This window comes from Brevundimonas sp. TWP2-3-4b2, from assembly GCF_049897345.1.
GTDB lineage: Bacteria > Pseudomonadota > Alphaproteobacteria > Caulobacterales > Caulobacteraceae > Brevundimonas.
In genome coordinates this window covers 115,344-170,886 of record NZ_JAFCWB010000002.1, presented here as the reverse complement: position 1 = coordinate 170,886, position 55,543 = coordinate 115,344, and the positions used below count along the sequence as shown (strand labels likewise).

The 55,543-nt window shown below is 67.2% G+C and carries 54 protein-coding genes and 1 pseudogene (2 of these 55 only partly in view); 28 read left to right on the top strand and 27 right to left on the bottom strand.

Going from position 1 to position 55,543, the window contains the following annotated elements:
• The 4 genes in view from ACP7AS_RS04405 to bchF are tightly spaced (each overlapping or abutting the next) and all read right to left on the bottom strand, a layout consistent with a single transcriptional unit that may run on beyond the window.
• On the bottom strand, positions 1-3,741 hold the 5' portion of the coding sequence (locus tag ACP7AS_RS04405) for a magnesium chelatase subunit H (RefSeq protein ID WP_426027648.1). 33 nt of this gene lie to the left of the window's left edge; only the first 3,741 of its 3,774 coding nucleotides appear in the window; the start codon lies at positions 3,739-3,741; its stop codon lies beyond the left edge, outside the window.
• Positions 3,716-5,281, bottom strand: coding sequence for a ferredoxin:protochlorophyllide reductase (ATP-dependent) subunit B (gene bchB / locus ACP7AS_RS04400; RefSeq protein WP_426027647.1), 1,566 nt, complete (start codon positions 5,279-5,281; stop codon positions 3,716-3,718). Before bchB ends, ACP7AS_RS04405 begins: the two co-directional genes overlap by 26 nt.
• Positions 5,272-6,612 carry a ferredoxin:protochlorophyllide reductase (ATP-dependent) subunit N gene (locus ACP7AS_RS04395; protein ID WP_426027646.1) on the bottom strand — a complete coding sequence of 447 codons (1,341 nt, stop codon included), beginning with the start codon at positions 6,610-6,612 and terminating at the stop codon, positions 5,272-5,274. The genes bchB and ACP7AS_RS04395 overlap by 10 nt, the downstream gene beginning before the upstream one ends.
• Positions 6,609-7,199 carry a 2-vinyl bacteriochlorophyllide hydratase gene (gene bchF, locus ACP7AS_RS04390; RefSeq protein WP_426027645.1) on the bottom strand — a complete coding sequence of 197 codons (591 nt, stop codon included), beginning with the start codon at positions 7,197-7,199 and terminating at the stop codon, positions 6,609-6,611. The genes ACP7AS_RS04395 and bchF overlap by 4 nt, the downstream gene beginning before the upstream one ends.
• A gap of 412 nt (positions 7,200-7,611) precedes the next feature.
• On the opposite strand from bchF, the gene ACP7AS_RS04385 reads away from it, so the two are divergent.
• From ACP7AS_RS04385 to ACP7AS_RS04360, 6 genes are read left to right on the top strand one after another with little or no spacing between them, the layout of a single operon-like run.
• Positions 7,612-8,478, top strand: coding sequence for a cobalamin B12-binding domain-containing protein (locus ACP7AS_RS04385; RefSeq protein WP_426027644.1), 867 nt, complete (start codon positions 7,612-7,614; stop codon positions 8,476-8,478).
• A 31-nt stretch (positions 8,479-8,509) separates the two neighbouring features.
• Positions 8,510-9,940: a transcriptional regulator PpsR gene (gene ppsR, locus ACP7AS_RS04380; protein WP_426027643.1), complete on the top strand. Its 1,431-nt coding sequence runs from the start codon at positions 8,510-8,512 to the stop codon at positions 9,938-9,940.
• A gap of 57 nt (positions 9,941-9,997) precedes the next feature.
• Positions 9,998-10,915, top strand: coding sequence for a chlorophyll synthase ChlG (gene chlG, locus ACP7AS_RS04375; protein ID WP_426027642.1), 918 nt, complete (start codon positions 9,998-10,000; stop codon positions 10,913-10,915).
• On the top strand, positions 10,912-12,240 hold the full coding sequence (locus ACP7AS_RS04370) for a BCD family MFS transporter (RefSeq protein ID WP_426027641.1): 1,329 nt from the start codon (positions 10,912-10,914) through the stop codon (positions 12,238-12,240). Before chlG ends, ACP7AS_RS04370 begins: the two co-directional genes overlap by 4 nt.
• Entirely contained in the window at positions 12,227-13,444 is a 1,218-nt protein-coding gene (locus ACP7AS_RS04365) for a geranylgeranyl diphosphate reductase (protein ID WP_426027640.1), read from the top strand. Before ACP7AS_RS04370 ends, ACP7AS_RS04365 begins: the two co-directional genes overlap by 14 nt.
• 19 nt (positions 13,445-13,463) lie before the next feature.
• A complete protein-coding gene (locus ACP7AS_RS04360) occupies positions 13,464-13,715 on the top strand; it encodes a hypothetical protein (RefSeq protein WP_426027639.1) in 252 nt (83 codons plus the stop codon).
• 63 nt (positions 13,716-13,778) lie between these two features.
• Here ACP7AS_RS04360 and ACP7AS_RS04355 read toward each other — a convergent pair whose 3' ends face one another.
• The gene (locus tag ACP7AS_RS04355) at positions 13,779-14,330 is read right to left on the bottom strand and encodes a c-type cytochrome (protein WP_426027638.1); all 552 of its coding nucleotides are present in this window, start codon (positions 14,328-14,330) and stop codon (positions 13,779-13,781) included.
• Positions 14,331-14,450: 120 nt separating this feature from the next.
• Positions 14,451-15,737 (bottom strand): annotated as a pseudogene (locus tag ACP7AS_RS04350) (DUF3422 family protein).
• Positions 15,738-15,854: 117 nt separating this feature from the next.
• Between ACP7AS_RS04350 and bchI the strand changes: the two are divergent.
• The 13 genes from bchI (at position 15,855) to pufM (ending at position 28,540) form a co-directional block, all read left to right on the top strand.
• Positions 15,855-16,880, top strand: coding sequence for a magnesium chelatase ATPase subunit I (gene bchI, locus ACP7AS_RS04345; RefSeq protein ID WP_426027637.1), 1,026 nt, complete (start codon positions 15,855-15,857; stop codon positions 16,878-16,880).
• Between the two features lie 10 nt (positions 16,881-16,890).
• A complete protein-coding gene (locus ACP7AS_RS04340) occupies positions 16,891-18,675 on the top strand; it encodes a magnesium chelatase subunit D (protein WP_426027636.1) in 1,785 nt (594 codons plus the stop codon).
• 115 nt (positions 18,676-18,790) lie between these two features.
• Positions 18,791-19,684, top strand: coding sequence for an alpha/beta fold hydrolase BchO (gene bchO, locus ACP7AS_RS04335; protein WP_426027635.1), 894 nt, complete (start codon positions 18,791-18,793; stop codon positions 19,682-19,684).
• Complete coding sequence (locus tag ACP7AS_RS04330) at positions 19,681-19,845, top strand: hypothetical protein (protein WP_426027634.1); 165 nt, start codon at positions 19,681-19,683, stop codon at positions 19,843-19,845. The genes bchO and ACP7AS_RS04330 overlap by 4 nt, the downstream gene beginning before the upstream one ends.
• Positions 19,846-19,981: 136 nt before the next feature.
• Positions 19,982-21,124 (top strand): methyltransferase, encoded by a 1,143-nt coding sequence (locus ACP7AS_RS04325; protein WP_426027633.1) that lies wholly within the window; start codon positions 19,982-19,984, stop codon positions 21,122-21,124.
• A gap of 95 nt (positions 21,125-21,219) precedes the next feature.
• On the top strand, positions 21,220-22,143 hold the full coding sequence (bchC, locus tag ACP7AS_RS04320) for a chlorophyll synthesis pathway protein BchC (RefSeq protein ID WP_426027632.1): 924 nt from the start codon (positions 21,220-21,222) through the stop codon (positions 22,141-22,143).
• A complete protein-coding gene (locus ACP7AS_RS04315) occupies positions 22,140-23,132 on the top strand; it encodes a chlorophyllide a reductase iron protein subunit X (protein WP_426027631.1) in 993 nt (330 codons plus the stop codon). Before bchC ends, ACP7AS_RS04315 begins: the two co-directional genes overlap by 4 nt.
• 5 nt (positions 23,133-23,137) lie before the next feature.
• Complete coding sequence (gene bchY / locus ACP7AS_RS04310; protein ID WP_426027630.1) at positions 23,138-24,661, top strand: chlorophyllide a reductase subunit Y; 1,524 nt, start codon at positions 23,138-23,140, stop codon at positions 24,659-24,661.
• The gene (bchZ, locus tag ACP7AS_RS04305; protein ID WP_426027629.1) at positions 24,658-26,133 is read left to right on the top strand and encodes a chlorophyllide a reductase subunit Z; all 1,476 of its coding nucleotides are present in this window, start codon (positions 24,658-24,660) and stop codon (positions 26,131-26,133) included. The genes bchY and bchZ overlap by 4 nt, the downstream gene beginning before the upstream one ends.
• A gap of 114 nt (positions 26,134-26,247) precedes the next feature.
• Positions 26,248-26,409, top strand: a complete 162-nt coding sequence (gene pufB, locus ACP7AS_RS04300; RefSeq protein WP_426027628.1) for a light-harvesting antenna LH1, beta subunit — start codon at positions 26,248-26,250, stop codon at positions 26,407-26,409.
• Positions 26,410-26,491: 82 nt separating this feature from the next.
• Complete coding sequence (gene pufA / locus ACP7AS_RS04295; RefSeq protein WP_426027627.1) at positions 26,492-26,662, top strand: light-harvesting antenna LH1, alpha subunit; 171 nt, start codon at positions 26,492-26,494, stop codon at positions 26,660-26,662.
• 118 nt (positions 26,663-26,780) lie between these two features.
• Positions 26,781-27,605 (top strand): photosynthetic reaction center subunit L, encoded by an 825-nt coding sequence (pufL, locus tag ACP7AS_RS04290; RefSeq protein WP_426027626.1) that lies wholly within the window; start codon positions 26,781-26,783, stop codon positions 27,603-27,605.
• Between the two features lie 14 nt (positions 27,606-27,619).
• The gene (pufM, locus tag ACP7AS_RS04285) at positions 27,620-28,540 is read left to right on the top strand and encodes a photosynthetic reaction center subunit M (RefSeq protein ID WP_426027625.1); all 921 of its coding nucleotides are present in this window, start codon (positions 27,620-27,622) and stop codon (positions 28,538-28,540) included.
• 190 nt (positions 28,541-28,730) lie between these two features.
• Here the strand turns inward: pufM and ACP7AS_RS04280 are convergent, their stop codons facing one another.
• Complete coding sequence (locus ACP7AS_RS04280) at positions 28,731-31,151, bottom strand: YbcC family protein (RefSeq protein ID WP_426027624.1); 2,421 nt, start codon at positions 31,149-31,151, stop codon at positions 28,731-28,733.
• Positions 31,148-32,707, bottom strand: a complete 1,560-nt coding sequence (locus ACP7AS_RS04275) for a proton-conducting transporter membrane subunit (protein WP_426027623.1) — start codon at positions 32,705-32,707, stop codon at positions 31,148-31,150. Before ACP7AS_RS04275 ends, ACP7AS_RS04280 begins: the two co-directional genes overlap by 4 nt.
• Positions 32,708-32,813: 106 nt before the next feature.
• On the opposite strand from ACP7AS_RS04275, the gene ACP7AS_RS04270 reads away from it, so the two are divergent.
• Positions 32,814-33,698 (top strand): LysR family transcriptional regulator, encoded by an 885-nt coding sequence (locus ACP7AS_RS04270; protein ID WP_426027622.1) that lies wholly within the window; start codon positions 32,814-32,816, stop codon positions 33,696-33,698.
• Between the two features lie 38 nt (positions 33,699-33,736).
• On the opposite strand, the gene ACP7AS_RS04265 is transcribed toward ACP7AS_RS04270, so the two are convergent.
• The 8 genes from ACP7AS_RS04265 to ACP7AS_RS04230 form a co-directional block, all read right to left on the bottom strand.
• Positions 33,737-35,020 (bottom strand): copper resistance protein B, encoded by a 1,284-nt coding sequence (locus tag ACP7AS_RS04265; protein WP_426027621.1) that lies wholly within the window; start codon positions 35,018-35,020, stop codon positions 33,737-33,739.
• Positions 35,017-36,804: a copper resistance system multicopper oxidase gene (locus tag ACP7AS_RS04260; protein WP_426027620.1), complete on the bottom strand. Its 1,788-nt coding sequence runs from the start codon at positions 36,802-36,804 to the stop codon at positions 35,017-35,019. The genes ACP7AS_RS04265 and ACP7AS_RS04260 overlap by 4 nt, the downstream gene beginning before the upstream one ends.
• A 131-nt stretch (positions 36,805-36,935) precedes the next feature.
• Positions 36,936-37,490 carry an RNA polymerase sigma factor gene (locus ACP7AS_RS04255; protein WP_426027619.1) on the bottom strand — a complete coding sequence of 185 codons (555 nt, stop codon included), beginning with the start codon at positions 37,488-37,490 and terminating at the stop codon, positions 36,936-36,938.
• Positions 37,491-37,497: 7 nt separating this feature from the next.
• Entirely contained in the window at positions 37,498-37,938 is a 441-nt protein-coding gene (locus tag ACP7AS_RS04250; RefSeq protein WP_426027618.1) for a Spy/CpxP family protein refolding chaperone, read from the bottom strand.
• Positions 37,935-38,216, bottom strand: coding sequence for a hypothetical protein (locus tag ACP7AS_RS04245; protein WP_426027617.1), 282 nt, complete (start codon positions 38,214-38,216; stop codon positions 37,935-37,937). Before ACP7AS_RS04245 ends, ACP7AS_RS04250 begins: the two co-directional genes overlap by 4 nt.
• A gap of 70 nt (positions 38,217-38,286) precedes the next feature.
• Entirely contained in the window at positions 38,287-39,204 is a 918-nt protein-coding gene (gene copD, locus ACP7AS_RS04240; protein ID WP_426027616.1) for a copper homeostasis membrane protein CopD, read from the bottom strand.
• A gap of 1 nt (position 39,205) precedes the next feature.
• The gene (copC, locus tag ACP7AS_RS04235) at positions 39,206-39,568 is read right to left on the bottom strand and encodes a copper homeostasis periplasmic binding protein CopC (RefSeq protein WP_426027615.1); all 363 of its coding nucleotides are present in this window, start codon (positions 39,566-39,568) and stop codon (positions 39,206-39,208) included.
• A gap of 65 nt (positions 39,569-39,633) precedes the next feature.
• Positions 39,634-42,000: a heavy metal translocating P-type ATPase gene (locus ACP7AS_RS04230; RefSeq protein WP_426027614.1), complete on the bottom strand. Its 2,367-nt coding sequence runs from the start codon at positions 41,998-42,000 to the stop codon at positions 39,634-39,636.
• 98 nt (positions 42,001-42,098) lie between these two features.
• Here ACP7AS_RS04230 and ACP7AS_RS04225 point away from each other — a divergent pair, with 98 nt between their 5' ends.
• On the top strand, positions 42,099-42,374 hold the full coding sequence (locus ACP7AS_RS04225; protein ID WP_426027613.1) for a metal-sensitive transcriptional regulator: 276 nt from the start codon (positions 42,099-42,101) through the stop codon (positions 42,372-42,374).
• Positions 42,375-42,435: 61 nt separating this feature from the next.
• Complete coding sequence (locus ACP7AS_RS04220) at positions 42,436-42,879, top strand: DUF305 domain-containing protein (RefSeq protein ID WP_426027612.1); 444 nt, start codon at positions 42,436-42,438, stop codon at positions 42,877-42,879.
• A 4-nt stretch (positions 42,880-42,883) separates the two neighbouring features.
• On the opposite strand, the gene ACP7AS_RS04215 is transcribed toward ACP7AS_RS04220, so the two are convergent.
• The 7 genes from ACP7AS_RS04215 to ACP7AS_RS04185 form a co-directional block, all read right to left on the bottom strand.
• Entirely contained in the window at positions 42,884-43,378 is a 495-nt protein-coding gene (locus ACP7AS_RS04215; protein ID WP_426027611.1) for a nuclear transport factor 2 family protein, read from the bottom strand.
• 159 nt (positions 43,379-43,537) lie between these two features.
• Positions 43,538-44,050 (bottom strand): DUF3429 domain-containing protein, encoded by a 513-nt coding sequence (locus tag ACP7AS_RS04210; protein WP_426027610.1) that lies wholly within the window; start codon positions 44,048-44,050, stop codon positions 43,538-43,540.
• Positions 44,051-44,103: 53 nt separating this feature from the next.
• A complete protein-coding gene (locus ACP7AS_RS04205) occupies positions 44,104-45,480 on the bottom strand; it encodes an ABC1 kinase family protein (RefSeq protein WP_426027609.1) in 1,377 nt (458 codons plus the stop codon).
• A 4-nt stretch (positions 45,481-45,484) separates the two neighbouring features.
• On the bottom strand, positions 45,485-45,979 hold the full coding sequence (locus tag ACP7AS_RS04200) for a DUF427 domain-containing protein (protein ID WP_426027608.1): 495 nt from the start codon (positions 45,977-45,979) through the stop codon (positions 45,485-45,487).
• Positions 45,976-46,338 (bottom strand): thiol-disulfide oxidoreductase DCC family protein, encoded by a 363-nt coding sequence (locus tag ACP7AS_RS04195; protein ID WP_426027607.1) that lies wholly within the window; start codon positions 46,336-46,338, stop codon positions 45,976-45,978. The genes ACP7AS_RS04200 and ACP7AS_RS04195 overlap by 4 nt, the downstream gene beginning before the upstream one ends.
• A 74-nt stretch (positions 46,339-46,412) precedes the next feature.
• The gene (locus tag ACP7AS_RS04190; RefSeq protein ID WP_426027606.1) at positions 46,413-47,246 is read right to left on the bottom strand and encodes a general secretion pathway protein GspK; all 834 of its coding nucleotides are present in this window, start codon (positions 47,244-47,246) and stop codon (positions 46,413-46,415) included.
• Positions 47,243-47,926, bottom strand: coding sequence for a PulJ/GspJ family protein (locus ACP7AS_RS04185; RefSeq protein ID WP_426027605.1), 684 nt, complete (start codon positions 47,924-47,926; stop codon positions 47,243-47,245). The genes ACP7AS_RS04190 and ACP7AS_RS04185 overlap by 4 nt, the downstream gene beginning before the upstream one ends.
• On the opposite strand from ACP7AS_RS04185, the gene ACP7AS_RS04180 reads away from it, so the two are divergent.
• Positions 47,869-48,603, top strand: a complete 735-nt coding sequence (locus ACP7AS_RS04180; protein WP_426027604.1) for a hypothetical protein — start codon at positions 47,869-47,871, stop codon at positions 48,601-48,603. The genes ACP7AS_RS04185 and ACP7AS_RS04180 overlap by 58 nt on opposite strands.
• A gap of 10 nt (positions 48,604-48,613) precedes the next feature.
• On the opposite strand, the gene ACP7AS_RS04175 is transcribed toward ACP7AS_RS04180, so the two are convergent.
• The 4 genes from ACP7AS_RS04175 to gspL are packed head-to-tail and all read right to left on the bottom strand — an operon-like array spanning position 48,614 to position 52,968.
• On the bottom strand, positions 48,614-49,837 hold the full coding sequence (locus tag ACP7AS_RS04175; protein WP_426027603.1) for a type II secretion system F family protein: 1,224 nt from the start codon (positions 49,835-49,837) through the stop codon (positions 48,614-48,616).
• A gap of 1 nt (position 49,838) precedes the next feature.
• A complete protein-coding gene (gene gspE, locus ACP7AS_RS04170) occupies positions 49,839-51,335 on the bottom strand; it encodes a type II secretion system ATPase GspE (protein WP_426027602.1) in 1,497 nt (498 codons plus the stop codon).
• Entirely contained in the window at positions 51,332-51,832 is a 501-nt protein-coding gene (gene gspM, locus ACP7AS_RS04165; protein WP_426027601.1) for a type II secretion system protein GspM, read from the bottom strand. The genes gspE and gspM overlap by 4 nt, the downstream gene beginning before the upstream one ends.
• Positions 51,829-52,968: a type II secretion system protein GspL gene (gene gspL, locus ACP7AS_RS04160; RefSeq protein WP_426027600.1), complete on the bottom strand. Its 1,140-nt coding sequence runs from the start codon at positions 52,966-52,968 to the stop codon at positions 51,829-51,831. Before gspL ends, gspM begins: the two co-directional genes overlap by 4 nt.
• An 82-nt stretch (positions 52,969-53,050) precedes the next feature.
• On the opposite strand from gspL, the gene gspG reads away from it, so the two are divergent.
• The 5 genes in view from gspG to gspD are tightly spaced (at most 10 nt apart) and all read left to right on the top strand, a layout consistent with a single transcriptional unit that may run on beyond the window.
• Positions 53,051-53,500, top strand: coding sequence for a type II secretion system major pseudopilin GspG (gspG, locus tag ACP7AS_RS04155; RefSeq protein ID WP_426027599.1), 450 nt, complete (start codon positions 53,051-53,053; stop codon positions 53,498-53,500).
• Positions 53,501-53,503: 3 nt separating this feature from the next.
• A complete protein-coding gene (locus tag ACP7AS_RS04150; protein ID WP_426027598.1) occupies positions 53,504-53,971 on the top strand; it encodes a GspH/FimT family pseudopilin in 468 nt (155 codons plus the stop codon).
• Positions 53,971-54,336, top strand: coding sequence for a type II secretion system minor pseudopilin GspI (gene gspI, locus ACP7AS_RS04145; RefSeq protein WP_426027597.1), 366 nt, complete (start codon positions 53,971-53,973; stop codon positions 54,334-54,336). The genes ACP7AS_RS04150 and gspI overlap by 1 nt, the downstream gene beginning before the upstream one ends.
• Entirely contained in the window at positions 54,333-55,223 is an 891-nt protein-coding gene (locus tag ACP7AS_RS04140; RefSeq protein ID WP_426027596.1) for a type II secretion system protein N, read from the top strand. Before gspI ends, ACP7AS_RS04140 begins: the two co-directional genes overlap by 4 nt.
• A gap of 10 nt (positions 55,224-55,233) precedes the next feature.
• Positions 55,234-55,543: the beginning of a type II secretion system secretin GspD gene (gspD, locus tag ACP7AS_RS04135; RefSeq protein WP_426027595.1), read on the top strand. The gene runs 1,706 nt beyond the window's last position; 310 of the gene's 2,016 nt are visible here — the first part of the coding sequence; it begins with the start codon at positions 55,234-55,236; its stop codon lies off the right edge, out of view.

The window sequence follows — 55,543 nt, the reverse complement described above, 5'->3', positions numbered from 1 at the left end:
GCGATCTTCGAGTTCGTCGGAAGCGTCGTGCAGGGCCTGGAGCGTGGCCGCGTCGGGCTGCCAGTAGTTTCTGTCCGAGGCTTCAAGCAGGCGATTGGCCATGCGAACCGAGGCCTTAGGGTTCAGCTTGGCCATGCGGTCCCGCATCTCGGGGTCCAGCACGAAGGTCTCGCTGATCTCCTGGTAAACCCAGGGCTGGACGTCGCCGGTCGTCGCCGACCATCCCAGCGTATTGGTCACCTGGGCCTCGATGGCGCGGACGCCTTCGGCACCGTGCTTGAGCTGACCCTCGAACCAACGCGGGTTCAGGACCCGGGTGCGGCTTTCCAGTGTGACCTGTTCGGACAGGGTCCGGACCTTGCCTTCGCCCTGGGTCTGGTCGCCGATATAGACCGGAGCGGCCTTGCCCCGGGCGCGCTCGACCGACTTGGCCACACCGCCGAGGGTGTCGACATAGTGGTCGATGGTGGTCACGCCCAGATCGACCGAGTCGAGGTTCTGATAGGCCAGGTCGATCCCGGCGAGGGCGCTGGTCAGCAGGGCCGGTTGCTTCATGGGCTTGCCGTTGCGGCCATAGGCAAAGCCCTTGCGGCTCTCGAAGGCGTCGGCCAATTCGCCTTCATCGGTCCAGGCCCCGGAATCGATCAGGGAGTTGACCGAGGCCCCGTAGGCCCCTTCGGCATTGGAGAAGACTCGCAGGGACGCGGTTTCCATGTCGCAACCCAGCCTGGCCTGGTGTTCCAGGGCACGCTTGCGCACGAAATTCTGCTCGATCGGTTCGTCGGCGGTGGCTGCCAGCCATGCGGCGTCGGCCAGCATCCTGGTCTGCAGCGGCAGCAGGTCGCGGAAGATCCCGGACACGGTGGCGACCACGTCGATCCGCGGACGGCCCAGCTCTTCCAGCGAGACCAGTTCGGCACCGCAAAGCCGGCCATAGCCGTCGAAGCGCGGACGGGCACCCATCAGGGCTATGGCCTGGGCGATCGGGCCACCCTCTGACTTCAGGTTGTCGGTGCCCCACAGGACGATGGCCATGGATTCCGGCAGGGTACCGGTTTCTTCGCGGTGCTTGGCCAGCAGCCGGTCGGCCTGACGCATGCCGTCGGCGACGGCATAGGCCGACGGGATACGGAAGGGGTCGAAGCCGTGAATGTTACGGCCCGTCGGCAGCATCTCGGGGGTGCGGAGCAGATCGCCACCGGGCGAGGGCATGACGTAGCCGCCGTCCAGAGCCGCGACGAGTGCCTCCATCTCGGGGTTGGCCGACAGCGAGGTGTTGGTCGCATGCAGGTGGCGGAACAGTTCGATCCCGGCGCTGTCCGAGGCGAGTCCGCTGACACCCAGTGCCGTGCGCGCATCCGCACCGTCGACGAGGGCCTGGACGGCTTCGCGTCCGGGCTTGGGCCCTTCGCGCGCCTCGGCGACCGCCAGCAGCAGGTCGACGCGCTCGTCCGATGTGAAAGGCTCACCCAAGACGTGCAGGCCGTTGGGGATCAAGGTCTGCTCCAGCTCCTGGAGCGTCGCGATCAGGGCGTTGACGCGGGCGTCGTCCGATCCCTCGATCAGGTCGAGATTCAGGGTCCGGGCCGCGTCGAAAATCATCGGGGTGAGATGGGCGCGCTCGGCGGAGGCCTCGACCCCGGTTCCGCGCCAGCGTTCGACTAGGGCCTTGAGATCCAGCAGGCCCTTGTACAGGCCGGCGTCGTTGATCGGCGGCGTGATGTAGCTGATCAGGGTCGCGTTCGACCGCCGCTTGGCGATCATGCCTTCGGACGGATTGTTGGCGGCGTAGAGATACAGGTTCGGCACATCGCCGATCAGCCGGTCGGGCCAGCAGGCTTCAGACAGGCCGGTCTGCTTGCCGGGCATGAATTCCAGCGCGCCATGGGTGCCGAAATGCAGAACGGCGTGGGCCCCGAAATCCTCACGGATCCAGCGGTAGAAGGCGCTGAAGGCGTGGGTCGGGGCAAAGGTCCCCTCGAACATCAACCGCATCGGATCGCCTTCGATGCCGAAGGGCGGCTGCAGGCCGACGAAGACGTTTCCGAACTCGGCACCCAGCACGAAGATCGAGCCGCCGTTGGCAAGGGATTTGCCCGGCGCAGGGCCCCAGACCGCCTCGATATCCGACAGCCAGCGTTCGCGCAGGACATGCTCATTGGCCGGGATGCGGACGTGGACATTGCCGTCGGTGCCGTAGCGGCTCGCATTGCCCTCCAGCAGCCTGTCCCGCAGCGCGTCCACCGTCTCGGGAACCTCGACGGCGTAGCCCTCGGCGGCGAGGCGGATCAGGGTCTTGTGCAGGCTGGCCCAGACCGACATCTGGGCGGCGGTTCCGGCGGCCCCTGCGTTGGGCGGGAAGTTGAACAGGACGGCGGCGATCTTGCGGTCGGCGCGGGCCGAGCGGCGCAGGGCGATCATCTTGCCGACGCGATCGGCCAGGGTCCCGGCGCGCTCGGGACAGGCGACCATCGACTTGGCGTCCTTGCCCGGGAAGGTGCAGCGGCGCGTACATCCGGTGCAGGGGGCGTCCGAGCCGTCCGTACGGCCGCCGAACATCATGGGTGCAATGCCCCCGTCCAGTTCGGGGATGGAGACCATCATCGTGGCCTCCAGGGGAAGCAGGCCCTGCGCGCCGGCGCTCCACTGCTGGAACGACTGGAACTCCAGGGGGTGTGCCGAGATGTAGGGCACGTCGAACCTGCCCAGGACCTCGGCGGCGGAGGACGAGTCGTTGTAGGCGGGCCCGCCGATCAGCGAGAAGCCGGTCAGGTTGACCATGGCGTCCACCGTCGGGCGGCCGTCCTTCATGAACAGCTTGTCCATCGCCGGGCGGGCGTCGAGGCCGTTGGCGAAGGCGGGGATGACGCGCACGCCGCGCGCTTCGAACGCGTCGATGACGCCGTCGTAGTGGGCCGCGTCTCCGGCCAGAACATAGGAGCGCAGGACCACCAGCCCGACCGTGCCGTTCCGTCCGTCATGGGCAGGCAGGGCCTCTGGCGTCTCGGCCATGCGGCCGGACACCTGCTGCCCCATGCGCGGGTGATAGACGCCGATCTCGGGGTATTCGACCGGGGCCGCCGCCTTCATGGCGCCGCGCAGGGACCGCCGCTCGCCATCGGCATAACGGTCCACCAGATAGCGGACCATCGAGACCATGTTCTCGGTCGAGCCGGCGAACCAGTACTGCAGCGTCAGGAAATAGGCGCGGACGTCCTGGGCCGTGCCCGGGACGAAGGCGAGGATCCTGGGCAGGCGGCGCAGCATGGCCATCTGCTTTTCACCGGGGACGCCACCGGTGGCCTTGGTGTTGCCGCGCAGCTTCTTGAGCATGGCCAGCGGACCCTTGGTCGAGCCGTCCATGCGGTACGGGCCCATCCTGGTCAGCTTCATGACCTCGGCCGCCGACATCATGCAGACCATGGCGTCGCAGGCTTCGTTCCGGGCCTTGAGTGCCGGCAGGACCATCTGGATGTGGTCATCGACGAACAGCATCGAGGCGATGACGATGTCGCCCGTGGCGATGTCGGCGATGCAGGCGTCCAGCGCGACGGCATCGCTGCCCCATTCCGATGCGGCGTGCAGGGCGACGGTCAGGTTCGGTGTGGTGCGACGAAGTTCCGCCTCGGCCTGGGCCACGGCGCCGGCCAGATGGTTGTCCAAGGTGACGATGACGACTCGCACCTGTGGCGTCGCCTCGCGGAGGGGTGTGGGCTCAGCGGCTGTAGTGCGATTTAGCATCGTACAACGTCTCCACACCTATGGTCGCCAAGCCCTGCTCTGCGGCGAAGCGTTCCGTGTTTTTTCGAGCCTTGCCGCGCACGAAGAAGGGGATCTTCTTCAGCTCGGCCTCGGCGTCGGCGGCCCAGACGATCTCCGAGGAGACCGAGACCACCGGCGTTGATGCGACGGCCTCGTCGGGGGCCGGCATCGCCGGGTGCGAAGCGCCCGCGCCGTGTCCGCCCAGATGCGAGGCCCCGGCTTCGTCACTGAACTCGAAGTCGTCGCGGAACATGTGCAGCAGGTGCTCTTCCAGGCCCATGACGAGCGGGTGCACCCAGGTGTCGAACAGGACGCTGGCCCCCTCGAACCCCATCTGGGGCGAGAAGCGGGCCGGGTGATCCTGGACGTGGAAGGGGGCCGAGATGACGGCGCACGGAATGCGCAGCCGCTTGGCGATGTGGCGCTCCATCTGCGAACCCAGCACCAGTTCGGGCTGGAGGGCGGCGATGGCGTCCTCGACTTCCAGATAGTCGTCGGTGATCAGGGCGGTCAGGCCCCGTTCGGCGGCCGCGGCGCGGACTTCGCGGGCGAATTCGCGATTGTAGCAGCCCATGCCGACCACCTCGAAGCCGAGCTCCTCAGCGGCCACGCGGGCGGCGGCGATGACGTGGGTGGCGTCGCCGAACACGAAGACGCGCTTGCCGGTCAGATAGGTCGAATCGACCGAGCGCGACCACCAGGGCATCCGCGACGGCACGCCGTCGAGGACGGGCGCGGGGTCGAGGCCGGTCAGGGCGCAGATTTCGTTGATGAAGTCGATCGTCGCGCCATAGCCCAGCGGCACGGTCCTGACCGACGGCTGGCCGCACATCTTCTGCAGCTGGAGGGCGGCCTCGCCGGCGATCTCGGGATAGAGGACGACGTTGAAGTCGGCGGCACCCAGCCGGGCGATGTCTGCGGGCGTCGCACCCAGCGGGGCGGTGACATTGATGTCGACGCCGATCCGCTCCAGCAGCCGGGTGATCTCGACCACATCGTCGCGATGGCGGAAGCCCAGGGCGGTGGGCCCCAGGATGTTGCAGGACGGGCGACGGCCGGCGACGGGGCTGCGCTCCACGACCTGGGTCAGGTTACGGACCAACTGGCGGAAGGTCTCGGCCGCGCCCCAGTTTTCCTTCTTCTGGTAGCTGGGCAGCTCAAGCGCGATGACCGGGATCGGCAGGCCGATGGCGGCGGCCATGCCGGCGGGATCGTCCTGGATCAGTTCGGCGGTGCAGGAGGCCCCCACGATCATTGCCCGGGGCTGGAACCGGGCGTAGGCGTCCTTGACCGAGGTCTTGAACAGCTCGGCCGTGTCGGTCCCGAGGTCGCGGGCCTGGAAGGTCGTATAGGTCACCGGCGGGCGCTTGCCGCGCCGCTCGATCATCGTGAACAGCAGATCCGCATAGGTGTCGCCCTGCGGCGCGTGCAGGACGTAGTGCAGACCTTCCATCGCCGTCGCGATCCGCATCGCGCCGACGTGGGGCGGGCCTTCGTAGGTCCAGACGGTCAGTTGCATGATGCAGCCTCCCGCCGGGCGGGTCGGGCCGGAACGATCGCGTCCGACAGCCGGTCGCGACGGTTCAGCGGGCGGGCGAACAGCTCGGCCAGATCGGCGGCCTGGTCGAAGCCGTGGACCGGCGAGAAGACCAGTTCGATCGACCATTTGGTCGTCAGGCCTTCCATCTCCAGCGGGTTGGCGAGGCCGAGGCCGCAGACGGACAGGTCAGGGCGGGCGTCCCGGCAGCGGTCCAGCTGGCGATCGACGTCCTGGCCCTCGCTCAGCACTGTCGCGGCGGGCAGCAGGGGCAGCTCCTTCGACAGGTGGGGGCGGTGCAGATAGGGGGTGCCGACTTCGAGCGGCACCATGCCCAGCTCGCGGGACAGGAAGCGCGCCAGCGGCACTTCCAGCTGGCTGTCCGGGAAGAAGAAGATCGACTTGCCTTCCAGCGAGGGCCGGACCTTTTCGAGGGCGCGGGCGGCGCGTTCGCGGCCGGGGGCCACAACGGCGCGGAACTTCAGTTCGTCGATGCCGAAGGCCTGGGCGGCGGCGTGCAGCCAGTCGGTCGTGCCCTCGGCTCCGAAGGGGAACAGGGCCTCAAGACGAACCGCGCCGCGATCCTCCAGGGCCCGGGCCGTGTCGCCGAGGAAGGGCTGGGCCAGCAGGAAGCGGGTGTTGGGGCCGACGGCGGGCAGGTCGGAGATGCGACGGGCCGGAAGAGCCTCGACGCGGTCGATTCCCATGGCCGCGAACAGCCGGCGGAACTGATCCTCGACCACGTCGGGCAGGGCTCCGACGATCAGAAGACTCTGTTCGGCTCCGGCAGGCGCGGCAGCCATCTGCGGAACGAGGGCGGCGAGGCAGGCGTCCTCGCCCTGGGTGAACGTCGTCTCTATGCCGCTGCCGGAATAGTTCAGGACGCGGACATTGGGGCTGTGCTTTTCGGACAGACGACCGGCCGCACGGCTGAGGTCCAGCTTGATCACTTCGGACGGGCAGGACCCGACGAGAAACAACAGCTTGATGTCGGGGCGGCGGGCCAGAAGACGATCCACCACCCGGTCCAGCTCGTCGTTCGTATCCGTCAGGCCGGCGAGGTCCTTTTCCTCCATGATGGCGGTGGCGAAGCGGGGCTCGGCGAAGATCATCACGCCGGCGGCCGACTGGATCAGGTGGGCGCAGGTGCGCGAGCCGACGACCAGGAAGAAGGCGTCCTGCATCTTGCGATGCAGCCAGACGATTCCGGTTAATCCACAGAAGACTTTACGTTGTCCCCGTTCGCGCAGGACCGGGACATCGGCGCAGCCGCCGACGGGAGCGGGCTTGTCGAGGACGAACGCCTCGCTCATGCAGCGACCATCGTGTTTTTTGCGGGGGCTTCCAGCCGCGCCATCCGCAGCTTCCAGATGAACTGGGCGGCATTGATGACGTAGGTCACATAGGCCGCGAGGGCGAGGATGAGTTGCTCACGCGGGGTGCCGATGTTCAGCAGCACCATGCCCAGATAGGCGGTGTGCAGGGCCAGCACGAGCATCGAGAACACGTCCTCCCAGAAGAAGGAGTGCGCGAACAGATAGCGGCCGAACACGACCTTCTCCCAGATCGCGCCGGTCACCATGATCGTGTAGAGCAGCGCCGTCTTGACCAGCACCGAGATGGTCGCCGCCATCGCGCCTTCGCCTGTCGAGAGATAGCGCAGGACGAAGAAGACGCTGATTCCGAACGCCAGAAACTGCACCGGGGCCAGGAGGCCCTGGACCAGGGTCCAGACCGTCTTGTCGCGGCGAACGCGTTCCTCCGGTGAGTAGAGCGGGCGGTGGCGGGCGGCGTCCCGCCGGGCTTCGGCCTCGAACGTCTGCACGCTGTGGAGGCCCGCATTGGCCGTCCACGGGCAGGGGGCGACGCGGTTGATGAGGGAGTCAAACCATTCCGTCATAACGTTTTTCGTCATGCTGGAGGCCGGCTGTTCCGCGCCATTGAATCCGGGCGGCTGGTGGAAAGTACGCGATGACATCGCTCGACTCCGTCACCCCCCGATAGAGGCGATTAGGAAATCTAGGTCTGGGGCGCTCAATGTGTCAAACGCATTTGACGTAAAGAGAAATTGACACTTGATCTTGTGTCCGGCGACTTGACACGGATGGCGTTCGATGGACGTCTTCGGACCTTGGTAATCATGACGTGCGTGAGTTTCCCTCATCGCTGACCGCTGACAACGCGGGGCAGCGATCGGGGGTCTAGCCAGCCGATCATCCGGTCGAAGAACCGGTCGGCCATTCAGGAAACGCTTCGTCGGGTGGGTGGGGATCTGTCTGACGTGAGACGTCGAACTCCGGGGAGGAGGTTTGATGCCCTACGTGCAACGCGCCGATGACGCGTCCCGACGCCCTGGTTACGGTGCACAGGATGATCGACGGATCCTGCCGTTTGAACGACGCGAACAGGGCCTGTCGCCCGTCGCTCTGGTCCGGTCGATCGAGGGCGAGATAATCCCCCGTCTGCTTATGGCGCATCAGTCCGCCGCACGAGCGGAACCCACAACGCCGGTCGCTGGCGGCATAGCCGCCGCGGAGGTGGTCGGGTTCGCTCATCTGGTGCTGGCCGAAGAGCTCTCTGTCCTGCGCCAGAACGCCGAAGGCTTCGTCGCTCGCGGGCTCGATATCGATGCCCTGCATTTTGACCTGTTCTCGCCGACGGCCAAGCCTCTGGGGTCGATGTGGGAAGAAGACCTGTGCACCTTCAACGACGTGACCATCGGTCTCTGTCGCCTGCAGCAGCTGGTCTATGAATTTTCGGACCGCATTCGTGCGGACGGCAACGGTGCGGGGCGGACGGCCCTCTTCGCCCTGACGCCCGGCGACCAGCATTCGTTTGGCCTCTCTCTGGTCGTGGAGTTTTTCCGCCGGGCCGGCTGGCGCACCGTGTGTGTCCCGGACGCCAGCACCGAGGACCTTGTCGACATGGTCAAGGCAGAGTCATTCGACCTGATCGGATTTTCGATGTCCGACGAGAAATGGCTGAAACCTCTCCCGGGGTTGATCGCCTCCATGCGGTCGGCCTCGCGCAATCCACTGGTGCGGGTGATCGTGGGCGGGCGGGTGTTCACAGAACGGCCGGAGCGGGTGGCCGAAGTCGGTGCCGACGAGACGGCCGAAGACGCGCGGCAAGCCGTAAAGAGCGCCGACCGCCTGGTCGGAAATTCCGACGTCGCTTGATGAAGTGACGCCCGGTCGATAATGGCGAACCATGACCATGCACTCGACTCTGTCCGCACCCTTGCCGTTTAGAAGGCCAGAGGACGTGCTTGGGGCGCTGGAGCCGGCCCAGGCGGCGGATGTCGTGGCGCTCGCCAGCGACGTGGCCATGGTGCTGGATCGCCATGGCATCATCCGGGACATCTCCGTCGGCAGCACTGATCTCGTCGGGATGGGTATGGCCGAGTGGCTGGGGCGGTCGTGGGTCGACACGGTTACGCCCGAGAGCCGGCACAAGGCAGCCGAAATTCTTCGTGACGTGTCCGGCGGGGTGGCATCGCGGTGGCGCGAACTCAATCATCCGTCCGAGTCGGGTGACAATCTGCCGATCCGGTATTTTGCGGTCGATACAGGCGACGACGGCCGGGTCATCGTCATCGGGCGCGACCTCCAGTCCAGCGCGGCCCTGCAGCAGCGTCTGTTGCAGGTGCAGCAGGCGGTGGAGCGGGACTATCTGAAACTGCGCCAGGCCGAGGCCCGCTATCGGCTGCTGTTCCAGAGCGCTTCCGAAGCGGTGCTGATCCTCGACGCCGGCACCCGAAAGGTGCGCGAGGCCAATCCGGCGGCGATGCGGCTGACGGGGCTGGCCGAGGCGTCGATCCACGGGCAGGGTTTCCAGGCCTTGCTGGAGCCCAACAGCATCGAGGCGGCGCTTGAGTTTCTGAACACGACGCCGGCCGCCGTGTCGGCCGCGACTGTGCCCGTCAGGCTGGTCAGCGGAGTGGACTGCGCCCTGTCGGCCTCGATGTTCCGTCAGGACAAGGCGTCCTGCCTTCTGGTGCGGTTGACGCCCACCACGACGGTGGCACCCGCCAGCGATCTGGCGGCTCTGCTGAACAGGATCCCCGACGCCTTTGTGGTCACGAACGGCGAGATGAATATGCTGGCGGTGAATCCCGCGTTTCTTGACCTGACGCATCTGTCGAGCCGGGATGAAGCGCTTTCAGGCTCGCTGGAAAACTATCTAGGGCGGCCCCAGATCGACCTCAAGATCATGGTCTCGCAACTGCGCGAACACGGCAGCCTGCGGAATTTCAGCACCATTATCCGGGGCGTTTACGGAGAGTCCGAGGAGGTCGAGGTGTCGGCGGTCATCGTGCCCGACGGAGACCAGACCCGTTTCGGCTTCAGCATCCGGGGCGTGGCGCGGCGGTTTGCGACGCCTTTGCCCTCCATGTCGTCAGGGCCCGGACCAGAGCCGCGCTCGGTGGAGCAACTGACCCAATTGATCGGCCGCGTCCCGATGAAGGACATTGTCCGCGAGTCCACCGACCTGATCGAGCGACTGTGCATCGAGGCGGCGCTGACCCTGACGTCCGACAATCGGGCGTCCGCGGCGGATGTCCTCGGCCTGAGCCGGCAAAGTCTTTATTCCAAGCTGCGCCGGTATGGGCTCGGCAACCTGGAAGACGCCGAAGATTAACGCCTGGAAGTGTCAATCCAAGTTGACGCTTTCTCCTGTCCAAACCTACAGTACGGCATGGATCGAACGATCGCCGTCGCGCCCGTCACTCGCCTGCCGTCCCCTTCGGCGGTGCTCGAGCTGTTCAAGCCCGTCACCTGGTTTCCGCCGATGTGGGCCTTCATGTGCGGGGTCGTATCCTCGGGCATGCCGTTCCAGGACCGTTGGCTGTTCCTGATTGCCGGCATCGCTCTGACCGGGCCGCTGGTGTGCGCGACCAGCCAGGCCGTCAACGACTGGTTCGACCGCCATGTCGATGCGATCAATGAGCCGAACCGCCCGATCCCGTCCGGCCGAATCCCCGGTCGCTGGGGGCTCTATATCGCTCTGATCTGGACGGTCCTGTCGGTGGTGGTCGCCGCCCTGACCGGCCCGTGGGTGCTGGGTGCCACGCTGCTGGGGCTTGCTCTGGCCTGGGCCTACAGCGCGCCGCCGTTCCGCCTGAAGCAGAGTGGCGTCGCCGGGCCCTTCGCAGTCGCCCTGTCCTATGAAGGTCTGACCTGGTTCACCGGTGCGGCCGTCATGGCGGGCGCGCTGCCGCACGCGCCCGTGCTGGTTCTGGCCGCCATCTACAGCTTCGGTGCCTATGGCATCATGGTGCTGAACGACTTCAAGGCCGTCGAAGGTGACCGGCTGCTGGGGCTGAAATCCCTGCCCGCCGAACTGGGCGTGGACTCGGCCGCTCGCATCGCCTGCGCCGTCATGGCGGCCCCGCAGGTGATCGTCGTGACCCTGCTCGTCGTGGCCTGGGATCGCCCCTGGCACGGGTTGGCGGTCGCCGTTCTGCTGGCCGTCCAGCTTGGCCTGATGTCACGGCTCCTCAGCGATCCGAAGAAGTTCACGCCCTGGTACAACACCACGGGCACCACCCTCTATGTCATCGGCATGCTGGTTTCGGCCTTTGCGGTCCGCGGCATCACGGGAGCGGGTGCATGAGCCAGAAGCCCCTGGGTTGGCTGGGAATCGCGCGGCTGGGTCTGGTCCAGACGGCCCTCGGTTCGATCGTGGTGCTGACCACCTCGACCCTCAACCGGGTCATGATGGTCGAGCTGGCCCTGCCGGCCGTTCTGCTGGCCGCGCTTGTGGCTTGGCACTATGCGGTTCAGCTGTCGCGGCCGCGCTGGGGACATGGATCGGACGGTGGTGCCCGTCGGACGCCCTGGATCATCGGTGGCATGGGTGTCCTGGCGCTGGGCGGTGTTCTCGCCGCCAATGCGACGGCCATAATGAGCGCCTCACCCGTCGTGGGTATCCTTCTGGCGGTCCTCGCCTTCACGATGATCGGGGCCGGGGTTGGGGCTTCCGGGACCTCCCTGCTGGCCTTCCTGGCGACGCGGGTGACGCCGACCCGGCGACCGGCAGCCGCCGCGATCACCTGGATCATGATGGTCATGGGCATCGCCGTGACTGCAGGCGTGGCGGGGGCCATGCTGGACCCCTTCTCCATGCAACGTCTGGCGATCGTCTCGGGTGTCGTCTCGCTCGGAGCCTTCCTGCTGACTCTTGCGGCGGTCGCGGGGGTCGAAAAGGCCGGCGAGATCGAGGTCGCTGAGACCTCCGCGCCGAAGACCGACTTCATGGTCGCCCTGCGTGAGACCCTCGCCGATCCCCAGGCCCGGCGGTTCACGGTCTTTGTCCTGGTTTCGATGATCGCCTACAGCGCCCAGGATCTGATCCTCGAGCCGTTCGCCGGCCTGGTCTTCGGCATGACACCGGGTCAGTCGACCCAGATGTCGGGCGTACAGAACGGCGGGGTCCTTCTGGGCATGATCCTGGTCGGCGCAGCGGGCGGTATGGTCGGCGCGCGCGGGCAGGGCTGGATGCGGGGCTGGACCCTGGCAGGCTGCGGTGGATCCGCGCTCGCTCTCATGACTCTGGCGGTCGCCGCGCGTGTCGGGCCCGGCTGGCCGATTACGCCCACGGTCTTTGCACTCGGCTTCTTCAACGGGGTCTTCGCGGTGGCCGCCATCGGCTCGATGATGGCGCTCGCGGGCGAGGGCAAGGGACGGCGCGAGGGCATCCGCATGGGTGTCTGGGGGGCCGCCCAGGCCGTGGGATTCGGTGCCGGCGGATTCTTCGGAGCCGTCGCCGTGGACATCGGTCGCCGAATGTTTGTCGAGGACGCGAGCGCCTTTGGACTGGTGTTCGCCCTCGAGGCCAGTCTGTTCGTCGTTTCGGCCGTCATCGCTGCGCAGATCGGTGCGCCGGCATCTGCCCCTTCAACCAAACTCAAGACTGGAGCGCGTCATGTCGAGGCCTGAACCCGGCATAGCCGCCGAGACATTTGATTGCGTTGTCGTCGGCGGCGGTCCGTCCGGATCGACGGCTGCCCGCTACCTCGCACAACAGGGCCGGACCGTCCTGTTGCTGGATCGACAGGGCCGGATCAAGCCGTGCGGCGGCGCGATCCCGCCGCGTCTGATCCGCGACTTCGACATTCCCGACAGCCTGATCTGCGCCAAGGCCAACGAGGCCCGGATGATCGCCCCTTCGGACCGGCGGGTGCATATGCCGATCGAAGGTGGCTATGTCGGCATGGTCAACCGTGAGAGTTTTGACGAGTGGTTGCGGTCCCGGGCCGAGACCGCCGGGGCCCAGCGTCGTGCCGGAACCTTTGAGCGCATCGAGCGCGAGGCCGACGGATCGGCGATCGTGGTCTATCGTCCCGCCGGCGCCGCCAGGGACGACGCCCCCATCTCGGTGCGGGCGCGGACCATCATCGGCGCGGACGGTGCCCGGTCCAACGTGGCCGCCCAGGCGGTCAAGGGGGCGGACAAGCAACGCTACGTTTTTGCCTATCACGAGATCATCAAGGCTCCGGCCGCGGGTGCCGCCGACTTCGAGGCCCGGCGTTGCGACGTCTGGTACCAGGGGAACCTGTCGCCCGACTTCTACGCCTGGATTTTCCCGCACGGGGACACCGCCAGCATCGGCGTCGGGTCGATGCAGAAAGGGTTCTCGCTCCGGACGGCCGTAACGGCCCTGCGCGCGAAGAGCGGTCTGGCTGACTGCGAGACGGTCCGCACCGAGGGTGCGCCGATCCCGCTGAAGCCCATGAAACGATGGGATAACGGCAGGGATGTCGTCCTCGCCGGCGATGCGGCCGGCGTCGTCGCCCCGGCCTCTGGCGAAGGAATCTACTACGCCATGGAGGGCGGGCGTCTGGCGGCCGAGGCGGTCGAGGCGACGCTGTCCACGGGCAGGTCCAGGGCGCTGACCCAGGCGCGCAAGCGGTTCATGAAGGCCCATGGAAAGGTCTTCCTGGTGCTCGGGATCATGCAGCATTTCTGGTATCGCTCGGACAAGCGGAGAGAGCGGTTCGTCAGCCTGTGCGATGACCCCGACATCCAGGAACTGACCTGGCAGGCCTATATGAACAAGGAGCTGGTGAGGGCCAAACCCGCCGCCCACGCCCGTATCTTCCTCAAGGACATGGGCCACCTGCTGGGGCTGCGCCCGGCGTGATGCAGGCTGGCAGGGTGCCATGAGCGGCTTGTTCGCCAGCGGTCATGCGGTCGATCTGATCCTGGTGATCATGGCGCTGGAGGCCGGGTTCCTGCTCCTGACCCGGCGCATGACCCGCCTTGCCCTCCTGCTCGTGTTCGGCCCCGGCGTCTTCATCCTGCTGGGCGCGCGCGCGGCTCTGGTCGGGGCGGCGTGGGGGTGGATCGCGCTGGCGCTGGCGGCGTCATTCCCCCTGCACCTGCTCGATCTGCGGCGACGCCTGCAAGGCTAATCCGACTACGAAAAAGGCCCCGGCGTTTCCGCCGGGGCCTGGATCGTCACACGGTCCGAAGGATCAGGACTGGGTCTTCAGATAGGCGATGACATCGACGCGCTGCTGCGGATTGCGCAGGCCGACGAAGCTCATCTTGGTGCCCGGCATATAGGCGCGGGGATTTTCCAGATAGGCGAAGAGGGTCGCTTCGTCCCAGGTCTTGCCACTGTTCTTGTTGGCCGCCGAGTAGGTGTAGCCAGCCACGGTGCCGGCGCGGCGGCCGACGACGCCATGCATCGACGGGCCGACCCGGTTCACGCCGGCTTCGATGGCATGGCAGGTCCGGCATTGCATGAACACGCGCTGGCCAGCCGCGGCGTCGCCCGTCAGTCCGGCCAGAACGACCGTGGCACCACCGGCGGCTGCGGGTGCCGCAGCGGGGGTCGCCGCCGGTGCCGCGTCAGCGGCCGGTGCGGCGGCTGGAGCAGGAGCGGGTTCAGCGGCCGGCGCTGCGGGAGCGGCCGCTGCCGGCGCTGGTGCATCCGCAGCCTTCTTGTCCGAGGATTCGCCGGAACAGGCCGAGAGGACAAGGAGGCCGCTCAAAGCCACGCCCATCATACCGAATCTACGCATTCCAGAAGCCTTGCTGAATTTATCCAAGAGCGAACACTAGTCCCAGCCCAGAGTCTGTCAAGCTGGCATGACACGAACATTTCCGTTCAGGCGGCGAGCCAGGGCGAGGTGGCAGCCCGGCTACGATTCACCCAACGAACCGCGCCGTCTCTTCAGCCAGAACCAGACCCCGACGACCACGAAAGGCGCGAGAATACCCGCCGCAATGGCCGAGTGGAGGCTCGGCCAATGCTTCTCAAGTGCCTTCAGCGGATACACCAGCAGGCTGACGGCGTAGTAGGCGATCGCGGCGGTCGACAGGCCCTCGACGGTTTGCTGGAGCCTGAGCTGCTGGCCGGCTCGGCGGTCCATCGAAGCCAGCAGCGCGGCGCTGGTCGCTTCGGCGGCGACCTCCACCCGGGTATTGAGCATCTACGCCATGCGGGCGATCCGGTCGATGGTGGCCCGCTGACGCTCTGCAACGGCGTCGCAGGTCCGCATGGCCGGGTCCAGCCGACGCTGCATGAATTCGCCGATCGTCGGCAGGCCTTCGATGTGTTGCTCGCGCAGGCGTTCGATCCGCTCGCGGACGATGCCGTGATAGGCGGCAGCCGCTCCGAAACGAAAGCTGGTCCGGCCGATCAGTGCCTCGGTTTCGCCCGCCACGGTCGCAAGTCTTCCGAGCAGTCGACGGTCCGCCTCGGGATCAGACTCTTCGGCCAGCTGTGTCGCCAGCTTGGCCGCCCGGGCCTCGATGTCCGTCAGGGCTGTGGTCGCCTCGCCCGCGACGGGGAAGGCGAGGAGCGCCATCAGGCGATAGGTCTCGATTTCGAGCAGGGTTTGCACCAGACGCCCGGTCAGGGCGGCGTCGCCACTGCCGTCAAGCAGGACGAACCGCGTCATCCCCAAGGCGTCAGTCCGGAAATCGGTCACGGCCGCGTCGCCCCCGTCGGCCAGGCGCGCGCCCACCGCTTCTCCGCCGAACAGGGCCAGGGCCTTGTCGAACCCGGACGCCGGCCGCACTTCGAGCCGCGTGGCCACCAGGACCTGGCCGGGCCAACCAACCAGCCAGTCCTGCGGTGCGAGGTCCATGGCCGTTTCAGCGAAGGGCGCGGCACCTGCGCTGCGGAAGAAGGTCCAGGTCGAAACCTCGGTATGTCTTTCCCACCGCAGTCGCCAGGATCCGGCGTCGACGACGCACCAGCGCGAACCCGGTCCTGGCTCAGGCTGTCCCAGGCGTCGGCAAAGCGCAGCCATATGGCCTCGGTCAGCCTCGGCTCCAGCCTCTCCGGAAAGAGTCGCGATTCGCGAGACGAGGGCCGGGGCTAGGAGCGGCGTCGAGGGCCGGGCGTGCGCCTCTGCCAGCAAGGCGTCCCGCGCGGGGTGATAACGCCATGACTGTGACACGCCGGCGGTCGTCACTGACATTCGAGGGCCCCCGTCGCCCTGCGACGCCGAAAATATACGAAGACTCTTGGACGGTGTCGAATTGATCTGACACTCTGCCTGTGTGACCAATTGGACACCGTAACGCCAGGGTTCTGCATGCGCGCTGTTTTTCCGTTCTCCGCCATCGTCGGCCAGGACGACATGAAGCTGGCCCTGCTGCTGGCCGCCATCGACCGGACCCTGGGCGGGGTGATGGTCTTCGGCGATCGCGGCTCGGGCAAGACGACGACGGTTCGCGCATTGGCGGCCCTGCTTCCGCCCCTGCAGGTCGTGGCCGGCTGCCGGTTCAACTGTGATCCCGCCGCGCCCATCGCGGATTGCGCGACGGTGTGCGACCGCAAGCAGGAAGGCTCGCCCGTAGTTACTGAAGCGCCCGCTCCCGTGGTCGATCTGCCATTGGGCGCGACCGAGGATCGGGTCGTTGGCGCTCTGGATCTGGAGCGGGCCCTGACCCTGGGCGAGAAGGCGTTCGATCCGGGTCTGCTGGCCCGGGCCCATCGCGGCTTTCTGTATATTGATGAAGTCAATCTGCTCGAGGATCATCTCGTCGATCTTCTGCTGGACGTGGCGGCGTCCGGCGAAAACGTGGTCGAGCGCGAGGGGCTCAGCGTTCGCCATCCGGCGCGCTTCGTCCTGGTCGGCAGCGGCAACCCGGAGGAGGGTGAGTTGCGGCCTCAACTGCTGGACCGCTTCGGCCTCTCGGTCGAGGTCAGCAGCCCGAAGGACCTGTCGGCGCGGGTCGAGGTGGTCCGCCGCCGCGACGCCTTTGATCGCGATCCCGCGGCCTTCGCGGAAGCCTGGCGCGCCGAGGATGACCGACTGCGTGCGACGATCCAGGCGGCGCAGCGCCGGCTGGCCGATGTCGAAGTCTCTGACGCCATCCTCGAACAGGGGTCGCGGCTGTGTATGGCCGTCGGGGCCGATGGCCTGCGCGGCGAATTGACGATCCTGCGGGCATCGCGCGCGCTTGCGGCCCTGGAGGGTCAGTCGGACGTGTCTGAAGCGACGCTTCGGCGGGTGGCTCCCATGGCCCTGCGTCATCGTCTCCGGCGCGGCCCTCTGGACGACCAGGCCTCCACCGCCCGGATCGAACGCGCCATGGACGAATTGCTCGCCGCATGACGAGCGCGTCGTGAGCGACGGGGAGGAGATCTGGGCCGACGCCATGCTGGTCGCGGCCCTGCTGGCGGTCGATCCGCTCTTGCGGGGCGTGGCCGTCCGGGCCCGCCCGGGACCGGTGCGGGACCGCTGGCTGGAGGCGTTCCGCGCGCTTCTGCCGACCGGGGTGCCCTGGCGGCGTCTGCCGATCAGGATTGATGATGATCGACTGCTCGGCGGGCTTGACCTCGCCGCCGCGCTCGGCGGTGGCCGGCGCGATATGCAACGCGGGCTGCTGGCCGAGGCTGACGGCGGTGTGGTGGTGTCTGCCATGTCCGAACGCCTGCCCGTATCGCTGGCCGCGCGCATCGGCGCGGTGCTGGATGATGGTGCCGTCGCGATCCAGCGTGAGGGCTTCGCAGAACGGATCACGACGCGCTTCCGGTTTGTCGCCCTGGATGAAGGCGTGGAAGAGGACGAACAGCCGCCCGTTGCGCTTCTCGAACGGCTCGCCTTCTTGCTGGATCTGGAGCCGGTCAGCGTGCGCGACGCCGCGCCTATATCGGCCACGCCGTCGGACATAGCCGCGGCGCAGGCGACCCTTGATCGCGCGCGGCCGCCCGAGACGCGCGACATTGAAGCCCTTTGTGCGGCGGCCCAGGCCCTGGGTGTCGAATCCTTGCGCGCGCCCTGGTTGGCGCTCCGGACAGCGCAGGCACTGGCGTCGCTCGAGGGGCGGGACACGATCGAAGAGAGCGACCTGAGCATGGCCGCGCGCCTGGTCCTGTCTCCCCGGGCGACGCGCGATCTGGCGCTGCAGCCCGAAGTCGCCAATACGCCGGATGATGAGGTCGGCGAGCAACCTGACGAGCAGTCAGCGAACGACCATGACGATGTCGAGGCCGAGGTCGACGCGCCCGAGCCCTCGCTGAACGACATGGTGCTCGAGGCAGCCCGGGCGGCGCTGCCGGAAGAGTTGAAGGCCTTCTGGACCCCGACGGCCGCGAATGCCTCCCCGAGCTTCGGTCAGGCCCAGGGAGCCGGGGGCGCGCCGCTGGCTTCGACCTTGCGCGGTCGGCGCATCGGATCACGCCCGGGGCCGTTGCGCGGTGCCTCAAGTCTGGACGTGGTCGAGACGCTGAAGGCGGCGGCTCCGTGGCAGAAAGTCCGGTCACGCCTCGCGACACGGGACGCGGTGCCGGGGCTGTTGATAAGGCGCGAGGACTTCAGGGTGCGGCGTTATCAGACGCGGTCGGAATCGACCGTCATCTTCGTGGTCGATGCCTCCGGTTCGTCGGCGATGAATCGACTGGCCGAGACCAAGGGCGCAGTCGAACTGCTGCTGGCCGAGGCCTATGTGCGTCGCACACAGGTGGCGCTGATCGCATTTCGCGGTCTGGCACCCGAGCTGTTGCTCCCGCCGACGCGATCGCTCAGTCGGGCCCGGCGATGCCTTTCGGACCTCGCGGGCGGCGGTGCTACGCCCTTGGCCGGGGCTTTGGAAGCCGCCGGGGCGCTGGCGGCGGCCGAACGGGTCAAGGGACGCACCCCCCTGCTCGTGGTTCTGACGGACGGCCGAGGCAATATCGCGCTCGACGGCGCCGCCTTCCGGACCCGGGCACAGACGGACGCCCTCGCAGCGGCGAAACGCATCGGCTCTGCCCGTATTTCCGCCGCCCTTATCGATACCTCCGCGCGTCCCCGCGGTGATGGTGCCAGTCTGGCTGATGCGATGCATGGCCTGTTCGCGGCCTTGCCCTATGTCGAGGCCGGTGCCGTGCTGGACGTCACACGCGCCCTCAGGACGTCGGCGGGTTGAATGAGCAGTTCAGGATCAGCCCGGATCGCCCGTCGGATCCCCGGCGATGGCACCTTCCGGTGACCCGTCCGCGTTCATCCCCGCTCGCCCGCGTGGCCACGGCGAAGCAAGGCCGATGAGTCGAAAGCCGGACTGGGCCTTGGAAGGCCGGGGCTGGCCTGATCGGGCCTCAAGCAGGTTCGTGACCGCCGGAGGGCTGCGCGGGCACGTTCAGGACATGGGAGCGGGGCCGACGGTCCTGCTCCTGCACGGTGCGGGGGCCGCGACCCACAGCTGGCGGGGGCTTGCGCCCCTTCTGGCCCGACGTCTGCGCGTGGTGGCAATCGATCTGCCGGGGCACGGATTCACCGGAACGCCGGCCGGCATGGCACTGTCGCTGCCCGAGATGGCGCGCCGGGTGGCGGGTCTGATCAAGGCACTCGACATCGAGCCGTCACTGGTCGTCGGGCACTCCGCCGGGGCAGCGATCGCGATCCGCATGGCGCTGGACGGTGCAGTCCAGGCCCCGATCATCGCGATCAACGGGGCCTTGAGACCTTTCGCTGGCGTGACGGCACCCCTGTTCCAGGGGCTCGCAACGCTGCTGCTGCTGAATCCCCTGGCTGCGCACCTCTTTGCCGCCCAGGCGCGTGATCGGTCGCGGGTCGCGCGTCTGATCGAGGGCACCGGCTCGCGCATCGATGACGCCGGTCTCGAGTTCTACGCCCGGCTGTTTCGCGCGCCCGGCCATGTCGCCGGCACGCTCGGCATGATGGCGAACTGGGACCTTGGCGCGCTCCAGCGCGATCTTCGCAAGCTCACCGGGCCCCTGACGCTTGTGGTGGGAACGAGAGACGCCGCAGTGCCGCAGAGTGTCGCCGATGACGTGGCCGCATCCGTGCCCCGGGCAGAGATCGTAAAACTCGTCGGGTTGGGCCATCTCGCCCATGAAGAGCGGCCGGACCTTGTGGCGGACATCATCCTCAGGGTCGCCCGGGCACACGGCTTGCTGGACGAGGATGCGGCATGAGCGGCAACACGATTTTCTTCGTCGAACTGGTGTTCTTCCATGGTGCTGTTCTGGGGTGGGCGTTCTGGGAGCTATGGACGTTGCGCCGGGACAAGCGCCGGGACTCGGCCGCCTCAGCGGATCAGCCCCGTCAAGATGACGGGCAGCGCTCGGACGTCTGAACCTGCACGGACGAGACGGGCCTGCCTGCGCGCATCGGGGGCTACCGCTGCGTGGCGTTGACACGCCGCGAAAGGTGTCCAACCTGTTTTACACAGGGTCCCGCCTGCCGATCCAGGGGCCTGGTGGAGAGTTTATGTGGCGATCATCGATGCCCTCGAAGTCCTACCCGTGGTCCCGGCCACCCGGTGGAGCGATCGGTGGAGGGCGTTTCGAAATGGTCTGATCGCCAGTCCCGGGTTCCAGAGCTGGGCCTCTGCCTTTCCTCTGACGCGCCCGATCGCGCGGCGCAGGGCTGCAGGGCTTTTCGATCTGGCGGCGGGATTTGTCTATTCTCAAGTCGCCTTCGCCTGTGTCCGCCTTGGCGTGCTGGAGCTCCTGAGGGCGGGCCCGATGACCGCCGGAGACGTCGGCCAAGCGGTGGCACTGAGCCCGGTCGCGGCGGAGCGGTTGTTGAAGGCTGCCGTATCGCTGCGCCTCGTAGAGCCCTGTGGAGGTGGCCGCTTCTCACTCGGCGACCAGGGCTCGGCGCTTCTCGGGGCCCCGGGCGTTGTCGCGATGATCGAGCACCACGCCTTGCTCTATGCTGATCTTGCCGACCCCGTGGGACTGCTGCAGCGCGAGGGCGGCGGTGGCCGTCTTTCGGGTTTCTGGCCCTATGCCGAGGGAGGGCCTTCGGATGCGGCGAGCGCGTCGACCTACTCGACCTTGATGTCGGTATCCCAGACGATGGTCAGCGCCCAGGTCCTTGAGGCCTATCCGATCGGCCGCCACCGGCGGCTGCTGGACGTGGGTGGCGGCGACGGGACATTCCTGCGGGCCGTCGCGGCCCGGGCACCCGCCCTTGAGCTCGCCCTCTTTGACCTGCCGAACGTCGCCGCCACCGCCACCCGAAGATTCGCTGATGAGGGTCTCAAGGTCGACGTCTCTGGTGGAAACTTCTTTGAGAATCCCTTGCCGGAAGGCGCTGACATCGTCTCTCTGGTCCGGGTCCTGCACGATCACGACGACGACCGCGCACTGCTGCTGCTGCGCGCCATCCGCAAGGCCATGCGACCGGGCGCGACCCTGCTGATCTCGGAGCCCATGTCGGGGACATCCGGGGCCGAGCCCATGGGCGACGCCTATTTCGGCTTCTACCTGCTGGCCATGGGGTCCGGGCGCCCGAGGACGGTCGGAGAAATCCGCCTCCTCCTGCAAACGGCAGGTTTTTCACGACTGCGAGAGGTTCAAACTTCGATGCCGATGATCGCTCGCGTGATCGCGGCTCGCGCTGCGTGAGGAGTGTAATCAAGATTTGACAACGGCTACTGTCAATCTAAGCTGACAGTCGGGTTGGGGTCCGGTATGCGGGCTCCGGCAAAAGGCGTCGCTGAATGAACACCCTTGCTGTCGTGCTGGAGGAGCCTGAGCGCCTGACGCTTCGTCGGCTCGATCTCAAGCCGGCCGGGCCCGATGATGTGATCGTCGAGGTCGACTGGAGCGGAATCAGCACCGGGACCGAGCGACTTCTGTGGACCGGGCGGATGCCGCCTTTTCCAGGCCTGGGTTATCCCCTGGTTCCGGGATACGAGGCGGTTGGGCGGGTGGTCGATGCCGGGGCGCTGGCCCAGGCGCGGATCGGCGACCAGGTCTTCGTTCCCGGCTCCAGCAATTTCATAGATGCGCGCGGCCTGTTCGGCGGCTCGGCGCGGACCTTGATCACGCCCCAGGCGCGCACCGTCACCCTGCCTGCCGGACTGGGCGACCAGGGCGTTCTTTTGTCGCTCGCCGCAACTGCCCAGCACGCGATCGCGGGCGGAACAGCCCCGGATCTGATCGTCGGACATGGCGTTCTTGGCCGCCTTCTGTTGCGTCTGACCGAGGCCCATGGTGCGCCCCGTCCGACGGTCTGGGAAACCAACCCAAGCCGGCGTGAGGGCGTGGCGATCCATCCCGACTTTGACGACCGTCGCGACTATCGCTCGGTCTACGACGCCAGCGGTGCGGAAGACCTGATGGACTTCCTGGTGGCCCGGCTCGGCCGGGGCGGGGAGATCGTGCTCGCCGGCTTCTACGAGGAGCGGCTGTCCTTCGGCTTCCCCATGGCCTTCATGAAAGAGGCGCGGTTCCGCATCGCTGCCGAGTTCAAGCCGGAAGATGTGACGGCGGTTACAGCGCTGATCGAGCAAGGCCGGTTGTCGCTGGACGGGCTGATCACCCACCGCAGCGACGTCACCGAGGCTCCCGACGCCTATCGCACTGCCTTCGGCGATTCCGACTGTCTGAAAATGATCCTCGACTGGAGGAAATGCGCATGACCATCACCCTGATTTCTCACAAGGCATTGCGCGAGGAAGCCAAGGTCGAGCCGGATCCCGTCCATACGGGCGAGGTCACCAAGGAAACCCAGATCATCGCCATCTACGGCAAGGGCGGATCGGGCAAGTCCTTCGCCCTGTCCAACCTCAGCTACATGATGGCCCAGCAGGGCAAGCGGGTGCTGCTGATCGGTTGCGACCCCAAGTCCGACACCACCTCCCTGCTGTTCGGCGGCAAGTCGTGCCCGACCATCATCCAGACCTCGGCCAACAAGAAGCTGACCGGCGAGGAAGTTAAGATCGAGGACGTCTGCTTCCAGCGCGACGGAGTCTTCGCCATGGAACTGGGAGGGCCCGAGGTGGGTCGCGGTTGCGGCGGGCGCGGCATCATCCACGGCTTCGAGCTGCTGGAGAAGCTGGGCTTCCATGACTGGGGCTTCGACTATGTCCTGCTCGACTTTCTCGGCGACGTCGTCTGCGGCGGGTTCGGCCTGCCGATCGCCCGGGACATGTGCCAGAAGGTGATCGTTGTCGGGTCCAACGACCTGCAGTCGCTGTATGTGGCCAACAACGTCTGCTCGGCCGTCGAATATTTCCGCAAGATGGGTGGCAATGTCGGTGTGGCCGGCATGGTCATCAACAAGGACGACGGCACGGGCGAGGCGGCGGCGTTCGCCGAGGCTGTGGGTATCCCCGTCCTGGCCTCCATCCCCGCCAATGAGGACATCCGGCGCAAGTCGGCGAACTATCAGATCATCGGTACGCCCGACAGCGAGTGGGGCGGGCTTTTCGCGGGGCTGGCGGAGGCGGTGGCCAGCTCGCTGCCCCAACATCCGCGTCCCCTGACGCAGGATGGTCTGCTGGGCCTGTTCAGCCCCGAGCAGACCGGCGGCGCGGTCAGTCTTGTTCCCGCGACCCAGAGTGACATGCGCGGCGCGTCCTTCGTGCCCAAGGCCTCGCTCGAAGTCATCTACGACGAGGCAGTCTGATCCCGATGCTGGACGAGGCCCCTATCGCCAACGATCAGGCCGCCGAGCCCGTTCCGGCTGACGGTTCCGGCTGCCACGGCGGCAAGGCAGAGCTCACGGCGGCGGCCGCGAAGGCCGGCAAGTCCGAAGTGCTCGCCCGTTATGCCAAGGACTATCCGGTCGGGCCCCACGATCAGCCCCAGTCGATGTGCCCGGCGTTCGGATCCCTGCGGGTCGGCCTGCGCATGCGGCGTACGGCGACGATCCTGTCGGGCTCGGCCTGCTGCGTCTATGGCCTGACCTTCACCAGCCATTTCTATGGCGCGCGCCGCTCGGTCGGTTACGTCCCGTTCAACTCCGAGAGTCTCGTCACCGGAAAGCTGTTCGAGGACATCCGGGAAGCGGTGTTCCAGATGGCCGACCCGGAGCTCTACGATTCCGTCGTGGTGACCAATCTGTGCGTCCCGACGGCCTCGGGCGTGCCGCTGCAGCTGCTGCCCAAAGAGATCAACGGCGTCCGCATCATCGGCATCGATGTGCCCGGCTTCGGCATTCCGACCCACGCCGAGGCCAAGGATGTACTGGCCGGAGCCATGCTGAACTATGCGCGCAAGGAGGCCGAGGCCGGCCCCGTCGCCGCGCCACGCGAACGCACGGACAAGCCGACGGTTACCCTGCTGGGCGAGATGTTCCCCGCCGATCCCATGATCATCGGCCGGATGCTGGAACCCATGGGTCTGGCAGCCGGACCGGTCGTGCCGACGAGGGAATGGCGCGAACTCTACGCCGCCCTTGACTGCGCCGTCGTCGCCGCCATCCACCCCTTCTACACCGCCGCCGTCCGCGAGTTCGAAGCCGCCGGCCGAAAGGTTGTCGGCTCGGCCCCGGTCGGTCGTGACGGCACCGCCGCCTGGCTGCAGGCGATCGGCGAGGCCTGCGATGTGCCCCAGGGCCAGATCGACGGCATCAAGAACGTCATGCTCGGTGCCATCGGCGGGGCCCTTGCCGGCGCGCCGATCAAGGGTCGGATCACGGTCTCCGGCTACGAAGGCTCCGAGCTTCTGGTCGCCCGACTGCTGATCGAAAGCGGTGCCGAGGTCGAATATGTCGGCACGGCCTGTCCCCAGACGAAATGGTCGGATCCCGACCGGGACTGGCTGGAATCGAAGGGCGTCACCGTCAACTACCGCGCCTCGCTGGAACAGGATCTTTCGGCCGTCGACGCCATCAGGCCGGATCTCGCCATCGGCACCACGCCGGTGGTCCAGCACGCCAAGTCACTGTCGATCCCGTCCCTGTATTTCACCAACCTGATCTCGGCCCGGCCTCTTATGGGACCGGCGGGCGCGGGCTCGCTGGCCCAGGTGATCAACGCCGCCATCGGCAACAAGGCCCGCTTCGACAAGATGAGCGCCTTCTTCGACGGCGTCGGCGTCGGCCACGCCACCGGCATCTGGGAAGACACGCCCGTCGATCGCCCCGAGTTCAAGGCCCGTTACGCCAAACTGCAGGCGGCGGCGGCCAAGGCCGAGGAGCACGTCGGGACATGACGCTGATCCTCGACCACGATCGCGCGGGTGGATACTGGGGCGCGGTCTATGCCTTCACCGCCATCAAGGGCCTTCAGGTCATCATCGACGGCCCGGTGGGTTGCGAGAACCTGCCGGTCACCTCCGTCCTGCACTACACCGATGGCCTGCCGCCGCACGAACTGCCGATCGTCGTCACCGGTCTGGGCGAGGACGAACTGGGTCGCCACGGCACCGAAGGCGCGATGAAGCGGGCCTGGAAGACGCTCGACAAGGACCTTCCCTCCGTCGTCGTCACCGGCTCGATCGCCGAGATGATCGGCGGCGGCGTGACGCCCGAGGGCACCAATATCCAGCGCTTCCTGCCGCGCACCATCGATGAGGACCAGTGGCAGTCGGCCGACCGCGCCCTGACCTGGCTGTGGACCCAGTTCGGGCCCAAGAAGATGCCGCGTCCCCGCCCTCTGGCGGAGGGTGAAAAGCCCCGGGTCAATCTGATTGGCCCGATGTATGGCGTGTTCAACATGCCCTCGGACCTGGCCGAGATCCGCCGCCTGGTCGAGGGTATCGGCTGTCAGGTCAATATGGTCTTCCCGCTGGGCAGCCATCTGGCCGACGTGCGCAATCTGGCCGACGCCGAGGTCAATATCTGTCTGTACCGCGAGTTCGGGCGCGGCCTCTGCGAGACGCTGGAGAAGCCCTATCTCCAGGCTCCCATCGGACTGGACTCGACCACCCTGTTCCTGCGCCAACTGGGCGAGATGACCGGGCTGGATCCCGAACCCTTCATCGAGCGCGAGAAGCACACGACGATCAAGCCGCTGTGGGACCTGTGGCGCTCGGTCACCCAGGACTTCTTCGGCACGGCCAGTTTCGCCATCGTCGCCAACGAGACCTACACGCGCGGCGTCCGGAAATTCCTCGAGGACGACCTCGGCCTGCCCTGTCAGTTCGCCATCGCGCGCTGCGCCGGCACCAAGACCGACAATGCCGAGATCTCCCGTCTGGTCCGCGAGACCAAGCCGCTGGTCCTGTTCGGCAGCATCAACGAGCGCATCTATCTTGCCGAGGCTGCGCAGGGCGGCGGGGGGTTCGGGCCCTCCGGCGTCTGGGTGCCGGCGTCCTTCCCCGGTGCCGCGATCCGCCGGCACACGGGCACGCCGTTCATGGGCTACGGCGGCTGCACCTATCTGGTCCAGGAAGTCTGCAACGCCCTGTTCGACGCCCTGTTCAACATCCTTCCGCTGGCCTCCCAGATGGACAAGGTCGAGCCGACCCTCGCCCGTCCGCACGCCGAGATCGCCTGGGACGATGCGGCCATGGATGAGCTGGACAAGCTTGTGGCTTCACAGCCCATCATCGTCAGAATTTCCGCGGCCAAACGCCTGCGCGACACGGCGGAATGCGCCGCTCGCCAGGCAGGAGAGGACAGGGTCACCCTCGACCGCCTCTACGCCGCCAACGCCATTGTGCTGAGCGGGAGGGCCGCATGATGCGACGCGTCTCCAGGCTCGGACCCCGGTTCCGTCGTTCGGTTCGTCCGCGCGCCGGAAACGACCACGGGACTTCCCCGTGGCCGAAGACCCGCTCCAACGAAAGGGGGAGAGATGTCTCATCTACCTGAACCGGCGGGGTCCCCCACTGGACTCTCGCAAGAAGCGGCCAAGGCTTTCCATGGCCTCTTCGTGACCAGCTTCATTGGTTTCACGGCTATCGCAGTCGTGGCCCATGTTCTGGTCTGGTACTGGCGTCCCTGGCTGGGGGCCTAGGTCTCCACTTTACTTTGTCGGCAAGCACTAACGCTTTGTCGTCGCCAACAAAGCCACTCGATGGCTATGGAGGAATACAGTTATGTGGAGAATTTGGCTCCTTTTCGATCCCCGTCGGGCGCTGGTCGCGCTCACCGTCTTCCTGTTCACCCTGGCTCTGCTGATCCACTTCATCCTGCTCAGCTCGCCCCGGTACAACTGGATCGATGGTGCCCAGGCCACACCCGCGGCGGCTTCTGCCGCTGCACCCTGACGGTACCTACCGCTGATGCGGCGCGCGGACGGAGACGGAGCGATCCGATCTCCGTCCGACGCGACCGCGATGAAACAGATGTCGACCTCGCGGGGCGAGATGAACGACGGAGACGGTCATGGCCTTACTAAGTTTTGAGCGCAAATACCGGGTCAGGGGCGGTACCCTGCTCGGCGGCGACCTGTTCGACTTCTGGGTCGGGCCCTTTTATGTCGGTTTCTTCGGCGTCACGACGGCGTTCTTCGCGTCGCTCGGAACGGCCCTGATCTTCTACGGGGCATCGCTCGGCGATACCTGGAACCCGTGGCTGATCACCATCAATCCACCCGACGTCGCCTATGGTCTGTCGCTCGCGCCGCTGCGCGAAGGCGGCATCTGGCAACTGGTCACCATCTGCGCGGTCGGATCCTTCATTTCCTGGGCGCTGCGAGAGGTCGAGATATGCCGCAAGCTCGGCATCGGCCTGCATGTGCCCATCGCGTTTGGCGTGGCGATCTTCGCCTATATTTCGCTGGTCATCATCCGGCCCTTCCTGATGGGAGCGTGGGGTTACGGCTTCCCGTACGGGATCTTCAGTCACCTGGATTGGGTGTCGAACACCGGCTACCAGTACCTGAATTTCCACTACAATCCGGCGCACATGATCGCCGTCAGCTTCTTCTTCACGACGACGCTGGCCCTGGCGCTGCACGGATCCCTCGTTCTGGCCGCCACCAATCCCGGCAAGGGCCAGGTGGTGAAATCGCCCGAGTATGAGGACACCTTCTTCCGCGACTTCATCGGCTATTCCGTCGGCACCCTGGGCATCCACCGCGTGGGCCTGTTCCTGGCGCTGTCTGCCGGCTTCTGGAGCGCGGTCTGCATCATCATCAGCGGTCCCTTCTGGGACAAGGGCTGGCCCGAGTGGTGGGACGGCTGGCGCAACCTGCCGATCTGGCAATAGGGGGAGGAGAGACCATGTCTGCCTATCAGAATATCTTCACCCAGGTTCAGGTCCGGTCGCATCCGGAAATGGGCGTCGCCACCAATGAGGTGGACGCCTGGCGGATCGGCAAGCCCGGCTTCGTCCACTGGATCGGCCGCATCGGCAACGCCCAGATCGGCCCGATGCATCTGGGCTGGACCGGCGTCGCCTCCTTGCTGACCGGCTTCCTGGCTTTCGAAATCATCGGCCTGAATATGCTCGCCTCCGTTGGCTGGAGCCCGGCCGAGTTTGTCCGGCAGCTTCCGTGGCTGGCACTTGAGCCGCCGCCGCCGGAGCAGGGTCTGAACATCATGCCCCCGCTGAACCAGGGCGGCTGGTGGCTGATCACCGGCTTCTTCCTGACGGTTTCGCTCATCCTGTGGTGCGTCCGCAGCTATCTGCGGGCCAAGGCCCTCGGGCTCGGCACCCACACGACCTGGGCCTTCGCTTCGGCGATCTGGCTCTATCTGGTGCTCGGCTTCTTCCGCCCGATCATGATGGGCAGCTGGAGCGAGGCGGTTCCGTTCGGCATCTTCCCGCACCTGGACTGGACCGGTGCCTTCTCCATCACCTGGGGCAACCTGTTCTACAATCCGTTCCACTGCCTCTCGATCGTCTTCCTCTATGGTTCGACCCTGCTGTTCGCCATGCACGGGGCGACCATTCTCGCCACCAGCCGCTACGGCTCGGAGCGCGAGGTGGAACAGATCACTGACCGCGGCACGGGTTCAGAGCGGGCCGCCCTGTTCTGGCGCTGGACCATGGGCTTCAACGCCACGATGGAATCGATCCACCGCTGGGCCTGGTGGTTCGCCGTCCTGACGACCCTGACCGGGGGTATCGGCATCCTGCTGACTGGCACTGTGGTCGACAACTGGTACGAATGGGCGATCGCCCACAACTACGCGCGCTAAAGACAGACGCGCCAGAGGTCTTGCATCTGGTTCGGGACCGCCTTCGGCACCCGACGGACAGGACCCGGGACGATCAGCAGGGCGCACGCAGTTCAGCGTGCGCCCTTGTTGCTATGTTGCGTCGGGGGACTTTCCCGGCCCTGCATGCGGTCGCCGGATCAAGCCGGCGAGCAGACCTCAGTGGCAGACCTCAGTGCCGGCCGTCCTGGAGCATGGCCTCCCAGCCCAGGTCGCCGATGTAGCGCCACGCCATCTCGCCGGCATCGTCGAGGACGACCAGGTGAAGCCAGGTGTTGTCGAACAGCGCCCGGACCCCGGGATGCCGCTCAAGCACGCCGATGATCGCCGCGCGCGGCGCTTCGACACAGACCGTCAAGCGCAATGGATCATGCGCGAGGGAGACGCCATCGTGCACCGACTGCCAGGGCAGACCGGCCCGCAGGACACCGCCGTTGCCTTCCAGCACCCCGATACCGCCGACCACATTGTGAAGCAGCTTGTTGCCGGCACCGTAGAGTTCCGGCGAGACGGTGGAGCCGTAGTACTGAAGGCTGATCCAGGAGGCCACGACGACGGGCGCGGTGAGGATCAACTCCAGAATGCCGAACCCGTCATCGGCGCGCCAGTCATAGTCATGCAGGAAGGCCCGGCCCCGCAGGCCCTTGCCACGGGTCCGCGATCGGGGCGCGGCGATGAAGGCCGAGCAGCCGGCCAGCGCCCATTCCGGACGGGTCTCGGCCCAGTCACGGCTGCGGCGGACCACTTCTGACCCATCTCTGGCGCGCGGCAGGCGCAGCGCCCGTTCGCCCCGGGCCAGGACCCCGGCCGCGGCCAGCCAATGGCGCGCCCGCTCCAGATGCGGGTGGCGCAGCGCCGAGGGATGGTCCTCGGTGTAAAGTGTGACGTTGTCGGTCATGGTGTCATGCAGGGCCGCCACGAACAGCGTGTCGGACGGAATCTCCAGTCCCGCGGCCAACAAGCCGGTGCGCACTTCGGCGTCGTTGAGAAGGTCGGCCAGCAGCCGCGCGTTGACCTCGCCGGAATAGCCGCCGCAGGCACCGCAGTTCAGGGCGCTGGCGTGCGGATTGTTGACCACACTGGCCCCGTGCCCGGCCAGCAGGACCAGCGGCGCGAAATCCCTGGTCAGCGACATGGCTCGCAGCACCGACTGTGCCATCTTCAGACGCGTGGTCAGGTCCAGGGCCGGTTCGGCGCGAGGCGCGGGATCGTTCGGAGCGGCGCGACCCGCAAGCCCCAGGGCGTCGCGCAGGAGCTTGCCGACATAGACCGGCCCGGTGGCCTCGACGAGGGCGAAGGACGAGACCGCTGCCAGCTTGAACCGTTCCCAGGCGCGGCCGGTCCTGGCTCGATAGCGAGCCGCGAGGTCGGTCTGGCATGTCTCCGGACCGCCGGACCGGGTCGTCAGGCCGGCGTTGAGAAGGACCGGGAGCCGATGCTCGGCAACGTCGGAGGCGAACCGATGATGCGACGCCGTCAGGCCAAAGAACCCGGCGAACCCCAGCGTCTGAATGCCCGGATCGAGGCTCTCCAGCGCGCGGCGAATGACTTCCGACCGGACGTCGATGCAGAAGGCCACCTGAAGTACGGGCGACGCAGGGGAGTCGTCGGCTGCCGACCCGGACAGGGTTTGCGCCAGGGCTCGCTGGGACGCGCGCTCGCTGGCGTCCTGCAGAATCGCGTCAGTCACTTGCCGGGGGGTCGGCTCGACCGGAGCCGCATGGGCTGCGAGCGTCCAGGCCCAGGCCCTTTCGATCTCGGGCCGATACTGCCGGTAAAGGGCCGCCTCCCAGGTCAGGCGGACGACGAGGAAGTCACGCAGCGTGTCATCCGTCTGTCCGCCGAGCTCCGCCTGCCAGAGTTTGTAGCGGGCGACATGGGCCCATCCGCCGAGGGTGATGACGAGACGGTGGAAACAGGTGTCCAGACTCGCGGGTGTGAGGCCCAGCGTCGCCGCCGCCGCCATCAGGGCCTCCGGAGCCAATTCCGGGGCCGCGTCGACAAAGTCGGCGAAGCCACGCAGTCCGGCGATCTCGGGCGACAGGTCATGGGTGGCGACCGCGCGCCAGGCGGCATAGGCCCCGCGGCCTCTGGGCGCGGCCCAGAGCGCCTGGCCCTCGTCGAAATAGCCCCCCGCCCAGGCACCGAAGCGCTCGGCGATCAGGCCCGGCCAGTCAATTCCGGACACCTCGGCGGCCAGATCGGCAATGGTCGGCAGGGCCTGAATCGGATCGGACGGCGCATGAAGCGTTGCCTTCAAGTCAGCGACGCTGGTGGCCCTGGACCGGTTTGAACAGGCGGCGAGGGCGCCGGAGAGGTCTTCGTCCGTGACGGCACCGGAGGCGATGCGTTCACCGTATGCTTCGCGCGACATTGTGACCGGTGCGCCGGCGACGCGGGCGAGCAACGCCGCGGTTCCGGCCAGATCCAGCCCCGTCTGGCCGAGATAGGGATTGACCGCCACGCTGGACGCCAGGGGCCAGACCGGCGGGATGGCGCGCACGGCGGTTTCCGCCGCGGCGAAAAGGACGCTCACATTCAGTGCCGCAGCGTTGGAGTTGTCGGACGGGGCAGTCGTTTTCAGCGCGATCATGGCATTTTCCGTGTGTTCCAGCCGCCGAGCCAGCGGTCGAACAGGGCATTGGCATAGAGGCCGTTGGACAGATGGACCCGAAGGCCCGCAGCGGCGGGGTGGTAGGCCCACAGCGGAAACAGGGCCTGGGCGAAGGCGACGAGCCCGAAACTCAGCACGGCCAGGACGACCAGCGCCCATTCCAGGGGGCCTGGCGCAGGCGTCGGCGGCAGGCTGTCGCCGGTCAGCCAGAACGAGAGCCCATGGAGCGTGAAATAGCCGATCGAGGCCGCGATCGAATACACACCCAGACGTCGGGTGAGGGCCCGGGGTGCGCTGTCGGCGAGGCCCTGGGCCAGCAGATAGGCCACGCCGAAGATCAGGATGGCACCCAGTGCGATGGCCTGGGGTGACTTGTGCTGAATACCGGCGATCCAGCCGATCGCGGCGTACAGGGCGATGGCTGCGAGGAAGGCGCGAGCCACGGCCCCAAGGCCCGGGATGGCGACCGGCCCCGGTCTCCTGAAGGCCGCGATCCGTTCCACCGCTCCGCCCGAGGCCAGAAACGAATGTGCCTTGTAGAGCGAGTGGGCGATGATGTGCAGAAGCGCCAGCGGGAAGAGGGCCAGACCGCACTGCATGATCATGAAGCCCATCTGGGCCACGGTCGACCAGGCGAGTGATGTCTTCACCGCGGGCTGGGTCAACATCACGAGTCCGCCGAACAGGGCCGTGAAGCCGCCGATAATCACCAGGACCGCGAGCACGCCCGGTGCCAGAAGCATGACGTCGGCGAAGCGGATCAGGATGAATCCCCCGGCGTTGATCACCCCGGCATGCAGCAGCGCTGATACGGGGGTGGGGGCCTCCATCACTTCGGTCAGCCAGCCGTGCAGCGGGAACTGCGCTGACTTCAGCAGGGCTGCCACGGCCAGGAAACCCGCTGCGGCGACGGCGAAGCCGCCGCCTTCGCCGGCGCGCGCGGCACCGAGAATCATGGCGATATCGGTGGTGCGGTAGGTGATGACCAGCGCGACTGCGGCCGCGATCAGGGCGAGGTCGGCCACCCGCGCCGTGACGAATTTCTTGCGCGCCGCCCTCCGGGCTCCGGCCCGGTCGGGGTAGAACAGCAGCAGCCGCTGGAGGCCAAGGCTGGTGGCGATCCAGGCCAGAACGAGCTGGATCAGGTCGCCAGCGCTGACCAGCAGCGTCACCATGGCAAGCGTGGTGCAGAGCCAGGCCATGAAGGCCCCCTGACGAGCTTCGCCGTCGAGATAGACCCTCGAAAACCGCACTACGATCCAGCCGATGAAGGCGACGAGCATCAAAAGGCTCATACTGACCACATCGACCCGGATAGAGATGCCCAGCCCGCCGGGCGTCTGAAGCGCGCCGGTTCCCGGACCCATGACCACCAGGACCGCCGTCGACAGGACAGCGACTGCGAAGGCCAGAAACGCCAGGACCTCGACCCCCTTCAGCCTGGAAGAGGGCCGATGTTGCGGGCCGAATGCGCCTATCGCGGCGGCGGCGATCAGCAGAAGGGGTGTTCCGTAGGGCAGGAAGTGGATCGGCACGGCATACCTCGCTGGATCGCCTTGCGGCGTCGCGGTGGAGGTATCGGAACGAAGCTGCGACTAAAAATAGATTGTTTGCTCATAATCATTCGCTATTGACGAACGAATGTCCGAGCTGAACTACAATCATCTGCGATATTTCTGGGCTGTGGCACGTGACGGAAATCTGACCCGGACCGCCGAGCGGTTGAACGTCTCGCAGTCCGCTCTGTCGGCCCAGATCCGCAAGCTCGAATATCGGTTGGGTCATGCGCTGTTTGAACGGCGCGCCCGGCGACTGCATTTGACCGAGGCCGGTCGTATCGCCCTGGATCACGCCGATGCGATTTTCGCGGCGGGTGACGAACTGCTGGGGACGCTGCGTCAGACGGGGGCCACGCGCCAGGCGGTGCGCATCGGGGCGCTGGCCACCCTGTCGCGAAATTTCCAGATCAGCTTCCTGCGGCCGATCATGCGCCGTAGCGATGTCGAGATCGTCCTGCGTTCCGGCAGCGCATCGGATTTGCTGCTGGGTCTCCAGTCGCAGACGCTGGACCTGGTGCTGACAAACCATCCGCCCGCCAGCGACGCCCTGACACCCTTCATCGCCCAGAAGCTGACCGAACAGGCCGTCGGCCTGATCGGCGCACCGGGATTGCTGGGGGCCGATCGCGATATCGCCGTGCTGTTACGGAAATACCCGATCATTCTGCCTGTCGCCGGAACCAGTATCAGAACCGGCTTCGATGCGATGGCCGATCACCTCGGCGTCAGACCCCAGATCGCCGCAGAGGTGGACGACATCGCCATGATGCGCCTGCTGGTGCGCGAAGGCTTCGCGCTGGGGGTTCTGCCGCCGATCGCCGTCCAGGATGAACTGGCATCGGGCGCTCTGGTCGAGGCCGACGAACTGCCGGGCATCACCGAGACCTTCTTTGCAGTGACGACGGCGCGACGCTTTCCCAATCCCCTCGCGCAGGCCCTGGTGCGCAGCTTCAATGAGCCCGGTTGACGGACAGTTTGGTACCTTCTTGCTCTTGAGTACGGACCCTAGAACCAGGCTTTCAGGCCGACGACGAATTTCGTGTCCTCGGCGTCGTCGCCGCGGGCCTCGATGAAGTCACGGCTGGCTCCAAACGCGCGGGTCCATTCGACGCCGACATAGGGCGCGAATTCCTTGCGGATCTCGTAGCGCAACCGCAGGCCCGCCTCGAGCGAGCTGACGCCTGAGCCGATCTCGAGTTCGGGAATGTCGCTGGCCGCCAGATCCACCTCGAACCGCGGCTGCAGGATCAGTCGCTGCGTGATCCTCTGATCGTACTCTGCCTCGACGCGCGCGGTCAGGTCACCCTGGGTCGACAGGAAGGCGGCGGCATCGACCTCGAACCAGTAGGGAGCCAGTCCCTGCAGGCCAAGGACGAGGTGGGTGGTGTCGTCGCCGTCAGGTCGGTAATCCTGCCGGATACCGGCCTGCAGGTCCCAGAAAGGAAGAATCGCCTTGCTGTAGAGGGCCTGGACCTCGGCCTTTTCCAGGCCGTCGCCGAACGCGCCTTCGCCCTCGCTCTTCCACCAGAAGCGATTGATGTCGCCACCGGACCAGCCCTGGGCGTCCCACAGATAGCTGTCCTCATCCCCGCCGAAGCCGGCCTCAAGCCGATCGATGATGAGGGCGGTCGTGTGCATGTCGCCGTTCTCGGTGATCAGCAGGCGACGCGCGGCGACCATCTGCGATGCGGGAAAATAGACGTCGGCGGCGTGGGTCGGGCCGCGGCGCGCGGCGGCGGGCGGTGCCGCTTGCGGCGGACGTCCGGCGTTGTCGGCACCGGTCGGAGTGTCCGGCGGTCCCATGGTCATGCCGGACATGTCGTGGCCGGCGTGCGGGTCCGCAGCCTGACCCCTCATGGCGCTCATGTCGTGGCCGGCGTGAGGGTCCACGGGTGCCGACTCAGGAGCCGGCATGGCCATCGTCGACATGTCATGGCCAGCATGGGGGTCGGCCGCGGGCGGGGTGGCGGCAGGGGCCGGAGCCGGAGCCGGAGCCATGACGTGGCCGGCGTGCGGATCCGCGGGTGTCGTCTGAGGGGCCGACATGGCCATCGTCGACATGTCATGGCCCGCATGAGGGTCGGCAGGTACGGTCCGGGCGGCCGGCATGGCCATGGTCGACATATCGTGGCCGGCATGGGGGTCGGCGGTCGCCGGAGCCGGTGTTCCCGCCGGAGCCGGAGCCATGACGTGGCCCGCGTGCGGATCCTGCGGCTGGGCCGAGGCCGCTCCGGTCGCCAGAAGCAAGGGGGCCGCCGCGGCCGCGAGGCGGAGAAGCGAGCGCGTCATGACGCGGCTCCGTCCATGGGCCGCACGGTGACGACGTTGAACATCCCCGCGTGCATGTGCATCAGCATATGGCAGTGGAACGCCCAGTCGCCGGGGGCGTCGGCGGTCAGGTCGAAGGTAACCTTTGAGCCCGGCGCGACATTGACCGTGTGTTTGAGCGGCTGATGGCCCTCGGGCCCGCCGGTCACCAGTTCGAAGAAATGGCCGTGCAGGTGGATGGGGTGACCCATCATGGTGTCATTGACCAGGGTGACGCGGACGCGCTCGTTTCTTTCGAAACGGATCGGCTCGACCAGTTCGCTGAATTTGCGACCGTCGAAGCCCCACATGAACCGCTCCATATTGCCGGTCAGATGGATCTCCAGGGTTCGGGACGGTGCGCGGCGATCGCTGTTGGGCTGCAGCGACACAAGGTCGGTGTAGACCAGCACCCGGTGATCCACGTCCCTCAGGCCCAGCGGACGCAGTCCAAGGCTGTCGGCGGGTGCCATGGAGACCATGTCCACACCGACCCCCACCGCCATTTCCGGTGGGGCGTTGTCAGCATCGCGCATGTTCATCGCGCCGTGATCCATCGCGCTCGCGGCACTCACTGCTGCGGGAGCGTGCCCCATGGCGGCGTGGTCCATGCCTGCCATGTCGCTGTGGTCCATTCCGGACATGGAGCCCATGCCCATGTCGGCCATGGTCAGGGTCGGGACCTCTCGCAGCGGCGGAACCTCGGCGGTCATCCCGAGACGGGGGGCCAGGGTGGCCCGGCCCATGCCCGAACGATCGATGGCTTCCGACACGATGGTGTAGGCGCGGTCCCCGGTGGGGCGAACGATCACGTCATAGGTTTCGGCCACGGCAATCTGGAACTCATCCACCTCGACCGGCCGCACGTCCGCGCCGTCGGCCTCGACCACGGTCATGGGCAGGCCTGGAATCCGGATGTTGAAGGTCGACATGGCCGAAGCGTTGATGATCCGGAGCCGGACGCGTTCGCCCGGCCGGAACAGACCGGTCCAGTTGTCGTCCGGCCCATGGCCGTTGACCAGATAGGTGTAGGTGGTCCCGTTGACGTCGGAGATGTCGCGCGGGTCCATACGCATCTGGCCCCACATCCGCCGCTCCTCGAGGCTCATGCCGTCCGCTCCGGAGAGCAGGCCTGACAGGGTCGTCCGCTGGCGGTTGAAGTAGCCCGGGCTCTTCTTCAGCTTGGCCAGAATGTCGTGCGGATGCATAAAGCTCCAGTCCGACAGGACCAGGACGTGCTCGCGATCATAGGCGGCCGGCTCGGCCCCGGCCGGATCGATGACGATCGGACCATAGTGTCCCATGGCCTCCTGCAGGCCGGAGTGGCTGTGGTACCAGTAGGTGCCCGACTGCCGGATCGGGAATTCGTAGACGAAGGTCTCGCGCGGCTTGATGCCCGGGAAGCTGATCCCCGGGACGCCGTCCATCTGGAACGGCAGCAGAATGCCATGCCAGTGGATCGAGGTGTCCTCGTCCAGGGTGTTGGTCACCGACAGGCGCGCGGTCTGGCCCTCGCGAAGGCGCAACAGCGGTGCCGGCAGAAGGCCGTTGACGGTCACGGCATGGCCGGTGCGACCCCCGACGGAAAACGGCGAGTGGCCCACCGTCAGGTCGATGTTCGGCCCGACGAGTGACGGCAGTTCCGACTGCAGCCCCGGCGATCCGGTCTGGGCCCAGGCCGGCATCAGGCCTTGCAGTCCGAGCAAGCCACCGCCGGCGGCGGCACCACGAAGAAGGGTGCGACGATCCAGTCGAAGGGACGACATCGGGCTTTGGTCCTCGCGTAGGTGTCTGTGGTCCGGCGCGCCGCCCATGACGGGTACCGACCGATCCTGACTCTAGTACGCCCGCGGGCGTCCGTCCCCTTGCGGCGAACCGTCTCAGGCGGTTCGAGCGCTCAGGAGGCCTTCATGATCTGCGCGAGTCTGGCGCGGGCCCGGGCGATCCGCGTTTCGACGGCCTTGGGCGTTGCGCCGACGATCCGGGCGATGTCCGCGTGGGAGCGGCCCTCGAGTGCGCTCAGGATCAGGGGGGCTTTCAACTGGTCGGGCAGTCCGGCGAGGGCGCGGTCGAGGGCGGCCACCTGGCGCTGGTCGTCCAGCCGGGCCTCCGGGTCCGGGCGATCTTCCCCCACGGCCATGGCCTCGGGCGCATCCAGTCCCATGACACCCCGCACCACCCGCCGGACGGTCCGTTTGCGGCCCCAGTCGCGGCACTTGTTCAGGGCGATCGCCCGTAACCAGGTGGGAAACGCACGGGCCGAATCGTAGCGACGCATGGCCAGCCAGGCCGAGGTATAGGTTTCCTGGACGAGGTCCCATGCCTCCTCGTCGTCGCCGACATAGCGCCGGATGAAACGGTGCAGATCGGACTTGGTCGCTGACATCAGCGCGCTGAACGCCGCGCGGTCGCCCCTCGCCGCCCGCGCCTCGAGGGAGTCCTCCACCGTCACTGGATGGCTACCCGGCCTCTTGGAGGAGGGCGCCGACGACCTGGCTGTCGAACGTCCGGGCCTGGGCGGGTGTCAGCACCGCCCGCATCTCGAACACATGGGCGATGGTCGCTTTCTGCAGGTCACCCATGGCGACGTGGAAATGGTCGACGGCCGCCTGCACCTGGGGGCTGTCACCCTCGCTGGCGGCGATGGCGTCGGCGAGCTCCCTGTTCGCTGTCCGGACTTCGGCTTCAAGCGACGTCCGGCGGGTGGCGAAGCGCGTCTCGATGGACTCAAGGCGCGCTTCCTGAGCCGCGCTCAGGTCCAGTTCCTCGTGCACGATATGGTGCAGGCTGGGTGTCTCGCGCTGTTTCATGACCCACGCCGTGCTGGCCCAGGTGCCCACGCCACTGGCCATGGCCGCCAGCAGCGCCGTCAGGGCGAGCGACTTCCATCCCGGGCTCATCCGTCGAGCCCCAGAGCTCCGACCGGAGACAGGCCGGTCGAGACGCTGAAGGCTTGCAGCTCGGTCGGTTGCGGGTTTGCCGACAAGGCCAGCAGGCTGCCGTTCGCGACTCCCACGCCCAGCGCGACGACAAGGGCTGCCAGTCGGACCTGGCCCGCACGGCGCTCGCCCAAGCGATGGTCAATACGCGTCCAGACGGAGGCTTCGAGACCATCGAGGTCAGAGTGTCCCGTCTGCGTCGCGGCGCGCGCGATCAGCTGATCGATGTCGTCAGTCATGTTGCACCTCGTCTGCACCCCATAAGGCCATACGCGTTCCGTCCGGCATACCCTCGACCCCGGCAATCGATCAGCCGAGGGAGGCCGGCGGTGCCAAAGTCCCCATGACAGCCACGAGCGCCAGAACCGCAATCGCAAGACCGAATTCGCAGAGGAGGCTGGCGCGCAGATGACCGATCGCGACGGTCGTCCCGGCATCGGCGCTCTTCAACCGGGCGGTCAACTGAAAGCGATTGAGCGCGGCGAGAGCCAACATGGCCATGAACAGCCCGAGCTTGGCGATCAACAGTTGACCCCAGAGCGTCGCTGCAAGAAGCGGCAGGGCATTCCAGCCGACCAGGTACAGACTGTTGATCAGTCCGGTCATCACCAGGACGGCAACGGCCCAGGTTCCGACCCGGGCGAAGCCGGACAATGCCTCGGTCAGGGCCATGTCATGGCGGGATGGGTCCGTCGGACGCCACCAGGCCAAGGCGGCGAAGGCGGCGAGGGCACCGATCCAGAGCGATGCCGCAAGGGCGTGAAGGATGTCCGAGGCGAGATGAATCTCGTGGCCCGGCCCTTCCGCCGCCGCGCCGTGACCGGTCCAGGCGAAGCTGGCGGTGATGATCCCACCAAGCCCGGCGGTGACCCACCAGAGGCGAGCGCCCGGCTTGATCAGCAGGATCGCTGCAAGCGCGACGAACGCCACGATCGTACGGGCCACGAGGGCCGCACCCAGAGCCATGGCGGAAATCATCGTCCCGAGGGTCTGGGGCTTGATCGCCTCCGTCAGGGAGCCGGTCATCACCGCGGTGTGCGCTACCAGGGCGGCCGGTGCTGTCAGGACGAGGACGACCGCCGCCCCGAGAAGGGCAGATCGATGCCAGCGCATGTGGAGACCATGCCGGTTCACGCCGCTGTAGATCAGGAAGGCTGGGACGCCGAACAGGAGGGCGGCAGCGCCGTACTGGAGCGCTCGCAGACCGATGATCGTGGCCTCAATCACCTCAGCGGACGGTGAAGGCGTAGGACCCGGTCATTCGGTGGCCGTCGCTTGAGGCAATCTGCCAGTTGACGGTCCAGGTGCCGGCGGTCAGCGGGCGCGCCAGGGTGCCGGTGATCGACCGAGCGTCTTCGCTCACGCTGGTGCTGAGAGACGCCTTTACGCCGGTCGCACTGACGACCTCGACCGTCGAGAAGGCCGGAACCATCCGCTCGCTGAAAGTCAGGGCGACGGACCGTGTCGGCGCGATCGTGGCGTCGGCGGCCGGGGTGGAACTGACCAGGCGTGCGTGAGCGCTGACCGGGGAAGCCGCCATGGCGACAATCGCGGCCACGGCGAAGGCGGGGGCGAAACGGGAAAGGTTCATGTCGAAACTCCGGAAGCAATTAATGTCACAGAGGATACGCGGGCGCGCCAGCGTCCCCTCACCGTTCAAAGGCGGACGCCCCGCAGCCTCAGGGCGTTGCCGATCACACTGACAGAAGACAGTGCCATGGCCAGGGCGGCGAGCGCGGGCGAGAGCAACCAGCCGAACACGGGATAAAGGAGCCCCGCAGCGATCGGTATGCCGAGGGCGTTGTAACCGAAAGCGAAAACGAGGTTCTGGCGGATGTTTCCCATCACGGCCTTCGACAGTCGTCTTGCGCGGACGATGCCCTGAAGATCGCCACCCAGCAGTGTGACTCCCGCGCTCTCGATCGCCACATCGGATCCCGCGCCCATGGCGACGCCCACGTCGGCGGCGGCCAGAGCCGGCGCGTCATTCACCCCGTCGCCGGCCATGGCGACGATCCGGCCCTCGGCGCGAAGGCGTTCCACGACCGCCGCCTTGTCCTGGGGCAGGACCTCGGCCTGCACCTCGTCGATGCCAAGCTTGCGGGCCACAGCCTCGGCGGTCGTGCGGTTATCTCCGGTCATCATCACAAGCCGAAGTCCGGCGGCCCTGAGAGCGCGGACCGCTTCGGCTGTGGTCGGTTTGATGGGGTCGGCGATGCCGAGCACGCCCGCGACCTTGCCGTCCACCGCGACGAAGATCGCGGTCGCGCCCTCGCTCCTCAGCGCTTCGGCCTCTGCTTCCAGGGCAGAAACGTCCACCTTCAGTTCGGTGAGGAAGCGGGTATTGCCCAGCGCGACACGTTTTCCGTCGACCCGACCGGAGACGCCGCGCCCGACAGGGCTGTCGAACCCGGTTGCTTCTGACAGGGTCAGGTTCCGGTCAGCGGCCGCCCGGACCACCGCGTCGGCCAGTGGGTGCTCGCTGCTTCGTTCCAGACTGGCTGAAAGGCGCAGCAGTTCCGTCTCGTCGAAGCCGGACACAGGCCGGATCGCGGTCACCGAAGGCCGGCCCTCGGTCAGGGTGCCGGTCTTGTCCAGCACCAAGGTGTCGACTTTCTCGAAGCGTTCGAGGGCCTCGGCGTTCCTGATCAGAACACCGGCCCGGGCACCGCGACCCACCCCCACCATGATGGAGATCGGCGTGGCCAGGCCCAGAGCACAGGGACAGGCGATGATCAGCACCGACACCGCCGCGACCAGGGCATAGGACAGGCGCGGCTCGGGTCCGACCAGACCCCAGACGACGGCGGCGATAACGGCAATCCCGATCACCATCGGCACGAACCAGCTTGAGACGGTGTCGGCCAGCCGCTGAATCGGTGCGCGGCTGCGCTGGGCCTGGGCGACCATCTGGACGATCCGGGCCAGCAGGGTGTCGGCCCCGACCTTGTCCGCCCGCATCACGAAGGAGCCGGTCTTGTTCAGCGAGCCGGCGACGACGTTGTCCCCGGCGGCCTTGGTCACCGGCATGGATTCGCCCGTCACGAGGGACTCGTCGATGGCGACACGGCCGTCGAGAATCTCGCCGTCGACCGGAATTTTCTCGCCCGGACGAACCCGAAGGCGATCACCGACATGGATATTGTCGAGCGTTACATCCTCGTCGCCGCCGTCGTCGCGAACCCGTCGCGCGGTCTTGGGCGTCAGGTCGAGCAGGGCCCGGATCGCCCCGGAAGTCTGCTCGCGGGCGCGCAGTTCCAGGATCTGGCCGACGAGTACCAGAACGGTGATGACCGCCGCGGCCTCGAAATAGACCGGTGCGCTGCCGTCCATGCGCAGGACGGCCGGCGGGAACAGGGCAGGGGCCAGAACCGCCACGACGCTGTACGCCCACGCCACCCCGACGCCCATGGCGATCAGGGTGAACATGTTGAGATGCCGGTTGCGCAGCGATGCCCAGCCGCGCTGGAAGAACGGCCAGCCGGCCCACAGGACGACGGGCGTCGCGAGCGCGAACTGGATCCAGTTTGAGACCTGACCCGGGATCACTGCGTGCAGATCGACCAGGTGACCGCCCATTTCCAGGACGAACACCGGCAGGGTCAGAACCAGCGCGATGCGGAAACGGCGGGTGAAGTCGACCAGTTCGTGGTTGACAGGCACCTCGGCGGTGACGGTCTCTGGTTCCAGCGCCATGCCGCAGATCGGGCATGCGCCGGGCCCCTCCTGACGGATCTGGGGATGCATGGGACAGGTGTAGATCGCGCCGGGGATCGCCGCCCTCGGCTCGCTTTGCGGTTCCAGGTACCGCTCCGGGTCGGCGATGAATTTCGTGCGGCACCCCGCCGAACAGAAGACCTGCTCCTGGCCGTGGTGTTCGGCGCGATGAGCCGAAGTGGCTGGATCGACGGACATTCCGCAGACCGGGTCGATCGCGCTGTTTGCCCCGCCGGCTTGCTTATTGTGGGAACAGCAGCTTGCGCCGTGATTGTGGTCGGCGTGGGGATGCTCGGCTTCAGCCATGGCGTCGCTCCGTTATCAACGGGCTGCAAATATACCCTATGGGGGTATAATGCAAGATACCGTCATGGGGTATAACGCTCTCGAACCGGAGAGGATCGATGCAGGACGAAACAAAGCCCAAGGTCATGAACCGCCTGAACCGGATCGAGGGTCAGGTGCGCGGCATCGCGCGCATGGTCGAGGAAGACCGCTATTGCGTGGATGTGCTGACCCAGCTCCAGGCCGTGCGCGCGGCACTCTCGCGCGTCGAAACCGAGGTGCTCAGGGATCACCTCGACCATTGCGTCATGGGCGCGATGACGGGCGACGATCTCGCCGACCGCAAGGCGAAGGCGACCGAATTGATCGACTTGCTGGGACGGGCCACGCGCTGACTTGTCCCGGAACCAATGAAGCCGCTGCGACGCTACTGAAGGCACATTGAAGGAGCCTCTCATGAAGCGCATCAGTCTAGCCATTGCCGCCTGCGCGTTCGCCGCTGGCTGTTCCCCTGCCGCTGAAGCTCCGGCTGCCGCCGGCACCGAGTCCGCCAGGGCCGCCGCCGCCGCGCCGGCAGGTCATATGGCGGCTGATTCCATGAAGATGATGGAACCCACTGCCGGCGACAGCGATGCGACCCGCGGCTACAAGACAGCAATGTCGGCGATGGTGAAGACCATGCCCGCTTATGTCGGTGATCCTGATATCGATTTCATGGCGCAGATGCGCGGCCACCACGAAGCGGCCATCGCCATGGCCCGCGTCGAGCTCAGGGCGGGCGAAGACGCAGAGGCCAAAGCTCTCGCCCAGGAGGTGATCACAGCCCAGCAGCGGGAAATAGGCATCATCGACAGCTGGCTCGCCCGGAATGCCGGTAACGCGCCTGCCGCGGCCCACTGAGCCTTTAACGCACGGCCTGCGACGACCAGTGGATGTGAGTGATCCGCCATCCGGCGGCGTCCCGTCGAAGCACCATGGTCTCCGCCGACAGGCTGTTGATCGGACGGCCGTTGAACTGGCCCTCCGTGCGCCCTTCGCTGGCCACCCAAGCGCTGTCGCCGACGGCCCGGGCGGTTCGGCGGCTGAGAACGTTGGGAACCGCTGCCGAGAATTCCGCGTCCGCGGCCAGGTGCGAGGCCGCATATTCCGCTTTGGACCGTTCCGCCGAGCCGCCTTCGAGAATCAACACGTCGTCCGCCAGCAGGGCCAGCGCGGCCGCGGTATCCCCGTGTTCCAGCGCGGCATGAAACGCGTCGACGGCCCCCGCAGCCTCAACGGCATCCGGCTGGACGTCCATGACCGCTGCCGATGAGACGGCGCGATCGTGCGACAACGCCGGAGTGCCACAGACCAAAGCGGCGGCGAGAACAGCGGCGGCGACGCTTCGGGAAATACACATGGAAGGTTCCTGAGAATCCAAGAGGACACGACCGCACTGTGCGACCTTCTGCCTACATGAAGCAATCGATCTGACAGGGGTGGCACAAACGGCGCGACCGCGGTCCCCTCTACGACGGTCCGGCAGGTCCGAACGGCGGCAAGCGGCGGTGAGACCGGCCTAACCTGAGAACGCCGCGCCAAGGCCGATCGCGAACGTCAGGCTGCCAAGGCCAAGCGAAAGGGGTAGTCGCAGCATGAGCCAGCGCGGCGGCGTGAGCTCCAGTTGCCTGAGGCGGACATCGACAATCACGCTGAGGGCAATCGCGAGACCAAGGGCCAGGAGCGACGGCCCCGGCCATTCGTCGCCGGTCGCCCATGGCCATGCCGAAGCCAGGGAGAGTAGGGCCGGCGCGACCGAGGCCAGCCAGACCCAGCGGGGCAGGGTCTTGTCAGATCGGGCTGCAAGGCCCCACCAGACGCCGCCGAGGAAGCTGAAAATCAACGCCGCATAGGCAAACGCCAGACTGAGCCCGGTGAACCGCCACGCCGGTCCACCGAACAACACCAGGGCGAGTGCCAACGCCTGGGGCAGCAGGCCCGCATAGCCGAGACCGATCGCTATGGCCGGAATGGCCCGGCCGCCCGGGGGATCGACAGTTCTGGCACCGGGGGGAAGTTCGGACTGCGACACGTTGCTGAGGTTCCGCTGGTCAGGGAGATGGGTCGAGCTGTTGGCAAGGGCCGTCAGGTCAGGACGGGATCCGACGGCAGTGACGCTGTCATGGGTTCGACGGGCGCATTGAGCCATGGTTCGACGATCGCCCTGACATCAACCCGGGCCTTGAGACGCGCGGCCAGCAGGGCGGTGCCGCTGATCTTCCGTTGCACGAACAGGATGTCCGCCGGCGGCACATGCCATGCTCCGGTGTCGGCCGCGATCTCCATGCCCGGATCGCGCAACGCCGCGACGAAGCGCCGGTCGCCGAAGTCGAACAGTCCCGGCCGGCCGAGCTCGCCAATGATCACATCGATCATCTGGTCCAGGCGCGCGCCGTGGCGAGCGACGGCCGTCGGCCCCAGGAAACCTGCCGCGAGCGCCGCCTGCCGAACCGCCGTCCGATCACCCGCGAGACCCGTACGCAAGAGCCTGCGATAGCCCTGCGCCGTGCTGTCAGCGACCGGTCTGGCCGCACCGAAATCAAGCAGGACCAGCCGTCCGGTCAGGGGCTGGAAGCGGTAGTTGGCGAAATTCGGATCCGTCTGCATCACGCCGAACTCGAACAGCTCGCGCAGCACCACTGTCATCAGCGTCTGCATGGCCCGGTCCCGATCGGCCTGGGGTGCCGTTTCGAGGGACTCGATCGGGCGCCCCTCGAGAAACGTCATGGCCAGAACCCGCGAGGTGGTCAGCTCCGGATCCAGCGTCGGCACGACGACTTCGGGCGTGTCGGCCAGCAGCTGCCCGAAGAGGGTCATTTGCTGGCCCTCGCGCTCGTAGTCAGCCTCCTCGGCCAGCTGCAGTTTCGCTTCGGCCAGCAGGGGTGTGATGTCGATCCCCCGGGGGATGGCTCCGGACATTCGCAGCAAGGTCGCGACATTGTCGACGTCGGCGTCGATGCTTTCGCGCACGCCGGGATATTGCACCTTGATCGCCAGTTCGCGGCCATCGCGGGTCACCGCGCGATGCACCTGACCGATCGAGGCGGCGGCGATCGGTCGAAGGTCGAAGCGCTCGAACCGCGTCCGCCAGTCCGGGCCCCATTCCCGCGCCAGAACCTGTTGCAACTGGGCCGGCGGCATGTGGTGGGCGTTGTCACGTAGCCGACCCATGATCTCGGACAGCTCGGCCGGCAGCAGGTCACCGGCGTCCATCGAGATCATCTGGCCCAGTTTCATGGCCGCACCCCGCAGATGCGACAGACGGTCGGCGATCTTGCCGAAATTGGCCGGGGTCAGCAGCATGTCGCGGAGTTGCGGTCGTTCGCCGTCCACCAGCCGTCGGGCCCCCTCGGCGATCATGCCGCCGGCGACCGAGCCGGCCAGCCGTCCGAACTGGCCAAACCGCGACAGGCGACCGCTCGGCACCTGACGGCCGCGGGACTCATAGGGGGGTCTTGTCATTGCATCACCAGCCGAGGGTCCCGGGTCCGCCCTTGAAGGGGCCAGCCAGCCGGGACGTGATCCAGCCGCCGTAGAATGCGCCCGTCTGGGGGATGACCGTCTCGCCGTCGATGCTGCATCGGTCGAAGGGGCCGGCATAGAAGGCGACGTGGTCGCGCAAGGCCTCGAAGGCCGGTGTCGGGTTTGGATAGCTCCAGCCGACGCGCGGCAGGACCAGATCGCCGAATACGACATCCCAGTAGATGGCCGCGCCCTTCCACTCGCAGAACGAGCTGCCGCTCGCGCGCCGCAACCGGCCCGCCGCAATGTCGGCGGGCGGGATGTAGTAGCTGGGGGGGTGGCTGGTCTCGAGTGTCCGGACGGCGGCACGGGTGTCGGCGACGGTCATCCCGCCATGGGTGATGAGGATATGGGCCGTGGTGGGCTCGGCGATTGCAGGACGCGGAAATGACCAGACGCTTTCCTGGCCGGCAGCCACGGGGTCGGGCTGAGGGCTCATGCGGGATCGAGGCGCGCGGCAAGGCCCTGAAGCGATGGGCGAAGCCGCAGAAAGGCGCGGTAGCAGGCTTCCAGCCCCGACAGCACCACCGGCGCGCGTGCCAGAAGGCCGATGGGTCTCAACAGCGGGATCGCCCGCCACATGGCGGCGAAGGCCGCGGCCCCGGACAGCATCCTGCCGTCTTCGCTGGCATGGAAGCGGGCCAGCAGGGCGTCCCGGTCGATCGGGCAGGTCGTCGGCGAGGCCGAGGAAACGTCGATGAACTGGATCGCGCCCCGGCCGTCGAGCCGGCGCATCAGTGCGATCTCCCGCCGGCAAAGCGGACAGGCACCATCATACCAGACGAGCAGCTTGGTCATACCCCTCGATATGGGAGATGGATCGGCGATGTCACCGTGACATTTGATCCCCGGATCCACGCGCCCAGAGAAAATCAGGCGGGCGGGAGGCGCTGTCGGGCCCCCACGGTGACTCTCCAGCCTGCCGGGGTCTCAACCCGATCGATCCGGGCCGATGTTCGCCGCCTGATATCGCCCACCCGCACATCGGTTTCGACCCTGAAATGGTTCGACCGGGCCCCGACCAGCCCGGGCGGTCCAAGGGTTGCCGCTTCGTCAGCCGTGATCGGCACCTGGGCGCGGCGTTGAACGAGACGACGGACGGTGACGGGATCCTGCAGCAGAATTTCCATCAACCCCGGCTCGGCGGTGTTGAGATTCACGGCCGAGCCGGCCGGCAGGAAGCTGATGTAGGGGGCCAGACGATCCAGATCGGCCGGATCGATGCCGGCCGAACGGAGCAGGCCGTCGTCCCGAAGGGGGGCCATGGCCGTCACGGCGAGGATGATCATGTTGGTGCTCGCTCTCGAGACCCCGGCGCGCTCACCGATGACCAGCAGGGCCGTGGCCGGAATCACGTCTCCGCGGGCGACGGCGTTGACGTTGAAGCGCGCCTGTTCGTCGGCGATGGTCAAGGCGAAGGACCCGCCGGGAATATCGAGGGTGCGCTGTCCGATTTTGGCCCAGGGCTCGTTCATCGTGTCGACGGCCGGCGCGGTCAGGGCGTCACGGCGCAGGGCGACGATCGCTGAAAGTTCTCCGGCGCGGCTGTAGGCCTGGGCCTGGGCGGCGTCGTGCAGGCGGGTCGAGCGCTGGACCTCGATATCCTGGGCCACGATCATCACGGTCACGGCGGCCGCGGCAATGGCGACCACGATCAGGACGTTGAGCAGGATCATGCCCTTGCGGTCGGCGCGACGGAGGCTCACGGGATGATCTCCGGTGTCGCGATCAGACGGCGTACCGTGGCGGGGCGACCGTCAGGGCCCATCACGGTGAGGTCCAGCGCCACGGCGCGAACCGCGGGGGGAGTCAGACCCGCGAGATCAGGAGATGTCACAACGGCAGGAAGGTCCGGAACCGTGGCCGGAGCCCAGCCCAGACCCGTCAGACGGAAGGACCACCGAGCCGATGTCACGCCCTTCAACAACGGCTGCGCGCGCTCACCCATGGGGCCGGACACCGTGCGGGTAAGCTCGTCGCCCGACCGGCCATAGCGGACGACAAAGGGGCGGCCGCTGGCGTCGGTCTTCTGGAACACGATGGCATCGGCTCCGCCCTCGATACGACCGCTGACCTGATCCAGGTCCGACGCGACGACGAACAGCGCGCGCTGGATCTCCGACAGGCGGCGCAGGCGCTGTTCGGTCCGGGCCTGGGTGTCGAGGACGGCCCGAAGCAGGCTGAAGCCCGCAAGCGCGATCAGGGCAAACAGGCCGAGGGCCACGATGACTTCGATCAGGGTAAAGCCGGCGCGGGTGGATCGGGGCTTGCGGTCAGGCGTTGGGTCGGCGATCAGACGTGCGAGGTTCGCTGGCGCGTGGAGGGACGATGATGTTCGGTGTTTGGCGAACCCGGGACGGCGACCGGCTGCATGGCGACGGCGCATTTCAGTTCGAGCGCCTGTATGTGCGGGTCACGCCCTGGCGCGTGATCCTGATCGGCACCGGCGTCGGCGCGTATCTGCTGGGTCTGTTGCTGTACCTGCCCGCTGAGGCGGCGGTCGGCAAGGATCGGCAGGCCGTGGGTACCGTCTGGAAGGGCGAAGCAGGTCTGGAGCCGGGCTTCGCGCTGGGCTGGACCGTGCATCCCTTGCGCTCGATCGTGTCTTTGGCCCCTGCGGGCGAGATCGCTGTCCGCGGACCTGAAACGGCGATCGAAGGCGACGCCCTGTGGCGCGCCAACGCCCTCGTTCTCCGCCAGGCCGAGGGGACGGGGTCGTTGCGGCTGATCAATGCCATGGCACCCGGACTGCCGTTTACCTGCGACGGTGAAATGACCCTGAGCGCCACCGACCTCGCCATCGGTGGCGGCAGGACGGGGCAGGGGCGGATGCGCACCGGCCCTGCGACCTGTGCGGGCGCTGGCCTGACCACGATGCCTCCGCCGATGGCCGGCGACCTGGAATCGGACGCCGAGGGATCGAGCCTGAGTCTGAAAGGACCTGACGCCAGCGAACTCTTGCGGGCGCGGCTCGGGCGGGACAAGGCGCTGAGCCTGACGATCACGACGGCCGGTGCGGCGGTCCTTCCCGGGATGACGGCATCGACGCTCGAAATCCGCTGAGGTTGGCTGGTCATAACCCTGCCAGGTTATTCAGATTGACGATGGGCATCAGGATGGCGAGCACCATCAACAGCACCACCCCGCCCATGATCAGCAGGACGGCGGGCTCGACCAGGGCGACCATGGCCGTGACCAGCTGCTCCAGATCCTGCTCCAGGTCCTTGGCGGCGCGTTCCAGACCCGGTCCCAACCGCCCGCTCTGCTCGCCCGAGGCGACCACGGCCAGCAGCATGCGCGGGAAGACCTCGGCCTCGGACAGGGCGCGGCGCAGGCTCGCGCCCTCACGCACCCGCTGGGCGGCCATCAGGGCGCGTTCGCGGACATAGGCGTTCGGCGTGACGGCGGCGGCGGCGCGCAGGGCATCGACCAACGGAACGTCGCTGCGCACCAAGGTCGCCAGGCTGCCGGCGAAACGGGCGGCATTGAGCTGGCGGGTGAAGCCTGAAAGCGGGGGCGTCATCAGTCTGAAGCGCGCGAATTTGCGGACGTTTACCGGGTTTGCCAGCCACCGGTTCCAGAGCAGGGCGGTGATGGCAATGATCACGACAATGGGCAGGCCGAACTGCTGCACAAACCCGCTCAGGCCGATCAGCGCGCGCGTCAGCATCGGCAGGGCCGCGCCGCGCGATACGAAGACCTTCACGATGTCCGGCACCACATAGACCAGCAGCAGGGTGATCATCAGCATCGACACAACCGCCAGCAGGGCGGGATAGAGCAGGGCCAGCTGGATCTTGCGTCCGGCCCGCTCCCGCGAGGCGACGAAATCGGTCAGATGAGCCAGCACCTCCGACAGCTTGCCCGACTGCTCGCCCGCCGCGATCGAGGCGCGATAATACTCCGGGAAAACCTTTGGATGCCGCTCCAGGGCGGCGGCGAAGCTTTGGCCCTCGACAACGGCGGCGGCGACGTCGTCCAGCACCGGCCCGATGGGCTGGCTCTCATGCTCCTGACCGACGATGCGCACGGCTTCCTCGATGCGGATGTCGCTGCCGATCATGGTCGAGAGCTGGCGCGTGGCGGCGGCCAGGCTTCGGGCCGAGACGCGGCTGCCGAGACCAGGAATGGACAGACCCGCCGCTTTCACGCCTGGTCGGGTCTGGGCCCGCACCTGCATGGGCAGCAGGCCGAGGTCACGGACCATCCCGCGCGCGGCCACTTCGGTCGATGCCTCGACCACGCCGGCGGAGGCGCGCCCCGAGGCATCGACGGCCTGATAGCGCCAGGTCGACATCCTAGCCGTCCTCGCGCACGACGCGGACCACCTCGGCCACGGAGGTGAGGCCGGCTGCGACCTTGGCCGCGCCGTCATCGAGGATGGAGCGGCTCGACTTGCGCGCGTGTTTGACCATGGCCGCTTCCGAGGCCCCGTCGTGGACCATGGCCTGCAAGCCCGGATCGACCTCGATGACCTCATACAGGCCCGTCCGCCCGCGATAGCCTTCATTGCGGCAGGCGGCGCAGCCGACAGGTCGGAACACGCGTGCCCCAACCGGAACGGTGCCGGATGTCAGTTCGGCGTCGGCGGGTGTGGCGGTGTCCTCGCGGCGGCATTCGGGACACAGCCGGCGGACCAGCCGCTGGGCGATCAGACCGGTCAGCATGGGGGCCAGAAGATAGCGTTCGACGCCCATGTCGATCAGGCGTGTGACGCTGCCGACGGCGGAGTTGGTGTGCAGGGTCGAAAGGACCAGATGGCCCGTCATCGACGAGCGCACGGCCACCTCGGCGGTCTCGTGGTCGCGGATTTCACCGACCATGATGACGTCGGGGTCCTGACGCAGGATCGCCCGCAGCCCCCGCGCAAAGGTCAGGTCGATGCGCGCATTGACCTGCATCTGGCCGACGCCGTCCAGCGCATATTCGACAGGATCCTCGACCGTCATGATGTTGCGCTTGCGGTCATTCAGTTCGGTCAGGGCGGCGTAAAGCGTGGTGGTCTTGCCCGATCCGGTCGGGCCGGTGACCAGGACGATGCCGTGCGGCCGCTGGATCATCCGTCGCAGGGCGGCCAGGTCGTCGGCCTCCATGCCGAGATGCCCCAGATCGAGACCCGAGGTATTGCGGTCCAGCAGGCGCAGGACGACCCGTTCACCGTGCTGGGTCGGGATGGTGGAGACGCGCACGTCCACGTCCATGCCGCCGATGCGCAGGGTCACCCGACCATCATGGGGGCTGCGCTTCTCGGCGATGTCCAGCCGGGCCATGACCTTGATCCGGCTGACCAGCAGTGGGGCCAGGGACCGTGGAGGGCTGAGCACCTCGCGCAACACGCCGTCGATGCGGTAGCGCACCACCAGCCGGCGTTCTTCGGTCTCGATATGGACGTCCGACACGCCCTCGCGGACAGCCTGGAGCAGAATGGCGTTGATCAGCCGCACCACCGGCGCGTCATCGCGGCTGTCGAGCAAGTCGTCGATGGCGGCGGCGTCTTCGGCCAGGGCCGCCAGGTCGGTGCCGTCGACGTCTATGTCTGCGGCGGCGTCTGCGGCATCGCCGGTCTGTTCGCGCAGCAGGGTGTCGAAGGCGGCGTCATCGACCGCTTCGAAAGCGATCGGCGCATCATTCAGCCGCCGAACTTCCAGCAGGGCTGCGAGGGCCGCCGTCCGGCGGTGGACGCAGACCAGACCGTCGGCACGTTCCTCGAGCATCACTCCGTTGCGACGGGCGTAGCCGTAGCTGAGGCGGGCACGGGGCGAAATCGCCGGCTCGTCTATCGGCAGGGCCGTCATGGGCGGGTCGCCGTCAGGGTGAGATTGATCAGGCCAGGCTGGCCGCCGGTCTCCATGCGCAGATCGTCCACGACGGCACCACCGCTTTCGAGCGCCCTCACGAACGGCACGGCACCGTCGAACCGCGCACCGGTTATCACGACGGTGACCCGGTCCGCGTCGCCGGTGACCTGAGCGGTCAGAGCGCCCTCGGCGGCGGCCTTGCGCACGGCCGCATCCAGTGGGCCGGTGATCGGGGCGGCTCCGGGAGCAGTCGCTGCGCCGGCCGGGGCAGCGCGCAGCCGCGCCTGCAGGCCTTCGTAAAGGGCGATGCGTTCCACTGCGGTCTGACGGGCGATCAGCAGGGGCTGGAAGATCCCGTACCAGCCGATGGCGCCCATCCCGAGCACGGCGAGGACAATCAGAAGGAGACGCTCCCGCTCTGACCGTCCGGCCAGCCACTCATGGGCGCGCTCAAGCACCGCCGCGGCCCGGTTGCGGACGGCGGTGACAATCATCGGGTGGTCCCGGCGGGCTGGAGCGTGATGACGGCATTGACGCCATTGGGGGCGACGGTTCCCGCGACGATCGGGTCCAGCGCGGAGCGCGCCGGAATGGCCGCGCGGGCCAGGGCCGCCACGGCACCGTCGATCGCGGCGGCATCCGTGGCTGTGACCGCGAGGGTCATCGGAGCCGCCGAGCTGTAACGGATGGCGCGATAGGCCAGCGGCTGCCCCGTGAGCGCCCGGGATGTCCGTCCGAACAGGCGCAGGAACGGCCCGTCTCCTCCGACCCCGGCCGGGGCGATCTGGTCTACGGCCGCAACCAGGTCAGGCGTGGCTTCCAGCCCGGGCTGGCGGGCGGCGATCAGGCTGCGGGTCTCGGCTTCGCGACGTTCGGCCATGCTGTGCAGGGCCAGGGTATCGAACGCCACCAGCGCCAGATGGGCCACGAGGCCCAGACCGGCGACGAGGCCGACCGTCCGCCAGGGCGAGCTGACCTCGGCCCGCTGGCCCGCGTAAACGCCTTGCCGCAGATCAACGGGAGGGGCGACCACCGAGGGGCGCGTTGCCCCCTCCATCTCAAGCGACACGTCCCGCACGCCCTCGCGCATCACATCGGGCAATGGATCGCCCCCGGCGATCAGGGCCGGCCGTCCACCGGCTTCCCACGCCGCCGCCAAGCCATCGGCTTCTACGGCAAAGCCGCCGCCATCGTCAGTGCGGACCAGGGCGCGGCCATGGTCGATCGCGACCCGCCAGGCACCTGCGGGCGGCTCCGGCAAGGCCAGAGCATCCGGGAGAAGGATGCAGCGCTCGAGGCCGTTGCCGGTCAGCAGGCCGACCCATTCGCGCATCGCCGAATGCCGAACCACGGCGCAGAGATGACGACGGTCCGAAACCTCCATGCCCAGGGCCACGTGCACCTGATCCAGCGGCTCGGCGATCAGGCCTTCGACCGCATACGGCGCGGCCTCGATCCGCTTGCGGCGCGAGGGAAAAGGCAGGTCGATTACAGTGGTCAGAATTTTTTCTGACGGAACCAAGACAGTCAGTGGACCCGCCCATGCGCGATCCACCGGAATCACGGCATCCGATTGAATTCGCCAGAGTCCATGGCCGACAATCGTCGTCCGCGCGGGGTCTTGGCTCACGTCTGCAGTCCGCATTGGGCTTGGTTCCCCGACTGGAGCCGGTCTATAGCAGCGGGCGGCGTGTGATCGCTAGCAGAGAGACATGATGTTTTCGAAAGCGCGTGCGAGACGGCGTCGGCGGCAGGGTTTGACCCTGGTGGAGATGATCGTGGTTCTGGCCATCATCGCCCTGGTCGCGGTGATGATCGTGCCCAATGTCATCGGCCGCCCGGACCAGGCGCGTGTCACCGTCGCCAAGACCGACCTCAAGACCATCGCCGCGGCCCTGCGGATGTACCGCCTCGACAACGGCGACTATCCGACAACGGATCAGGGGCTCAAGGCCCTGGTTCAGCGCCCTGAGACGGAACCTGCCCCCGCGAACTGGAACAGCGAGGGTTATCTTCCCGAGGCACCCAAAGACCCCTGGGGGCGGGACTACGTCTATAGCAGCCCGGGCAAGACCGGCGGCTTCGATCTGATGTCCAACGGCAAGGACGGCGAACCGGGCGGCGAGGGCCTTGACGCCGACCTGACCGACCGAACACGGTAGGCCATGGCGGGGGGGGATCAACGCAATCCGGCAGGCGGCGATCGGGCGGGCATGACCCTCGTCGAGATGGTGGTCGTCCTCGCCATCGTCGGCATCTCCGCGGGTATGGTCACCCTGGCCGTGGGCGGACGCAACGACGCCGCGGCCCAGACCGAGGCCAACCGTTTCGCGGACCGCCTGCGCCTCGCGGCTGACGAAGCGCTGATCGTGGGTAGCCCCGTCACCCTGACCATGAATCCCGCTGGCTATGGTTTCGAGACCGGCTCTACGCCCCCTGCCGAATGGGCCGTGCGTTATGAGTTGCCACGCGGGGTCCGGTTGTCGGCCGAGACTGCGGAACTTCTGATCGATCCCGACGGCGCGGCACCGCCGGCGACAATGACCGTGCGCGATCGGGACCGCACCTGGACCGTCACCTTCGACGGTCTGAACGCGGACGTAAGAGCCGCTGCAATGGCTGGGCAGACGTGATGCCTCGCTCACGAAACGGGCGTGAAGGTTATTCGCTGATGGAGGCGATCGTCGCCCTGTTTGTGCTGGCCGTCGCCTCTACGGGCCTGCTGATGGCCACGCAGGCTCACATTGACGGTGTCAGGGGCCTTGAGGACCGGGTCGTCGCCCAATGGATTGCCGAGAACCGCCTGGCCGAACTGGCCATCGGCGAAACACCACCCGACCAGGTGCGGATGATGAACATCGACTGGACCATTCGCGCCGAGCGCCGCCCGACAGACGATCCTGATCTTCAGGCGGTGGAAATCTTCGTGTCGCGCGCGGGGGCCTCTTCCGCGGCCGCCCGGCTCAGCGGATTCGTCGATACAGGCGCTGCGGCATGACGGCCGCCCTGCTGCGTTCGCCCGTCTTCTGGCTGAGGCTGGTCAGCTTTTTCGTCGTTGTCAGTCTGGCGTTGGGTGTCGCCCGACTGACCTGGCGGCTGGTGGGCTGGGACGATGGTCGCGTGGCGGTCTGGACACCCACCAGCCTTCCTCCGGTGGGTGGCCCGACGGGCAGCGATCTCGTTTCCATCCTGACCTGGGCCCCGTTCGGCGGGGGACTGGCTAACGCAAACGGTGTCCCGATTTCGAACCTGGGGCTGGTGCTCAAAGGTGTGGTCTATGCGGCGGGCGGTGGCTCAACCGCCCTGATCTCGAGCGGCGAGGGGCCGGTCCAGATCTTCGGCATCGGCGAGTCGCCCGTCGGGAATGCCGTGATTGAAGACATCGAGGTGGATCGTGTGATCCTGAATGTCGGCGGGCAGCGCGAAGCACTGCTTCTGCCGCATCCGGCGGGGGCGCTGCCGGCGGGCCCGGCCGGCACCTCGCCGCAGACAGCCACTCCGGCAGCGGTGGCCGCGCCGGCGTCAACCCCCGCTGCCCAGGCGGCCCTCGCAAATGCCTCGCCGATCGCCACCGCCGCTGCCTCAGCGGCTCGATCCGCCCTCGCAATACGGCCTCAACAACCCGCGGTCACGGCTTCTGCCGCCGTCAGTTCGCTTGGCGTCACGTCATCTGCTGAAGGCTATGTGATCGGTCCGGACAGCGCGCCCCAATTGTTGCGCGCGGGACTGCGCGCCGGCGATGTGATCAAAAGCGTCAATGGCCAGGCCCTGGGTGACGCCGCGCGTGACCAGCAGACCCTCCAACGCGCTGCCGCCGGCGGTCGCGCCCGTGTCGAAGTCGTCCGTGACGGGCGTACCCTGACTCTCACCGTTCCGCTCAGATAGGCGACGCTCCGTGTACAGACATTCCCGTAATGGCCTGGTCTGCCTGATGGCCCTGATGATGGCGGCACCGCCGACCATGGGTGCCGCCCAGAACCCGCCTGTCGCCGTCCAGGGCGAGGTTGTCGTCAACATGCGCGGTGTCGATATCCGCGACGTCGCCGAACAGATCGCCCGCATCACCGGACGCACCATTGTTCTGGATCCGAACGTGACCGGCGTTGTGACGGTCGTTTCGGCCCAGCCGCTGTCTGCCAATGGCGTTTGGGAGCTGTTCCAGACGGTCTTGCGCACCTACGGCTTCGCCGCCGTTCGCAACGGTG

What these genes read in the sequence shown, in the direction of transcription:
- bchB (WP_426027647.1), bottom strand. Translation starts at nt 5,281, where the DNA reads ATGCAACTGACCGTCTGGACCTACGAAGGCCCGCCCCACGTCGGCGCG.
- ACP7AS_RS04395 (WP_426027646.1), bottom strand. Translation starts at nt 6,612, where the DNA reads ATGAGCGAGGCGTTCGTCCTCGACAAGCCCGCTCCCGTCGGCGGCTGC.
- bchF (WP_426027645.1), bottom strand. Translation starts at nt 7,199, where the DNA reads ATGACGGAATGGTTTGACTCCCTCATCAACCGCGTCGCCCCCTGCCCG.
- ACP7AS_RS04385 (WP_426027644.1), top strand. Translation starts at nt 7,612, where the DNA reads ATGCCCTACGTGCAACGCGCCGATGACGCGTCCCGACGCCCTGGTTAC.
- ppsR (WP_426027643.1), top strand. Translation starts at nt 8,510, where the DNA reads ATGACCATGCACTCGACTCTGTCCGCACCCTTGCCGTTTAGAAGGCCA.
- chlG (WP_426027642.1), top strand. Translation starts at nt 9,998, where the DNA reads ATGGATCGAACGATCGCCGTCGCGCCCGTCACTCGCCTGCCGTCCCCT.
- ACP7AS_RS04370 (WP_426027641.1), top strand. Translation starts at nt 10,912, where the DNA reads ATGAGCCAGAAGCCCCTGGGTTGGCTGGGAATCGCGCGGCTGGGTCTG.
- ACP7AS_RS04365 (WP_426027640.1), top strand. Translation starts at nt 12,227, where the DNA reads ATGTCGAGGCCTGAACCCGGCATAGCCGCCGAGACATTTGATTGCGTT.
- ACP7AS_RS04360 (WP_426027639.1), top strand. Translation starts at nt 13,464, where the DNA reads ATGAGCGGCTTGTTCGCCAGCGGTCATGCGGTCGATCTGATCCTGGTG.
- ACP7AS_RS04355 (WP_426027638.1), bottom strand. Translation starts at nt 14,330, where the DNA reads ATGCGTAGATTCGGTATGATGGGCGTGGCTTTGAGCGGCCTCCTTGTC.
- bchI (WP_426027637.1), top strand. Translation starts at nt 15,855, where the DNA reads ATGCGCGCTGTTTTTCCGTTCTCCGCCATCGTCGGCCAGGACGACATG.
- bchO (WP_426027635.1), top strand. Translation starts at nt 18,791, where the DNA reads ATGAGTCGAAAGCCGGACTGGGCCTTGGAAGGCCGGGGCTGGCCTGAT.
- ACP7AS_RS04330 (WP_426027634.1), top strand. Translation starts at nt 19,681, where the DNA reads ATGAGCGGCAACACGATTTTCTTCGTCGAACTGGTGTTCTTCCATGGT.
- bchC (WP_426027632.1), top strand. Translation starts at nt 21,220, where the DNA reads ATGAACACCCTTGCTGTCGTGCTGGAGGAGCCTGAGCGCCTGACGCTT.
- ACP7AS_RS04315 (WP_426027631.1), top strand. Translation starts at nt 22,140, where the DNA reads ATGACCATCACCCTGATTTCTCACAAGGCATTGCGCGAGGAAGCCAAG.
- bchY (WP_426027630.1), top strand. Translation starts at nt 23,138, where the DNA reads ATGCTGGACGAGGCCCCTATCGCCAACGATCAGGCCGCCGAGCCCGTT.
- bchZ (WP_426027629.1), top strand. Translation starts at nt 24,658, where the DNA reads ATGACGCTGATCCTCGACCACGATCGCGCGGGTGGATACTGGGGCGCG.
- pufB (WP_426027628.1), top strand. Translation starts at nt 26,248, where the DNA reads ATGTCTCATCTACCTGAACCGGCGGGGTCCCCCACTGGACTCTCGCAA.
- pufA (WP_426027627.1), top strand. Translation starts at nt 26,492, where the DNA reads ATGTGGAGAATTTGGCTCCTTTTCGATCCCCGTCGGGCGCTGGTCGCG.
- pufL (WP_426027626.1), top strand. Translation starts at nt 26,781, where the DNA reads ATGGCCTTACTAAGTTTTGAGCGCAAATACCGGGTCAGGGGCGGTACC.
- pufM (WP_426027625.1), top strand. Translation starts at nt 27,620, where the DNA reads ATGTCTGCCTATCAGAATATCTTCACCCAGGTTCAGGTCCGGTCGCAT.
- ACP7AS_RS04280 (WP_426027624.1), bottom strand. Translation starts at nt 31,151, where the DNA reads ATGATCGCGCTGAAAACGACTGCCCCGTCCGACAACTCCAACGCTGCG.
- ACP7AS_RS04270 (WP_426027622.1), top strand. Translation starts at nt 32,814, where the DNA reads ATGTCCGAGCTGAACTACAATCATCTGCGATATTTCTGGGCTGTGGCA.
- ACP7AS_RS04265 (WP_426027621.1), bottom strand. Translation starts at nt 35,020, where the DNA reads ATGACGCGCTCGCTTCTCCGCCTCGCGGCCGCGGCGGCCCCCTTGCTT.
- ACP7AS_RS04260 (WP_426027620.1), bottom strand. Translation starts at nt 36,804, where the DNA reads ATGTCGTCCCTTCGACTGGATCGTCGCACCCTTCTTCGTGGTGCCGCC.
- ACP7AS_RS04250 (WP_426027618.1), bottom strand. Translation starts at nt 37,938, where the DNA reads ATGAGCCCGGGATGGAAGTCGCTCGCCCTGACGGCGCTGCTGGCGGCC.
- ACP7AS_RS04245 (WP_426027617.1), bottom strand. Translation starts at nt 38,216, where the DNA reads ATGACTGACGACATCGATCAGCTGATCGCGCGCGCCGCGACGCAGACG.
- copC (WP_426027615.1), bottom strand. Translation starts at nt 39,568, where the DNA reads ATGAACCTTTCCCGTTTCGCCCCCGCCTTCGCCGTGGCCGCGATTGTC.
- ACP7AS_RS04230 (WP_426027614.1), bottom strand. Translation starts at nt 42,000, where the DNA reads ATGGCTGAAGCCGAGCATCCCCACGCCGACCACAATCACGGCGCAAGC.
- ACP7AS_RS04225 (WP_426027613.1), top strand. Translation starts at nt 42,099, where the DNA reads ATGCAGGACGAAACAAAGCCCAAGGTCATGAACCGCCTGAACCGGATC.
- ACP7AS_RS04220 (WP_426027612.1), top strand. Translation starts at nt 42,436, where the DNA reads ATGAAGCGCATCAGTCTAGCCATTGCCGCCTGCGCGTTCGCCGCTGGC.
- ACP7AS_RS04215 (WP_426027611.1), bottom strand. Translation starts at nt 43,378, where the DNA reads ATGTGTATTTCCCGAAGCGTCGCCGCCGCTGTTCTCGCCGCCGCTTTG.
- ACP7AS_RS04205 (WP_426027609.1), bottom strand. Translation starts at nt 45,480, where the DNA reads ATGACAAGACCCCCCTATGAGTCCCGCGGCCGTCAGGTGCCGAGCGGT.
- ACP7AS_RS04200 (WP_426027608.1), bottom strand. Translation starts at nt 45,979, where the DNA reads ATGAGCCCTCAGCCCGACCCCGTGGCTGCCGGCCAGGAAAGCGTCTGG.
- ACP7AS_RS04195 (WP_426027607.1), bottom strand. Translation starts at nt 46,338, where the DNA reads ATGACCAAGCTGCTCGTCTGGTATGATGGTGCCTGTCCGCTTTGCCGG.
- ACP7AS_RS04180 (WP_426027604.1), top strand. Translation starts at nt 47,869, where the DNA reads ATGATGTTCGGTGTTTGGCGAACCCGGGACGGCGACCGGCTGCATGGC.
- ACP7AS_RS04185 (WP_426027605.1), bottom strand. Translation starts at nt 47,926, where the DNA reads ATGCGCCGTCGCCATGCAGCCGGTCGCCGTCCCGGGTTCGCCAAACAC.
- ACP7AS_RS04175 (WP_426027603.1), bottom strand. Translation starts at nt 49,837, where the DNA reads ATGTCGACCTGGCGCTATCAGGCCGTCGATGCCTCGGGGCGCGCCTCC.
- gspE (WP_426027602.1), bottom strand. Translation starts at nt 51,335, where the DNA reads ATGACGGCCCTGCCGATAGACGAGCCGGCGATTTCGCCCCGTGCCCGC.
- gspM (WP_426027601.1), bottom strand. Translation starts at nt 51,832, where the DNA reads ATGATTGTCACCGCCGTCCGCAACCGGGCCGCGGCGGTGCTTGAGCGC.
- gspG (WP_426027599.1), top strand. Translation starts at nt 53,051, where the DNA reads ATGATGTTTTCGAAAGCGCGTGCGAGACGGCGTCGGCGGCAGGGTTTG.
- ACP7AS_RS04150 (WP_426027598.1), top strand. Translation starts at nt 53,504, where the DNA reads ATGGCGGGGGGGGATCAACGCAATCCGGCAGGCGGCGATCGGGCGGGC.
- gspI (WP_426027597.1), top strand. Translation starts at nt 53,971, where the DNA reads ATGCCTCGCTCACGAAACGGGCGTGAAGGTTATTCGCTGATGGAGGCG.
- ACP7AS_RS04140 (WP_426027596.1), top strand. Translation starts at nt 54,333, where the DNA reads ATGACGGCCGCCCTGCTGCGTTCGCCCGTCTTCTGGCTGAGGCTGGTC.